The sequence below is a fragment of the Peribacillus sp. NPDC060253 genome (assembly GCF_042727425.1).
In the GTDB taxonomy this organism is placed as follows: domain Bacteria; phylum Bacillota; class Bacilli; order Bacillales; family DSM-1321; genus Peribacillus.
This window is the reverse complement of record NZ_JBHXAS010000009.1, coordinates 1-57671: the sequence shown is the minus strand read 5'-3', so window position 1 is coordinate 57671 and position 57671 is coordinate 1. Positions and strand designations below refer to the sequence as shown.

Annotated in this window: 54 protein-coding genes and 1 other RNA gene (1 of these 55 running past the window's edge); 47 read left to right on the top strand and 8 right to left on the bottom strand. The window is 40.2% G+C overall.

Features of this window, described 5'->3' with window-relative positions; genetic code table 11:
* The 4 genes from ACFWE9_RS04250 to ACFWE9_RS04235 form a co-directional block, all read left to right on the top strand.
* On the top strand, positions 1–517 hold the 3' portion of the coding sequence (locus ACFWE9_RS04250; RefSeq protein WP_230156979.1) for a menaquinol-cytochrome c reductase cytochrome b/c subunit. It extends 251 nt beyond the left edge of the window; 517 of the gene's 768 nt are visible here — the last part of the coding sequence; its start codon lies beyond the left edge, outside the window; its stop codon occupies positions 515–517.
* 185 nt (positions 518–702) lie between these two features.
* Positions 703–1299, top strand: a complete 597-nt coding sequence (gene lhaT / locus ACFWE9_RS04245) for a lipoprotein heptaprenylglyceryl N-acetyltransferase LhaT (protein ID WP_230156980.1) — start codon at positions 703–705, stop codon at positions 1297–1299.
* A gap of 118 nt (positions 1300–1417) precedes the next feature.
* Positions 1418–2203 (top strand): sporulation protein YpjB, encoded by a 786-nt coding sequence (gene ypjB / locus ACFWE9_RS04240; RefSeq protein ID WP_230156981.1) that lies wholly within the window; start codon positions 1418–1420, stop codon positions 2201–2203.
* Between the two features lie 85 nt (positions 2204–2288).
* A complete protein-coding gene (locus tag ACFWE9_RS04235; protein WP_230156982.1) occupies positions 2289–2963 on the top strand; it encodes a zinc metallopeptidase in 675 nt (224 codons plus the stop codon).
* 154 nt (positions 2964–3117) lie between these two features.
* Here the strand turns inward: ACFWE9_RS04235 and ACFWE9_RS04230 are convergent, their stop codons facing one another.
* On the bottom strand, positions 3118–3990 hold the full coding sequence (locus ACFWE9_RS04230; protein WP_377355729.1) for a YitT family protein: 873 nt from the start codon (positions 3988–3990) through the stop codon (positions 3118–3120).
* Positions 3991–4159: 169 nt separating this feature from the next.
* On the opposite strand from ACFWE9_RS04230, the gene ACFWE9_RS04225 reads away from it, so the two are divergent.
* The 21 genes from ACFWE9_RS04225 to ACFWE9_RS04125 all read left to right on the top strand — a co-directional run bounded on the left by ACFWE9_RS04225 (position 4160) and on the right by ACFWE9_RS04125 (position 25475).
* The gene (locus ACFWE9_RS04225; protein WP_230156984.1) at positions 4160–4519 is read left to right on the top strand and encodes a nucleotide pyrophosphohydrolase; all 360 of its coding nucleotides are present in this window, start codon (positions 4160–4162) and stop codon (positions 4517–4519) included.
* Positions 4512–5312 (top strand): 4-hydroxy-tetrahydrodipicolinate reductase, encoded by an 801-nt coding sequence (gene dapB / locus ACFWE9_RS04220; protein WP_230156985.1) that lies wholly within the window; start codon positions 4512–4514, stop codon positions 5310–5312. The genes ACFWE9_RS04225 and dapB overlap by 8 nt, the downstream gene beginning before the upstream one ends.
* Positions 5313–5329: 17 nt before the next feature.
* Positions 5330–5755 (top strand): methylglyoxal synthase, encoded by a 426-nt coding sequence (locus ACFWE9_RS04215; protein ID WP_230156986.1) that lies wholly within the window; start codon positions 5330–5332, stop codon positions 5753–5755.
* On the top strand, positions 5739–6452 hold the full coding sequence (bshB1, locus tag ACFWE9_RS04210) for a bacillithiol biosynthesis deacetylase BshB1 (RefSeq protein ID WP_230156987.1): 714 nt from the start codon (positions 5739–5741) through the stop codon (positions 6450–6452). The genes ACFWE9_RS04215 and bshB1 overlap by 17 nt, the downstream gene beginning before the upstream one ends.
* A gap of 4 nt (positions 6453–6456) precedes the next feature.
* The gene (gene bshA / locus ACFWE9_RS04205; RefSeq protein ID WP_230156988.1) at positions 6457–7596 is read left to right on the top strand and encodes an N-acetyl-alpha-D-glucosaminyl L-malate synthase BshA; all 1140 of its coding nucleotides are present in this window, start codon (positions 6457–6459) and stop codon (positions 7594–7596) included.
* A gap of 13 nt (positions 7597–7609) precedes the next feature.
* Positions 7610–8803 carry a CCA tRNA nucleotidyltransferase gene (locus ACFWE9_RS04200; protein WP_377355726.1) on the top strand — a complete coding sequence of 398 codons (1194 nt, stop codon included), beginning with the start codon at positions 7610–7612 and terminating at the stop codon, positions 8801–8803.
* The gene (locus ACFWE9_RS04195; RefSeq protein ID WP_230156990.1) at positions 8788–9768 is read left to right on the top strand and encodes a biotin--[acetyl-CoA-carboxylase] ligase; all 981 of its coding nucleotides are present in this window, start codon (positions 8788–8790) and stop codon (positions 9766–9768) included. Before ACFWE9_RS04200 ends, ACFWE9_RS04195 begins: the two co-directional genes overlap by 16 nt.
* A 347-nt stretch (positions 9769–10115) precedes the next feature.
* The gene (gene panB / locus ACFWE9_RS04190) at positions 10116–10952 is read left to right on the top strand and encodes a 3-methyl-2-oxobutanoate hydroxymethyltransferase (RefSeq protein WP_230156991.1); all 837 of its coding nucleotides are present in this window, start codon (positions 10116–10118) and stop codon (positions 10950–10952) included.
* Positions 10949–11797: a pantoate--beta-alanine ligase gene (gene panC, locus ACFWE9_RS04185; protein ID WP_230156992.1), complete on the top strand. Its 849-nt coding sequence runs from the start codon at positions 10949–10951 to the stop codon at positions 11795–11797. The genes panB and panC overlap by 4 nt, the downstream gene beginning before the upstream one ends.
* Positions 11798–11824: 27 nt before the next feature.
* Positions 11825–12208: an aspartate 1-decarboxylase gene (gene panD / locus ACFWE9_RS04180; RefSeq protein WP_230156993.1), complete on the top strand. Its 384-nt coding sequence runs from the start codon at positions 11825–11827 to the stop codon at positions 12206–12208.
* 194 nt (positions 12209–12402) lie between these two features.
* Positions 12403–15183, top strand: a complete 2781-nt coding sequence (dinG, locus tag ACFWE9_RS04175; RefSeq protein ID WP_377355723.1) for an ATP-dependent DNA helicase DinG — start codon at positions 12403–12405, stop codon at positions 15181–15183.
* A 155-nt stretch (positions 15184–15338) separates the two neighbouring features.
* Positions 15339–15509 (top strand): YpmA family protein, encoded by a 171-nt coding sequence (locus ACFWE9_RS04170; RefSeq protein WP_377355721.1) that lies wholly within the window; start codon positions 15339–15341, stop codon positions 15507–15509.
* Between the two features lie 18 nt (positions 15510–15527).
* On the top strand, positions 15528–16004 hold the full coding sequence (locus ACFWE9_RS04165; RefSeq protein ID WP_230156995.1) for a cell wall elongation regulator TseB-like domain-containing protein: 477 nt from the start codon (positions 15528–15530) through the stop codon (positions 16002–16004).
* A 19-nt stretch (positions 16005–16023) separates the two neighbouring features.
* Positions 16024–17208: a pyridoxal phosphate-dependent aminotransferase gene (locus ACFWE9_RS04160; RefSeq protein WP_230156996.1), complete on the top strand. Its 1185-nt coding sequence runs from the start codon at positions 16024–16026 to the stop codon at positions 17206–17208.
* Positions 17209–17839: 631 nt separating this feature from the next.
* The gene (locus ACFWE9_RS04155) at positions 17840–18517 is read left to right on the top strand and encodes a GntR family transcriptional regulator (protein WP_230156997.1); all 678 of its coding nucleotides are present in this window, start codon (positions 17840–17842) and stop codon (positions 18515–18517) included.
* A 111-nt stretch (positions 18518–18628) separates the two neighbouring features.
* Complete coding sequence (hpaI, locus tag ACFWE9_RS04150; protein WP_230156998.1) at positions 18629–19546, top strand: 2,4-dihydroxyhept-2-ene-1,7-dioic acid aldolase; 918 nt, start codon at positions 18629–18631, stop codon at positions 19544–19546.
* 78 nt (positions 19547–19624) lie between these two features.
* A complete protein-coding gene (hpaE, locus tag ACFWE9_RS04145) occupies positions 19625–21139 on the top strand; it encodes a 5-carboxymethyl-2-hydroxymuconate semialdehyde dehydrogenase (protein ID WP_230156999.1) in 1515 nt (504 codons plus the stop codon).
* A 31-nt stretch (positions 21140–21170) separates the two neighbouring features.
* Complete coding sequence (gene hpaD / locus ACFWE9_RS04140) at positions 21171–22154, top strand: 3,4-dihydroxyphenylacetate 2,3-dioxygenase (protein WP_230157000.1); 984 nt, start codon at positions 21171–21173, stop codon at positions 22152–22154.
* Between the two features lie 303 nt (positions 22155–22457).
* Positions 22458–23264: a cytidyltransferase gene (locus ACFWE9_RS04135; RefSeq protein ID WP_377355717.1), complete on the top strand. Its 807-nt coding sequence runs from the start codon at positions 22458–22460 to the stop codon at positions 23262–23264.
* A gap of 300 nt (positions 23265–23564) precedes the next feature.
* Entirely contained in the window at positions 23565–23906 is a 342-nt protein-coding gene (locus tag ACFWE9_RS04130) for a DUF485 domain-containing protein (protein ID WP_230157095.1), read from the top strand.
* Between the two features lie 3 nt (positions 23907–23909).
* Entirely contained in the window at positions 23910–25475 is a 1566-nt protein-coding gene (locus ACFWE9_RS04125; protein WP_230157002.1) for a solute symporter family protein, read from the top strand.
* Between the two features lie 153 nt (positions 25476–25628).
* On the opposite strand, the gene ACFWE9_RS04120 is transcribed toward ACFWE9_RS04125, so the two are convergent.
* Positions 25629–26498, bottom strand: a complete 870-nt coding sequence (locus ACFWE9_RS04120; protein WP_230157003.1) for a LysR family transcriptional regulator — start codon at positions 26496–26498, stop codon at positions 25629–25631.
* A 161-nt stretch (positions 26499–26659) separates the two neighbouring features.
* Here ACFWE9_RS04120 and hpaB point away from each other — a divergent pair, with 161 nt between their 5' ends.
* Positions 26660–28144 (top strand): 4-hydroxyphenylacetate 3-monooxygenase, oxygenase component, encoded by a 1485-nt coding sequence (gene hpaB / locus ACFWE9_RS04115; RefSeq protein WP_230157004.1) that lies wholly within the window; start codon positions 26660–26662, stop codon positions 28142–28144.
* 77 nt (positions 28145–28221) lie between these two features.
* Here hpaB and ACFWE9_RS04110 read toward each other — a convergent pair whose 3' ends face one another.
* The 3 genes from ACFWE9_RS04110 to ACFWE9_RS04100 are packed head-to-tail and all read right to left on the bottom strand — an operon-like array spanning position 28222 to position 30194.
* Positions 28222–28605: a 5-carboxymethyl-2-hydroxymuconate Delta-isomerase gene (locus ACFWE9_RS04110; protein WP_230157005.1), complete on the bottom strand. Its 384-nt coding sequence runs from the start codon at positions 28603–28605 to the stop codon at positions 28222–28224.
* Between the two features lie 30 nt (positions 28606–28635).
* Positions 28636–29409 (bottom strand): fumarylacetoacetate hydrolase family protein, encoded by a 774-nt coding sequence (locus ACFWE9_RS04105; RefSeq protein ID WP_377355714.1) that lies wholly within the window; start codon positions 29407–29409, stop codon positions 28636–28638.
* On the bottom strand, positions 29406–30194 hold the full coding sequence (locus ACFWE9_RS04100; protein WP_230157007.1) for a fumarylacetoacetate hydrolase family protein: 789 nt from the start codon (positions 30192–30194) through the stop codon (positions 29406–29408). Before ACFWE9_RS04100 ends, ACFWE9_RS04105 begins: the two co-directional genes overlap by 4 nt.
* 202 nt (positions 30195–30396) lie before the next feature.
* Here ACFWE9_RS04100 and ACFWE9_RS04095 point away from each other — a divergent pair, with 202 nt between their 5' ends.
* The 6 genes from ACFWE9_RS04095 (at position 30397) to ACFWE9_RS04070 (ending at position 37559) form a co-directional block, all read left to right on the top strand.
* Positions 30397–31914, top strand: a complete 1518-nt coding sequence (locus ACFWE9_RS04095) for a 4-hydroxyphenylacetate 3-hydroxylase family protein (protein WP_230157008.1) — start codon at positions 30397–30399, stop codon at positions 31912–31914.
* A gap of 174 nt (positions 31915–32088) precedes the next feature.
* On the top strand, positions 32089–33957 hold the full coding sequence (locus ACFWE9_RS04090) for a XylR N-terminal domain-containing protein (protein ID WP_377355711.1): 1869 nt from the start codon (positions 32089–32091) through the stop codon (positions 33955–33957).
* A gap of 282 nt (positions 33958–34239) precedes the next feature.
* A complete protein-coding gene (asnS, locus tag ACFWE9_RS04085; RefSeq protein ID WP_377355710.1) occupies positions 34240–35532 on the top strand; it encodes an asparagine--tRNA ligase in 1293 nt (430 codons plus the stop codon).
* Between the two features lie 116 nt (positions 35533–35648).
* Positions 35649–36344: a DnaD domain-containing protein gene (locus ACFWE9_RS04080; protein ID WP_230157011.1), complete on the top strand. Its 696-nt coding sequence runs from the start codon at positions 35649–35651 to the stop codon at positions 36342–36344.
* Positions 36345–36366: 22 nt separating this feature from the next.
* Positions 36367–37023, top strand: a complete 657-nt coding sequence (gene nth, locus ACFWE9_RS04075) for an endonuclease III (RefSeq protein WP_230157012.1) — start codon at positions 36367–36369, stop codon at positions 37021–37023.
* Positions 37020–37559 (top strand): YpoC family protein, encoded by a 540-nt coding sequence (locus ACFWE9_RS04070; RefSeq protein WP_377355707.1) that lies wholly within the window; start codon positions 37020–37022, stop codon positions 37557–37559. The genes nth and ACFWE9_RS04070 overlap by 4 nt, the downstream gene beginning before the upstream one ends.
* Before the next feature lie 25 nt (positions 37560–37584).
* Here the strand turns inward: ACFWE9_RS04070 and ACFWE9_RS04065 are convergent, their stop codons facing one another.
* Positions 37585–40293 carry a penicillin-binding protein 1A gene (locus ACFWE9_RS04065; RefSeq protein ID WP_230157014.1) on the bottom strand — a complete coding sequence of 903 codons (2709 nt, stop codon included), beginning with the start codon at positions 40291–40293 and terminating at the stop codon, positions 37585–37587.
* Between the two features lie 27 nt (positions 40294–40320).
* A complete protein-coding gene (gene recU / locus ACFWE9_RS04060; protein WP_230157015.1) occupies positions 40321–40932 on the bottom strand; it encodes a Holliday junction resolvase RecU in 612 nt (203 codons plus the stop codon).
* Positions 40933–41077: 145 nt separating this feature from the next.
* Between recU and ACFWE9_RS04055 the strand changes: the two genes are divergently transcribed.
* The 4 genes from ACFWE9_RS04055 to ACFWE9_RS04040 all read left to right on the top strand — a co-directional run bounded on the left by ACFWE9_RS04055 (position 41078) and on the right by ACFWE9_RS04040 (position 43771).
* Positions 41078–42025, top strand: a complete 948-nt coding sequence (locus ACFWE9_RS04055) for a DUF2515 family protein (protein ID WP_377355705.1) — start codon at positions 41078–41080, stop codon at positions 42023–42025.
* A gap of 359 nt (positions 42026–42384) precedes the next feature.
* Positions 42385–42657, top strand: a complete 273-nt coding sequence (locus ACFWE9_RS04050) for a hypothetical protein (protein ID WP_230157017.1) — start codon at positions 42385–42387, stop codon at positions 42655–42657.
* Between the two features lie 69 nt (positions 42658–42726).
* Entirely contained in the window at positions 42727–43095 is a 369-nt protein-coding gene (locus ACFWE9_RS04045) for a YppE family protein (protein ID WP_230157018.1), read from the top strand.
* A gap of 79 nt (positions 43096–43174) precedes the next feature.
* Positions 43175–43771 (top strand): YppG family protein, encoded by a 597-nt coding sequence (locus ACFWE9_RS04040; protein WP_230157096.1) that lies wholly within the window; start codon positions 43175–43177, stop codon positions 43769–43771.
* Positions 43772–43840: 69 nt separating this feature from the next.
* On the opposite strand, the gene ACFWE9_RS04035 is transcribed toward ACFWE9_RS04040, so the two are convergent.
* Positions 43841–44299, bottom strand: a complete 459-nt coding sequence (locus ACFWE9_RS04035; protein WP_230157019.1) for an Hsp20/alpha crystallin family protein — start codon at positions 44297–44299, stop codon at positions 43841–43843.
* A gap of 139 nt (positions 44300–44438) precedes the next feature.
* On the opposite strand from ACFWE9_RS04035, the gene ACFWE9_RS04030 reads away from it, so the two are divergent.
* From ACFWE9_RS04030 to ACFWE9_RS03980, 11 genes are all read left to right on the top strand, one after another.
* Complete coding sequence (locus tag ACFWE9_RS04030; protein WP_230157020.1) at positions 44439–45197, top strand: alpha/beta fold hydrolase; 759 nt, start codon at positions 44439–44441, stop codon at positions 45195–45197.
* A 126-nt stretch (positions 45198–45323) separates the two neighbouring features.
* On the top strand, positions 45324–47603 hold the full coding sequence (locus tag ACFWE9_RS04025; protein ID WP_230157021.1) for a DEAD/DEAH box helicase: 2280 nt from the start codon (positions 45324–45326) through the stop codon (positions 47601–47603).
* Positions 47604–47635: 32 nt separating this feature from the next.
* A complete protein-coding gene (locus ACFWE9_RS04020; RefSeq protein WP_230157022.1) occupies positions 47636–48904 on the top strand; it encodes a ribonuclease H-like domain-containing protein in 1269 nt (422 codons plus the stop codon).
* A gap of 453 nt (positions 48905–49357) precedes the next feature.
* Entirely contained in the window at positions 49358–49867 is a 510-nt protein-coding gene (locus ACFWE9_RS04015; protein ID WP_230157023.1) for a CotD family spore coat protein, read from the top strand.
* 66 nt (positions 49868–49933) lie between these two features.
* A complete protein-coding gene (locus ACFWE9_RS04010) occupies positions 49934–50482 on the top strand; it encodes an SLOG family protein (protein WP_230157024.1) in 549 nt (182 codons plus the stop codon).
* Positions 50483–50682: 200 nt separating this feature from the next.
* On the top strand, positions 50683–50994 hold the full coding sequence (gene gpsB / locus ACFWE9_RS04005; RefSeq protein WP_230157025.1) for a cell division regulator GpsB: 312 nt from the start codon (positions 50683–50685) through the stop codon (positions 50992–50994).
* Positions 50995–51074: 80 nt separating this feature from the next.
* Positions 51075–51464: RNase P RNA component class B (gene rnpB, locus ACFWE9_RS04000), an RNA gene on the top strand.
* Between the two features lie 650 nt (positions 51465–52114).
* Positions 52115–53263, top strand: a complete 1149-nt coding sequence (locus ACFWE9_RS03995; RefSeq protein ID WP_230157026.1) for a THUMP domain-containing class I SAM-dependent RNA methyltransferase — start codon at positions 52115–52117, stop codon at positions 53261–53263.
* A gap of 193 nt (positions 53264–53456) precedes the next feature.
* Positions 53457–53657: a cold-shock protein gene (locus tag ACFWE9_RS03990; protein ID WP_034307871.1), complete on the top strand. Its 201-nt coding sequence runs from the start codon at positions 53457–53459 to the stop codon at positions 53655–53657.
* Positions 53658–53858: 201 nt separating this feature from the next.
* Positions 53859–55775, top strand: a complete 1917-nt coding sequence (locus ACFWE9_RS03985; protein WP_377355700.1) for an ATP-dependent DNA helicase — start codon at positions 53859–53861, stop codon at positions 55773–55775.
* A 126-nt stretch (positions 55776–55901) separates the two neighbouring features.
* Positions 55902–57419, top strand: coding sequence for a carboxypeptidase M32 (locus ACFWE9_RS03980; protein WP_377355698.1), 1518 nt, complete (start codon positions 55902–55904; stop codon positions 57417–57419).
* The last annotated feature ends 252 nt before the right edge of the window (positions 57420–57671 follow it).

Here is a 57671-nt window from a genome sequence, read left to right as displayed (position 1 = left end):
GTATTTCCTATTCCTTTACCAATTACTTAAGTATACTTATGCATCAGGCCCTTATAATGCAATCGGGGCAATGGTAATACCTGGTTTGGCTTTCGGAGCATTGCTCTTGGCACCTTTTTTAGATCGTGGTCCAGAGCGGAGCCCGGCAAAACGCCCTTTTGCTGTAGGCTTCATGCTATTGGCAATGGCGGGTGTTTTCTACTTAACTTGGGAGTCAGCAGCCCATCACGATTGGGAAGCTTCTAAGAAACAAGGAGCAATCGTAGAAGGTGCAGACATTGATAAAGAGAGCGATGGGTATAAATTGATGGATTCTAATGGCTGTATTAGTTGTCACGGAGCAGAATTAACTGGTGGAGCAGGAGCGCCAAGCTTAATTGACACTGGTTTAAGTCCAGAAGAAATTTCTAAAATCGCTCGCAAAGGCCAAGGTGCCATGCCAGCTGGCATGTTTAAGGGGTCAGATGAAGAATTGGCAACACTAGCTGAATTTGTTTCGGGATTATCCGCAAAATAATGTAACCATCCATCAACAGCATTTTTCTTTCATATGCTGCAAATGAAGAGCTGACGACTACGGTTGTCGGCTTTTTTATTGGTAAATTGAAGCTTAATTGAAAAGAAATAGAAATATAATACTTGGTTTTGATGGTGATGACCTGTAAAATGAGTATACTTGAGTATGTAAGAGAGGTTAAAAGAATGAATATCATCTACAGTTGGCTTGCAAATCGGCAAATGCTCATTTTGTTATTAATAGTAAATATATTCGGAACTGCTTTTGGATATTATTGGTACGGAAGCCAATTGGAAATTACACCGGCCATATTTTTGGCATTTGTACCAGACAGTCCGACGGCTAGCCTGTTTTTTGTATTTGTATTATTGGGGTTCCTTTTAAAAAGAAATTTTGGATTGATGGAAGCCTTGGCGATCATAACACTTTTCAAATATGGCATTTGGGCAGTCGTAATGAATCTATTGACGTTAGTGACAACGGGTACATTGCCTTGGGAAGGTTATATGTTAATGGCTTCTCATTTGGGTATGGCGATTCAAGGGATATTATATGCACCATTTTACCGAATAAAACCTTGGCATTTGATTGTCGCAGGGATTTGGACCATACATAATGACATAATCGATTATGTTTTTGAAATGATGCCTATATATAGTGATTTGTTGGATTATATGAAATCGATCGGCTATTTTACCTTTTGGCTTAGTATCTTGTCCATCTTCGTCGGCTGGTACTTTGGATATAGAAAAAAACGAATCACTCTATCCTTCATCCATTAAAAAGTTAACCCCGCATACAGCTTTGTAAAAGCGGGGTTAACTTTTTTATGTTGACAAGGTCTACTCATGTTTTTTCTTTCATATCGTTTTAGTAGAGATATGAGGAGGGACGAGTAGCATGTTGAAAAAAATCATATTAACCATTGCTGTTTTATTTGTCGTCTTACATTTCCCTGTCTATGCAGAATCCTCTTCAAGTTTGGAGCAATTAGATAACATTTCCGATAGAGCCTTGGAAATGACCAAGTTGAAGCGATATGGCGATTCAGAAAAGATGCTGACGTTTTTTTCTGACCGGTTTTTAAAAGAGACAGCGAAAGAGCAGATTCTTGACATGGACGAACTTCGAATTATCACTGTAGCTCATAATGAGGCGTTGATGACAATAAAGGATATGAATAAGGGAGATTCGGAAAAGGTTAATTCTGTCACAAAGTTTAGGCTTGTCGTTGACGCGGTCAAGTCCACCCATCAGCCCCTGTGGACAGAGATGGAGGATCAAATGATGAATTCTTTTCAGCAGACAAAGAATGCCGCAATCAATCAAGACACAATTACATTCAATAGCCAATTGAACTTATTCCTTTCACAATATGAAATGATATATCCGAGCTTGAAAGTAGACCTGTCTAAAGAAACGATGCAGCAACTGGACACCAGGATTCAATACATTAACCAATACCGCCCGGAAGTAATCAGTGATGGGAAGAATCAAAAGGAAATGGATGCGTTACAAAATGAACTAACCTCCATTTTTGATGACATGGGAGAGGATGATGCAGACCCTTCCCTATGGTGGGTCATCATATCTACAGGCAGTATAATTATCATGACTCTTTCATATGTAGGTTGGAGAAAATATAAAGGTGACCAGGGAAGACCGAGAAAAGAACATAATGATTAAAAAGGCATGGGAAGAGAACACTATATTTGACAGGGGTGCCCTCAAATCATAGAATTAAAAGTAATAATAGTTATAGGAGGATACCATGTATTTCATTTATTTGGCGATTATCATTTTAATCCCGATTTATGCACAAATGAAAGTGAAAAGTACGTATAAAAAATATTCAAAAGTACCGGCTTCTTCTGGTATGAATGGTGCTGAGACGGCGCGGGCCATTTTGGATCAAAATGGACTGTTCAATGTCAGGGTAGAAGAGACACCTGGCATGCTATCCGATCATTATGATCCAAGAGATAAAACGGTGCGTTTGTCAACAAATAACTATCACGGCCATTCAGTTGCTGGTGTTGCGGTTGCGGCCCATGAAGTTGGACATGCGATCCAAGATAAAGAAGCTTATGCATTCTTACGTTTCCGCCATGCGTTAGTACCGGTAGCTAACTTTGGGTCTAACATATCCTGGATTTTGATTTTAGTCGGGATGTTAGCTTCAATCCCTGGCTTGCTATTGGCGGGTATCGTATTTATGTCAGCCGCAGTTTTATTCCAAGTGATTACACTCCCGGTCGAATTCAATGCTTCTTCTCGGGCGATGGATCAGCTCGTTTCCGTTGGGGTCATCCGAAATGATGAAGAACGGGAAACGAAAAAGGTTTTAAGTGCAGCTGCGATGACGTACGTTGCTGCCGCTCTTGTAGCCGTGCTTGAATTAGTCCGTCTTCTGCTTATGTATACAGGAATGAGAGAAGAAGATTAATTGAAAAAGGACGCCATTATATGATGGCGTCCTTTTTCATGTACCGTTTTTAAAAGAATCAAAAATAATTGGAGAACACAGCTCATAACATTCATACATTCGGGGAAACATTCAAAATGATTACATGCCATTCGATATGCCTCAAGCAAATGGATTATCTTTCAATGGGATTCTTGTTCTCATCGAGGGTAAAGCCCTCACCTAATACATCATGCACTTCACTTACAGAGACGAATGCATGAGGGTCCACTGAAGTTATGCAATTTTTTAACCGGACAAGCTCATTTTTCCCGACAACACAATAGAGAACTTCCCGATCATTGCGTGTAAATGATCCATATCCCCTTAATACAGTTACGCCCCGCTCCATTTCATTCATGATTTTTTCTGCAATTTCTTTGTTTTTCTCACTGATGATCATTGCACCTCTTGCTGCATATGCTCCTTCCTGCATAAAGTCAATGACTCTAGCACCGATAAATACGGCAACAAGGGTGTACATCGCTTCCCGGTAATCCAGGTAGGTGAGGATGGAAAGACCAATAACAAAGGCATCAAAGATGAACATAGTCCGTCCCATGGCCATTCCTAAATACCGATGGGCAAAACGGGCAATGATATCAACTCCGCCTGTTGTCCCTCCGTAACGAAAGATGATGCCTAGCCCGACACCAACAAAGACCCCGGCAAACAAAGCCACCAGCATCAAATCGTTTCCGAGGTTGATTTCGATTTGATATCTTTCGAATACCCATAGCCAAACGGATAGGCCTACTGTTCCAATGATCGTATAAAAGAAAGATGTCCGCCCTAAATATTTCCACCCAATAAAAAATAATGGAATATTCAAAACCAAATTAGAATAAGAAGGATTTATTCCAATAAGTTGATATATAATCAAGGTGAGACCGGTGAACCCGCCTTCGGCTAAATTGTTCTGCATGTTAAAATGTACAAGGCCAAAGGCAAAGATTCCTGCACCAAATAGGATGAATAATGTATTTTTCAATTTTAAGCCGAAAAGCATGTCCCATACCTCCAAAAGGTTTATATATCATTAATTTACTTATTATAACTAATTAGCCAACTATGGGCAATTTTGATTCACGAACGTATCTGTTGTCATCTGTTTCACTTTTAGCTAACATGGAGAAGGTATAATGTAAGGTAAACGAAAATCAAGAATGGGTGACAATATGGAAAAGCACAAGACGATCCAACAAATGCAAGCAGAAGTCGACCAATACATAGGGCAATTCAAAGAAGGATATTTCAGCCCTCTGGCCATGCTTGCACGCATGTCAGAAGAGCTTGGGGAATTGGCTAGGGAAGTCAATCATTATCATGGTGAAAAACCTAAGAAAACAACTGAAGAAGTGAATACGGTTGAAGAGGAATTGGGGGACATGCTTTTTGTTTTAATATGCTTTGCCAATTCTTTAGGGTTAGATCTTCAAAGCTCACATGATAAAGTCATGCATAAGTTTGCAACCCGTGATAAAGATAGATGGACGAAAAAAGAAGAAAAAATGGAGGAGGAAGGTAAAAATGAGTAATGTAAAAGTGATTGTAGCTGGACCTCGTGGCAGAATGGGAAATGAAGCGGTGAAGCTGGTACATAGGACAGAAGGGTTTGAATTGGCAGCTGTCATCGATCGTAAGCATAACGGGGAAAGCCTCTCCGCAATAGAAGGATTTCAAGGCATTGAAGCACCTGTTTTTTCAGATATAAATGAATGTTTTTCTTCGGTGAATGCAGACGTATTGATCGATTTAACTACACCTGAAGTGGGGATGTACCATACCGAAACGGCACTTAACCACGGAATTCGTCCTGTAGTGGGAACGACAGGTTTTACAAAGGAAGATTTAGCAAAACTTGATTCGTTAACCAAGGAAAAAGGCATCGGTTGCATCATCGCCCCAAACTTTGCAATTGGAGCCATTTTGATGATGAAGTTTTCACAAATGGCCGCCAAGTATTTCCCGGATGTGGAAATCATAGAAATGCATCATGATCAAAAACTGGATGCACCTTCGGGCACAGCTTCCAAAACGGCAGATATGATTGCTGCCGTACGTGAAACAAAACAACAGGGGCACCCTAATGAGAAAGAAACCATTCAGGGAGCTAGAGGAGCGAATGTGGATGGCATGCATATCCATAGTGTACGGCTTCCGGGACTTGTTGCTCACCAACAGGTGCTTTTCGGAAGTGATGGAGAGCTATTGACGATCCGTCATGATTCCTTTAATCGGGCATCCTTCATGTCAGGAGTTAAACTTGCTGTCGAAACCGTCATGAAATTGGATGTACTCGTATATGGTCTAGAAAACATTATCGAATAGTGATTAGGAGGAAGACGATGAGAATTGCCTTAATTGCCCATGATAAGAAAAAAGAAGATATCATTCAATTTGTAACTGCCTATAAAACTGTATTTCAGCAACATGATTTATATGCTACAGGTACGACCGGGAAACGAATTATGGAAGAAGTATCACTTCCTGTCCACCGCTTTCATTCGGGACCACTTGGCGGAGATCAGGAAATAGGTGCCATGATCGCACGTGGAGAAATGGATATGGTCTTATTTTTCCGCGATCCATTGACATCACAACCCCATGAACCGGATGTATCAGCACTTATACGTCTCTCTGATGTCTATGAAATTCCATTAGCGACAAATATGGGTACGGCAGAAGTACTAATACAAGGTCTGAAAAATGGGTATATGGATTGGCTTAAACTACGAAAAAAACAAGGTGAGATTAATGATAAACAAAAGTAATATAGATATACTGGCTTTCGGTGCACACGCAGATGATGTGGAAATCGGTATGGGTGGCACGATTGCTAAATATGTACAACAAGGCATGGAAATTGTCATTTGTGATTTGACAAAAGCTGAAATGTCATCGAATGGAACTGTGCCTTTACGACAAGAGGAAGCGCAAAAGGCTGCAGAAATCCTTGGGGTGAAGAGAATATCCCTTGATTTACCCGACCGGGGTTTATATATGAAAGCGGAATACATAGATCAAATCATAACGGTCATACGTCAATATAAACCTTCCCTTGTATTTGCACCTTTTTTGGCAGATCGCCATCCCGATCATGGAAACTGTGCGAAATTAGTGGAAGAAGCAGTTTTTTCGGCGGGAGTCAGAAAGTACATGGAAGAAGATGGAATTGAATCGCATCGTGTCAAAAATATGTACTATTATATGATCAATGGTTTTCACAAGCCGGACTTCGTCGTGGACATCACATCTACCATATCGAAAAAACTGGATAGCCTTAGAGCATATGGGAGCCAATTCGAGAAAAGTGATATAACAGTTGAAACCCCGCTAGTGAATGGCTATATCGAGACTGTTGAGGCACGTGAGAGAATGTTCGGCAAAGAAGTGGGTGTCGCATATGCGGAAGGATTCATGACAAAAAAACCGTTACTGATTGATACCGATTTGTTAGGAGAAAAATAATCTTATGAAATTAAAAATTGGAATTACCTGTTACCCTACAGTTGGGGGTTCTGGTGTCGTAGCAACAGAATTAGGCAAGATGCTTGCGGAAAAAGGACATGAAATACATTTTATTTCCTCAAGCCTCCCTTTTCGCTTGAATAAAATGTACCATAATATTTATTATCACCAAGTTGAAGTGAACTCGTACTCTGTATTTCAATATCCACCGTATGATTTGGCGCTTGCGAGCAAGATAGCGGAAGTCGTGAAACGGGAGAAATTGGATATCCTTCACGTTCATTATGCGATCCCACATGCTGTTTGTGCGATCCTGGCAAAGCAGATGTCAGGTAATGAAGTAAAGATCGTGACCACACTGCATGGTACGGACATAACCGTGTTGGGTCAAGATCCTTCATTGACCAATTTAATAAAATTTGGGATAGAACAATCCGATGTCGTAACAGCGGTATCCAATTCACTTGTGCAACAAACACATGATTTAATCTCTCCGGATAAGGATATCAAAACCATTTATAATTTTATTGATGAAAGAGATTACCATAAAACCAATTCCGGATACCTAAGGGAAAAATACGGAATCAGGGATGATGAAAAAGTGATCATACATGTTTCGAATTTCCGTTCGGTCAAGCGTGTAAAAGACGTCATTCAGGCGTTTTATTTAACTCAACAGAAAATGCCTGCGAAACTTCTGCTCGTCGGAGACGGACCGGAAGTGACTACCGTATTGAAATTGGCTAAAGATCTTGGAATTGATGAATCGGTCTTGTTTCTTTGCAAGCAAGATAATCTTGCCGAATTATATTCAATCAGTGATTTGATACTCCTCTTATCCGAAAAAGAGAGTTTTGGCCTTGTCTTGCTGGAAGCGATGGCATGTGGGGTTCCTTGTATCGGAACAAATATCGGGGGGATACCTGAGGTCATCGTTGATGGGGAGACTGGATATATTTGTGAACTAGGAGATGTTGAAACGGTTGCTGAAAAAGCAATTGGCCTTTTAAGCGACCCGATTTTACATAAACGTTTTTCAGAGGCTGCACTGGAAAGGGCTAATTCTGATTTTCACTCCGATACGATCATGGCAGAATATGAAGCCATTTACATGGAAGCTCTTGAAGGTAAATCTATGAAATAAGGAGGGGATGCTGATGAATCAATTATTCTTAAAATCGGTGCCCATTCTTGAATTGATTGAAAAAGCAGGATTCGAGGCCTATTTCGTTGGTGGTTCTGTCAGGGATTATATCCTAGGCAGTTCCATAAACGATGTGGACATCGCCACTTCCGCTACACCCGAGGAAATTAAACGGATTTTTCCTAAAACCGCCGATATCGGGATTGATCATGGAACGGTTATTATAATTACGGAGACGGGTACATACGAAGTAACGACGTTCAGAACGGAAAGCAGTTATTCAGACTTCCGCAGACCTGATTCAGTGCAATTTGTCCGTTCTTTGACGGAAGATTTACAAAGAAGAGATTTCACGATGAATGCAATAGCCATGGATAAGTCGGGGAACATCATTGATCCATTTAATGGGAAGCGTGACTTGGCAGAAAAAAGGATAATCACGGTTGGCAATCCACATGAAAGGTTTCATGAGGACGCTTTAAGAATGATGCGTGCATTAAGGTTCGTCAGTCAACTTGGTTTTGAACTGGATCAAGAAACGTTTGTTTCCCTAAAAGAGAATGCTCAAATCATCAATGAAATCGCTGTCGAAAGAATCCTTGTTGAATTTGAGAAGCTAATGGCTGGCTCGAATAACAAAAGGGCTATTTCTCTCTTGCTTGAAAGCGGATTGTATCAATACCTGCCACACTTCTCCAAAGAGAAGGATCATTTAGGGAATTTACTAAAACTGCCGCTTAATCAGCTAAAAGCAGCAGAAATATGGTCTGTAATCATGGTTCATACGAGCGATCAGGAAATTGAAGCGGCATTAAGAGCATGGAAGCTGCCATTGAAAACAATTAGAAATGTCCAACGTATCATACAGCTTGTGAAGAAAGACCCATCATTTGATAATTCAGCTTTCGATGTTTTCCAGGCAGGTCAAATCCTAGCCGTACAGGCAGCTAAAGTCAGGGCTGCCCTGACTGGAGGAGACGTGATGGATGCAGAGGAGAACGCGCATCAACATTACAATAAACTCATTATTAAACAGATGTCCGATCTTGCCGTGACGGGGACGGATTTATTGAATTGGAATCAAGAAAAACCTGGTCCTTGGGTGAAGGAATCCTTGGAAATGATATTGAAAGCAGTTTTGGACGATGTATTAATAAATGATAAAGAAGAAATAAAGAGGTGGCTGGAAAAATGCAATCTGAGTTAAGAACAAAGCTGATGGAAGCCCTCTCAAAAGCGGATGGTGCATTTATATCTGGTCAGGAAATTGCTGAATATATTGGCTGTTCGCGTACAGCAGTCTGGAAGCATATAGAAGACCTGCGCAGTGAAGGTTATAATGTGGAAGCCGTTAGAAAAAAAGGCTATCGGATCATTTCAGCACCGGAAAAAGTGTCCGAAAGCGAAATACAACTTGGCTTGGAAACAAAAACGATCGGCAAGATGATCCACTATCAGGAAACTGTGGAATCGACTCAAAAAATTGCCCATCAATTAGCAAATGAAGGCGTTCAGGAGGGGACCCTGGTCGTTGCCGAGGAGCAAATCTCTGGAAAAGGAAGACTGATGAGATCTTGGCATTCCCCAAAATACAGCGGTATTTGGATGAGCCTCATCTTAAGACCGAATATCCCGATTCATGAGGCTCCCCAACTGACATTATTGGCAGCTGTGGCAGTGGCTCAAGCAATCGAGGATACAACTGATGTAAAACCTCAAATTAAATGGCCGAATGATATTTTGGTGAATCGCAAGAAAGTGGTAGGTATCCTGACTGAGATGCAGGCTGAATCGGATAGGATCCATTCTGTCATTATTGGGATTGGCATGAATATCAATCAGAAATTGGAGGATTTTCCCGAAGACTTGCAGGAAAAGGCGTCTTCGCTTTTCATAGAAAGTGGAGAAATGGTTTCAAGGTCCAAGGTTATTCAACGTGCATTGTTTCGCCTGGAAAAATTGTATGATCTCTATTTAATTGAAGGCTTCCTGCCAATAAAGGTGTTGTGGGAGAGTTATGCCATCAGCCTTGGACAAGTCATCAAGGCCAGTACCGTCAATGATACGATTGTCGGAAAAGCATTAGGCATAACGGATGCCGGTGTTTTACTCCTTGAAGATGGAAAAGGAACTGTACATTCAATCTATTCTGCAGACATTGAAATTCAGTAGATTTTTGTCAAATCAAAGAAAAATAAATAGAATTTTTGAATTTGACTTGATATAATGCAAGTGGGCAGTATCTCATATGAACTGCACCCCCATAACTACCAAATTATTTGAAAATCTGCCTTGATCCAGAGTACTGGACTGGGACGGAGGGATGAAACTTCTGATGGAACAAAGGGATTGGCTAAAAAGTAAAGTGATGTTTAGTGAACGATATGTGGCTTTTAAAGCCATTTTCGTAACGAAACAGATACTTCTTTAGTCAGTCTTTTTTTTGCGTATGAATGTATAGACACCAGTTTTTACAACGCTGATGTTTTCATCTCCTCCATCAAAAAGGAGGAAACGTAATGAAATTGTCCGGAGATTTTTTGAAAATGAAACAAAATCAAGAGAAAATTGTCATGCTTACGGCTTATGATTATCCGTCAGCAAAGTTAGCCGAACAATCAGGTGTAGACATGATTTTAGTGGGCGATTCTTTAGGAATGGTCGTATTGGGCTATGACTCAACCATTCCTGTAACGGTGAATGACATGATTCATCATACAAAGGCAGTAAAACGCGGGGCACCAAATACATTTGTCGTGACTGATATGCCCTTTATGAGCTATCACCTTTCAATGGATGAAACCCTCAAGAATGCAGCCCGTATCATGCAAGAAGGTCATGCGGATGCTGTGAAGCTTGAGGGAGCGGATGATGTTGTTGAAAAAATATCAGCATTAACGAAGGCAGGCATCCCGGTTGTAGCTCATCTTGGCCTGACTCCGCAATCCGTTGGCGTTCTTGGCGGATATAAAGTACAAGGAAAAGACGCAGAAGCTGCAGCACAGCTCGTGGAAGATGCGAAAAAGTGTGAAGCGGCGGGGGCGATGGCAATAGTATTTGAGTGTGTACCATATCAAGTGGGGGAACTCGTCACACGGAATCTCGGAATTCCAACCATAGGAATTGGCGCAGGTGCAGACACGGATGGTCAAGTTCTCGTTTTTCATGATGTCATCAGATATGGGGTTGATCGTGTAGCAAAATTCGTAAAAGTTTATGGAGATGCGAACGAACTGATCGGTCAATCGATAACGAAGTATGTGGGTGAAGTGAAAACTAAAGATTTTCCATCGAAGGAACATTCATTTACGATGAAGGAAGAGCAGCTTACCGAACTTTACGGAGGGACAAGATGAAAACCTTTACTTCAGCAGATGACTTGCAACAGGTGCTCCGAGAAGAAAAAAGCAATCAAAAAAGTATTGGCTATGTAGCGACAATGGGCTTTTTACATGAGGGGCATGCCACCCTTTTGGAAAAGGCACGGAAAGAAAATGATATTGTGGCATTGAGCATTTTTGTCAATCCGTTGCAATTCGGACCAAATGAGGACTTTGAAACATATCCACGTGATATGGAACGTGATGAAAATATTGCTTCCTATGCCGGAGTGGATTATCTCTTCTATCCAACAGTCCAAGAAATGTACGGTGAAGAACCATCGGTCAAAGTGGTTGTCCAAAGCAGGACGGATTGTTTATGTGGTAGACAAAGGCCAGGACACTTTGATGGTGTAGCGACAGTCTTAACGAAGTTCTTCAATATCATCCTTCCTGATCGCGCTTACTTCGGTAAGAAGGATGCCCAACAGGTCGCCGTGATAGATGGTTTGATCCAAGATTTTAATTTCCCGATTCAGCTTGTTGCTGTAGATACCGTACGCGAAGAAGATGGGTTAGCTAAAAGCTCGCGAAATGTTTACCTATCAGATCAAGAACGCAAGGAAGCTAAAGAGTTGTACCAAAGTTTATTAAAGGCGAAAGAAGCCGTTGAATCTGGTGAAAGGAATCCTACAACCGTTACGGCAATGGTAAGGGAACATATTGGGGCCCATACAAATGGGGTGATCGATTATATTGAAGTCTATCAATACCCGGAACTTAAACCACTTGAAACGCTATTTGGAAACATTATCATCGCAATGGCGGTTAAATTCAAACATGCAAGGCTAATTGATAATATTACTTTAAACATCGAATAAATCAGAAGGATCAGGGGGGGAATAAAGATGTTTCGAACGATGATGAATGGTAAAATTCACCGTGCACGGGTAACTGAAGCTAATTTGAACTATGTTGGCAGCATAACAATTGATGAAGACATAATTGATGCGGTAGGTATTCTGCCAAATGAAAAAGTCGCCATCGTGAATAATAATAATGGTGCACGGCTAGAAACATATGTGATTGCCGGTGAACGCGGCAGTGGTGTTGTTTGTTTGAACGGAGCAGCTGCAAGACTGGTTCAACCGGATGATATCGTGATCATCATTTCTTATGTGATGGTCGCCGAAGATAAACTGGGAGATCACATGCCAAAAGTTGCAATTATGGATGAAAATAACAAAATCATTGAATTGATTTCAAACGAACCTGCAGCTACAATCATGTAAGCGGAAGGCCGGCTCATGTGCATGAACCATGCATACATGAGCCGGCCCTTTTTGTCTGTGGATGAAAGGGGAGAAATTGATTATAAAAAGGTCTGGTGAACGGCGTGTTTCCTTTATTACGATTATTATGGTATAAAAAAGATAAGAGAATTCCATCAGGAAGTGGAGAAAGAGAAGTTTGAGGTGTACAATTCATGACGCAACGATATGTAGTGGTCGATTTGGAAACAACAGGGAATTCTCCGAAAAAAGGGGATAGGATTATTCAATTTGCTGGCGTGGTCATCGAAAATGACCAAATTGTTGATGAGTACTCGACATTCATCCACCCTGGACAGGAAATTTCCTTGTTTATAGAAGAATTGACCGGAATAAGCAACGAGACGGTAAAAAATGCACCTGACTTTGAGGATGTGGCAGAAAATATTGCCCGGCTGATCGAAGGGGCATGTTTTGTTGCCCATAATGTTTTATTTGACTTATCTTTTTTACAGGAAGAATTAGTACGCTGCGGGTTTGAGCCATTTTATGGTTCCACCCTTGATACAGTAGAGTTAGCAAAAATTTTAAAACCAACATCCGATGGATATAAGCTGCACCAGCTTGCAAAAGAAGAGAACCTGGATCATTCCAGGCCCCATCAAGCGGATAGTGATGCATATGCGACGGCTTTATTATTGCTGGAATTGAAAAAAAAGCTGATGAATCTTCCGGTGATGACGCTTAAACAGTTATATCGATTATCTTATTCCTTACAAAGTGAAATTTCCGAATTGATAGATGCTTGCATTGCAAGCAAACTTGCAAAGGCAGAAGTTCATTCACCCGAACTTATAACTTATAGGGGCCTTGCGTTTAAAAAGGCCGGCGAGGAAAGTGATCATAAAGGCACGGAGTCGGAATTTCCGCTCGATGATGATGAAAAAATGGCCTTGCTTCAAAGTGCGTTCCCTGCTTTTGAAGCAAGACAGGGACAGCTTGATATGATGAATATGATTCACCATTCCTTTGAAACCAGCCAAGATGCAATCATTGAGGCAGGGACTGGTATTGGGAAATCCATAGGCTATTTGCTTCCAGCCGTTTATTTTGCTAGAAAACATCAAAAACCGGTCGTCGTTTCGACGTATACGCTCCAGTTGCAGGATCAACTTCTCCAAAACGAGGTACCTAAGCTGAAGACAATTCTTCCCTTTACTTTTCAAGCTGTTTTATTAAAGGGGAGAAGTAATTATTTGAGCTTGGCAAAGTTCGAAAGGGCATTACGTGAAAAGGAAGATAATTATGAAACGGCATTAACGAAAATGCAGATATTGGTTTGGCTTACCGAAACCGAAACTGGCGATAAAGACGAATTGAATCTTACAAGCGGAGGTCAGCTGTTTTGGAATCGGCTGCAAAGTGATGGCCTTACATACGCAGGTTTAAAACAGCCCTGGCAAAAATTGGACTTTTTTGAAAGGGCAAAAAGAACGGCGGGCAAGGCGGATGTCATTATCACTAACCATTCTTTTTTAATGACGGATCTTCTTGCCGAAGACGCTTTAATTCCCAAGAAAGGGTATCTGATACTCGATGAAGCGCACCATTTGGAGCAGGCTGCCTCTAAACAGCTTGGACGAAGGCTGAATTATATTTCAGTGAAAACGATGTTGAACAGACTAGGCACATCAGATCAAAAGCAATTATTATATAAATTGGACAGATTACTCTTAAATAATGGGCTGACGGAAGGGAAGTCTCGGCATGAATTGGATCAAAAACTGAATGATTTTTCCTATGAATTCGAACAGCTTTTTTATTACCTCTCCAATCAGGCTGAAAAACTTTCACGTTCCATAAGTCCGAAACGGATCTCATTCAAGATAGATGATGGTAGATGGGGTAAAGCCATCCTGGTTGCTGAGCGATTGGTTGACTTATTGGGGTATATCATCACGGAGCTTTCGCAAAGATTGGCCCTTTTATTGAATCACGAGTCCCCTTTAGGTAAAAATTCATTATTTTACTTAAATGATATTGAAGTGCTTCTTGGACATTTGCAGGATACAAGGGATTCGTTACATGAGTTTTTCATTAAACCGCATGAAGAAAATATTTATTGGCTTGACTATACGAATGCAGCACCACAGCATGGGGTGACTCTGACAGTTCAGCCGATTGCAGGAAGTAAATGGTTGTGGGATTCCTATTTCGGGCGTCAGAAAAGTGTCGTCATGACATCAGCAACCCTTGTTGTGAAGGATTCCTTTCAGTATTTTAAAGAACAACTTGGATTAGAGAATGAACCGGTGCAGACAGCAAGTTTTCCTTCGCCATTTCCCTATAAGGAACTTGTAAAGGTACTTGTGCCCAATGATATTCAAGATATCAATTGCTTATCGGTGGAGGAGTTTTCCGAAACGGCAGCAAACCATATTATTGCCGCGGCACAGGCAGCTAAAGGCAGGATGATGGTATTATTCACCTCACATGAGATGCTTCGGGCTACTTATTATGCCATCAAGGACACAGGGGTTCTGGATGAGTTCACCTTGTTTGCTCAAGGAATTTCTGGTGGAAGCCGAATGAGGTTGCTAAGGAACTTCCAAAACTTCGAGAAAGCAGTCCTTTTTGGAACAACCAGCCTTTGGGAGGGCGTCGATATTCCTGGTGAGGATTTATCTTGTTTAGTGATTGTCAGGCTGCCTTTTTCACCTCCGGATGAACCAGTGACAGCTGCTAAATGCCAACTTCTCGAGAAGCAAGGGCGTAATCCTTTCTCTGCGTATTCTTTACCTGAAGCTTTGTTAAGATTTCGCCAAGGATTCGGCCGGTTAATACGTACTCCAGAAGATAAAGGGATCTTGGTTATTCTTGATCGCCGCGTCGTCACTGCCAAATATGGCTCGGAATTTCAAAAGGCCATTCCAGCAGTCAAATGGCACCAAACGTCAATAATGGAAATGGCCGATATGATAGAAGAGTGGATTTAAAGAATCTTGAGATAATTCATAAATCCTATTGAATTTTTATGAAAATTTTAAAGAAAAATGATCTTTGAACTGGTATAATGTGAAAGGTGGTAAAGCCTTCTAATCCTATTCATACCAGTGGTTGTTGACAAATTTTAAATCGGAGGGGCGTTTTCATGGAAAGTAAAATTGAAGTAATCTCGACAGTCAGGCTGCAATATTCTCCTGATCTGTATAAAATCGTGGATTCTTTGAACCGAACATTGAAAAAAGATGACTTAATGTTTGGTTTGGCATTGGATTCCGAAGATCAAGAAAAAGCGATATTTACAATTTATCGTACATAGAAAGAGGGAAAAACAGCTTTGAAAAAATGGTTGATTATTGCTTCTATCCTAATCCTTTGTTTTATCGGATTTGTCAGCGGGGCATATATTAAAGCGTTACAGCCTAAAAAAGAAGCTGGTAATGAGGCTTTTGAAAAGGCGAAGGAAGAGGGCGGCCTTGTATCCATGGACGAATACTATCTCTATAATGGGCAGGATTCATATTCCGTCATCATTGGTAAGGGAGAAAAAGGGACTAAAAAAATAGTCTGGCTTCCCAAGGATGAGAAAAAAGAGATAGTAGTCGAAAACTATAAAGATGGTAAATCAAAAAAAGAGATCTTAAGCATTGTCAAAGAAAAGCTAAACCCACAAAAAATCATTTCAGTCAAGCTTGGCATGGAAAAGAACGTTCCACTTTGGGAAGTAACGTATCTTGATGAATCAGAGCGTTTTAACTATGATTATTATGATTTTAAAACTGGGGAATGGCTTAAGTATTATCGAAGCATATAGAATGGAGGATTAATTTAAAATGAAATTAGCGAATCGGGTTCAATCATTAACGCCATCTACAACTTTGGCCATCACGGCAAAAGCAAAGGAGCTTAAAGCTCAAGGTCTTGATATTATAGGTTTAGGGGCCGGAGAACCCGACTATAATACGCCTAAACATATAATAGAAGCAGCTGTTCAATCCATGAATGAAGGTCAAACTAAATACACGCCATCTGCTGGTCTTCCGAAGCTCAAAGAAGCAATTGCCGCCAAATTAAAGCGTGATCAAGGTTTGGAATACAAGCCTTCTGAAATTTTAGTCGGCTCAGGTGCTAAGCACGCTCTTTACACATTATTTCAAGCGATTCTGGATGAAGAAGATGAAGTCATTGTACCAATCCCGTATTGGGTAAGTTATCCAGAGCAAATCAAGCTTGCTGACGGAAAGCCAGTTTATGTGGTCGGTACAGAAGAAAATCAATATAAAATAACAAAAGAACAATTAGAACAAGCCATTACTGAGAAAACGAAAGCGGTTATCATCAACTCGCCAAGCAATCCAACAGGTATGCTTTATACCAGGGAAGAACTGGCGGCTATCGGGGAAGTTTGCCTGGCACATGATATCTTGATCGTATCCGATGAAATTTACGAAAAATTGGTTTATGGAAATGCAACACATACATCCATTGCAGAGATTTCACCTGAATTGAAAAAGCAAACGATCATCATCAATGGTGTTTCTAAATCGCATTCAATGACAGGCTGGAGAATTGGTTATGCAGTAGGCGATGAGTCCATCATTAAAGCAATGACGAACCTTGCTAGTCATAGCACATCGAACCCAACCACAACTGCACAATATGGAGCGATTGCCGCCTATGAAGGTTCGCAGGAGCCCGTAGAAGAAATGCGTCAAGCCTTTGAAAGCCGTTTGAATAAAATATATGATAAATTAGTTGAAATTCCAGGGATAAGCTGCATTAAACCACAAGGTGCATTTTACTTGTTCCCGAATGTTACACGCGCAGTTGAATTAACAGGTTACAGCAATGTCGAAGATTTTACGACTGCATTGCTGGAAGAAGCAAAAGTGGCAGTTATTCCAGGTTCAGGTTTTGGTTCACCTGATAACATCAGGCTATCTTATGCGACTTCATTGGAACTTCTTGAAGAAGCTGTTGAAAGAATCCATTCATTCGTTAAATCAAAAATGGCATAATTTTTATAAAAACCTGCAGACTTCTTGGCAACATGAGGATCTGCAGGTTTTTTTTGTTGGAAAATATTGAAGCAGTCCATGTTTAGAAGAGGTCATGAAATTTCAAAAGGTACAGGAAACTCATCAAGGAAGTTTGTTTGCTTTTAAAATTTGACCGTTGCCTCCAGGCACTCGCTTTCCGCGGGCTGTCCGCCCTCGGCGCCTTTGCGCCTGCGGGGTCTCCCTTGGGCGCATATTCCCGCAGGAGTTTCGAATACCTGTTCTGGTCAACTTTGTTTTAACAGGTAGATAGAACTCCTTTTGCCTACAGTCTTTTTTTAGTATTAAAACTTGAGGGATAAGGATGCTATCTTTCCAGACATGCGAAAACCAGAAGCTGTTGCCGCAGATACAGCTTACTAAACACCAACCGTTATTCTCTATAACGGGTTCAAATCCAATAAAAACAAAAAGGTTTCGCAATGAGACCATTCCGAAACCTTTTTGTTTACAAACTGAAGCTCCCTTCATCAAGGGAGTTTTTTTGCCTCCTTCATTAAGAAATCTAGCTAGATATGATAAAACAAAAATCATATATGATTTTTAATAAAAATGGATTGCAATCATATATGATTTCATATATGATAAAAATATGGAAGATAAAAACAAAAACCCCAGCAAAAAGCAAATAGCTTATGAGCACCTTCGTACATTAATATTGGATGGAACATACGGTTCTGGACAGCGGATCATTATCGATCAAATCGCGAAAGAACTGAGTTTAAGCCCGATTCCAGTCAGGGAGGCGATCAGACAACTGGAATCTGACGGTCTTATTCAATATAAGCCGTATAGTGGCGCAGTGGTTACAAGCATAAATGAGAGCGAATACATAGAAACGCTTTCCGTTTTATCTTTGCTTGAAGGCTATGCAGCTGCCCTCAGTTCTTTAACGATGAATGATCATGATTTTGAAAATCTAATTAATTTAAACAAAGAAATGGAAAAAGCTCTCCATAACTTTGAATTAGAGCTGTTTGGTAAGTTAAACGAATGTTTTCATGCAAAAATTTATGAAAAGTGTGGAAATTCCTTTTTAATTGAGGAAATTAAACAATCGCAACAAAGAATGAATAGAGTCAGAAAGTCCATGTTCACCATGGTGCCGCAGCGTGCAGTCCAATCCATCCGTGAACATGAAAGCATCATACGGCTTCTAAAGGAAAAAGCTTCTTTCGAAGAAATTGAATCATTGGTAAGAAAGCATAAGCTGAATGCCATTAGTACATTCAAGCAGAGGGCTGAAACTAATCACGATCAGGCACTTTAATGACCTAGGCTTTGTTTTATAATAGTCGATTTGATTATCTATAAAAGCAAAGCCGATTTTTTCACTTCTATTATTCCGAATATTCAAAATAATGAAAAGGTGGTAGATGAAATGTACGAGGAAATCAAAAGTCGTTTAAGAGGTTCCATCGCTCCAGTGATCACTCCGTTTGATGACAAGATGGAAGTGGATGTAAAAGCAATTGAAAGTTTAGTAAACTGGCATATTGAAAGCGGTTCCCATGGAATATCGGTATGCGGGACTACCGGGGAACCCAGTTCATTAACGATTGAAGAGCGGGAATTAGTGATGGAAACAGCTATTAAAACAGCAAATGCCCGTGTTCCGGTTGCACCAGGTACTGGATCTGCCAATCAGAAAGAAACATTGCATTTGACAAAAAGAGCACAGGAAATGGGTGCGGATGCCGCTTTAGTCATCGTTCCTTACTACAATAAACCGAATCAACAGGCACTTTACAATCATTTTAAGACAGTAGCTGATTCTGTTGACATTCCGCTGATCGTATACAACATACCTGGAAGAACGGCAACGAATTTAGAAGTGAAGACATTGGCCCGTCTTGCTGAAGATTGTAAAAACATCGTTGGTGTAAAGGAATCCAATAAGGACTTCGAACATGTGAACCGTGTCTTACTGAATTGTGGAAGAGATTTTCTCTTATATTCGGGCATCGAATTATTATGTTACCCAATGCTGACAATTGGAGGAGCAGGGCATATTAGTGCTACAGCCAATATCACACCTAAAGAGGTAGCGGAAATTTACAACCTTTGGGTGGAAGGTGATGTTGATAAGGCACTTGATCTCCATTATAAATTAATGCCTTTGAATGATGTTTTGTTTAAAGAAACCAATCCTGGACCATTAAAAGCGGCAATGGGGATGATGGGAAAAATCAATCCTGCATTAAGACCGCCGATGGGCCCGCCTTCGGAACCTTTGGAAAGAGAACTGCGTGAAACCCTTCAATCATACGGATTGATTGGCCAAGGCATCCAGTCATAATTTTTATAGAGTGGGAAGATTACAGAATCCTAATAATTCTTGTTATCTTCCCAAATTAAGATTTAAGGAGGATTTATCATGCAAACTTTTCCCGTGAAAGATGTCCAGCATTATATCAATGGTCAATTTGTTGAGGGTACCTCAGGAAAAACATTTATAAATCTAAGCCCTTTTAATAATCAAGCAATCAATCATGTGGCTGAAGGGTTTAAGGAAGATATTGATAAAGCGGTAGCTGCTGCACGAGAAGCATTCGATAACGGTCCATGGAGAAAGATGAAAGTGGAAGAAAGATTGAAATATATTAATAGGATTGCCGATTTAATTGAAGAAAATGCCGAAGAAATTTCCTTTTTGGAATCACTTGATACAGGTTTGCCTATTAGCCAGACAAAAAAACAGGCAGCACGGGGAGCGGAAAATTTCCGGTTTTATTCTGAAATGGTGAAAAGCAGGCTTATCGGAGAATCGTATCAAGTGGATGACACTTTCATTAATTATACGATTCATAAACCAATAGGTGTGGCGGGATTAATTACTCCTTGGAATGCGCCTTTCATGTTAGAAACTTGGAAGATCGCCCCGGCTTTGGCTACTGGTAATACTTGTGTCCTTAAACCTGCTGAATGGTCTCCCTTGACAGCCAATAAATTGGCTCAGATCATTGATCAATCCGGTTTGCCAAAAGGCGTATTCAATATCGTTCACGGTTTTGGTGAGACGGCGGGGGCATCCATGGTTGCCCATCCTGATGTCCAGTTGATTTCCTTTACCGGAGAGACGACGACTGGTGCTGAAATCATAAAAAATGGTGCCGATACGATGAAACGTTTTTCCATGGAACTCGGAGGTAAATCACCAGCGATCATTTTTGAAGATGCTGATCTAGAAAAGGCACTGGATTCAGTGATTTGGGGAATCTATTCATTCAATGGGGAGCGGTGTACGGCTAATTCCAGGTTATTTGTCCATGAATCGATAATGGACCAGTTCGTTGTAGAATTGAAGGAGCGTGTTCATACTATCAAAATTGGAAATCCGATGGACCCAGGAACGGAGATCGGGCCGCTTATCCATCGAAACCATTTTGATAATGTCTCCCGTTATCTGAAAATAGCAAAGGATGAAGGAGCAGAAATTGTAAGCGGTATTATACCGAGTGAATTCAAGGAAGGGAATTATATTGCCCCGACGCTGCTCTTGAACTGCACAAACGATATGACTGTAGCACAGGAAGAGATTTTTGGACCAGTCATGGCAGTCATTCCTTTCAAGACGGAAGAGGAAGTACTGAGAATGGCTAACGATGTAAAGTATGGGCTTGCTGCTTATGTATGGACCAATGATATGAAACGTGGACATAGATTTGCTCAAGCCGTCGATAGTGGGATGGTCTGGGTGAATTCCCAAAATGTAAGGGATCTGAGGATACCATTTGGAGGTTCGAAATATAGTGGGGTAGGACGTGAAGGAGGCCATTATAGCTTTGAGTTCTATACAGAAACCCAAGTTATTCATGTGGCAATTGGAGAACATCACATTCCAAAGTTTGGATCCATAAATCAAAATGCCGTTTCTTCTGCTGAAAAATAATCCGGATTTCATTAAAGAAGGGGAGAACACTATGAATTTTTCCATTATTCGTGTTGCGAGAACGATACTTAATGTAACAGATTTAGACAAATCAAGAGCCTTTTATGTGGATGCTCTAGGGTTTATTGAAACGGAAAGAACAAATGGACACATTTATTTACGAGGTTTAGAGGAAGCGCATCATCACTCGCTAATCTTGCAAAAGGCAGAAAAGCCAAGCGTGGAAGCGATAGGATACAAGGTTGAAAAAGAGGAAGACCTAATAGAACTGGAATCATTTTTCAAATCCAAGGGAATGAAAATGAAGTGGATGGAAGCAGGAACACAGCATGCTATAGGAAAATCGCTCCGTGTTCAGGATATTTCGGGCTTGCCGGTGGAATTTTTCAGCAAAATGGATAAAGCCGAGAGATTGCTGCAACGATTTGATTTGTATAGGGGTTCGAGGGTCCAAAGGATCGATCATGTGAATTGCAGTGTTCCAAATGTACAAAAAGCTTATGATTTTTATGTGAAAGAATTAGGTTTTGTCTGCTCGGAAGATACAGTGGATGAGTCGGGTAACTTATGGGCAACGTGGCTGCATAGAAAACAAACGGTCCATGATCAGGCATTCATGAACGGTGTTGGTCCAAGACTTCATCATGTAGGCTTCTGGCTGCCAGATCCGCTTGCACTTATCCATGCCTGTGATGTGCTGGCCTCTCTCGGTTATGCACAGTCCATCGAACGGGGACCCGGAAGGCATGGTCTATCCAATGCATTCTTCCTGTATTTAAGAGATCCGGATGGACACAGAATCGAACTTTACAATGGAGACTACTTAACGTCTGACCCAGATAACGAACCGATTCATTGGGATCTGGATGATCCAAGGCGTCAGACATTCTGGGGGGCAAAAGCCCCGGATTCATGGTTTGATGAGGCGTCTACTGTCCTTGATATAATAACAGGCGAAGAAGTTCTTCTTGAAGAACCGATCCTGGCAAAAAGTAAACCTGAATTCATCATTTGAAGACCGGATGCAGGGGTGGATCATCGAGCGTCCCTTAAAAATGAACATGGGCACTCAGTGGGAATTGGAAGAGAGAGTGCTCATGGTATGTGTGTTTCCATAACTCCTGTATGGGTAGTTTTATATCTTTTGATTACCAGTTGCGAAAAAGAACCGCTGGAAGTATAGAAGGTCTGTTTGATGAAGTTATTAATAGAACCTTTCAAGAAGCAGATGAAAGGAAGATGGAATTGGAGATCATTCATGTTTTGCACCCACTTTCCAGTTTATGTACGGCTAAAGCAGAACCGTGTGTGATGGTTGATGGTGCTTGGATTTTTCGACGGCGTTCATCTAGGACATCAAGAATTGATTAATCGAGCCAAAAAGATTGCTTTGCAACAAGATTTAAAATTGGCAGTCATGACATTTTTTCCGCATCCAAAGCAAATCATAGGGAGTGATCAAACACCGAAAAAATATATTACTCCTTTAGTGCAAAAAGCAAAAATCATGCAGGAATTAGGGGTGGAAACCTTGATAGTCGTGAACTTCGATTCCGCATTTGCTAATCTTTCCCCTTTTGGATTTATCCAGGAATATCTTTGTGGGTTTAAATGCAAACATGCCGTCGCTGGTTTTGATTTTCGTTATGGGTATAAAGGGGAAGGAAATATGGAAAAGCTGAAAATCGAAGGAAAGAGATTTTTTGAAGTGACGGAAGTCGAGAAATTTGAAATTGCACACGAAAAAGTGAGTTCGACGATGCTTAGGAACTTGATTGAGAATGGAAGGTTTGCTGATATCCCGGCATATCTTGGCACATATTTTCAAAGTCACGGGACAATCAATTCCTCCTATTTCCGTTCCAAAAACCATCAACACTTCCTAGTTACATTATCAGAAGCATTTCTGACACCTCCACCAGGGGTTTATTTAATCGAGATGCAAAACGACGGAAATGTTTACGAGGGGATTGCCTATCAAACAATGGAGGAATCCAATCAAGAGAGTTGGCATTTACAGTTCAATGATTATCTTCCCTTAGAAGATATGAAGATTCATATCAAGTGGAAATGTGAAAGCACAAAGAAGTTGAATCAGATGACAGATATGCGGGCCGTCTATTAAGAGAGAGCAGGCCATCAAAAGATATGGTCTGGGGCAGGGCAGCAGTGAGAATAAACTGCTGCCCTATCTGTAAGCATAAGCGCCAATATGAAGAAGCGAAGAAATCAGGAGCGTGGGTTTAGAACCTCTTCTAGCAGATATTTTAAACACGAAGCCATCAATTTGAATTTTCTATACTAAGGCTTGCTTTGGGTATGGTCCATTGAAAGAGGGAGTACTGTACTGTTTTCAATTGTGATAATCAAGACTGTTGCTCGGTTACAGCCCTTGGGAAATAAATGTAAAAAGAGGTGTGAAGTGATGGTGCAGATGGAAAAACAAAACCATGAAGAATCCGAACAAACCAATCTATTAGATTATGAAAAGATTGTTGCTTCCAAGGAGTTTCAGCAGATGCTTTCCGGTAAAAAGAAGTTTGTCATCTCTTTTACGATTTTTTTTATGGGATATTCCCTGCTTTTGCCCTTCTTAGTTTTTTATACAGATATCCTGGATCACACTTTCATTGGAGACATAACATGGGCGTGGGTGTACGGTGTATCGATTACCGTTATGTCTGTATGGGTTTGCAGCATGTATGTAAGGAAATCGGAGAAAATTGATAAGCAAATACAAGAAATCATCGAGAAAGAAGGGCTTTGATTTATGAATTGGACAGTGGTAATTCTATTTGCGCTTATGTCGATAGGCACCCTTTTTATAACGTATTACGCTTCCAAAAAAACGAAAACGGCAGGCTCATTTTATACGGCCGGGGGCGGGTTGACGGCCAGGCAAAATGGACTTGCGTTGGCAGGGGATTTTATGTCGGCTTCCACGTTTTTAGGGTTGATTGGAGCATTTTCCTTAACGGGGTATGATGGCTTTTTCCTGATGTATGGGGCACTTGTTTCATTCCTGGTCGTATTATTCCTGGTGGCTGAACCATTAAGGAACTTAGGGAAATATACACTGGCTGACATGGTGACCACGAGGTTCAAATATAAACAGGTCAGGGGAGTGACCGCTTTTAATACGCTGGTGATATCAGTCATGTACATGCTGGGGCAACTAGTTGCAGCAGGTGCTTTATTCAAATTACTCTTAGACATCCCGTATAATACATCTGTAATCATCGTAGGGATTGCCATGTTGGTTTTTGTTCTATTTGGAGGAATGACGGCGACGAGTTGGGTGCAGATCATTAAAGCCATCCTGTTAATCGGCGGGGTATTCATATTATTCATGATTGTCATGTGGAAAATGAATTTCAATTTCATCGGGATTTTCACGGATATGAAAACAGCGACACCTATGGGTGCAGATTACCTGAAGGCAGGTATTAAATATGCCAGTGGGTGGGATGCAGCATCCTTGTCACTAGGCCTTATTCTAGGGACAGCAGGTCTGCCTCACATATTAATTCGTTTTTTGACCGTCCCCAATGCTCAAGTGGCAAGAAAATCGGTTGTGTGGGTGATGTGGATCATGGGGGCTTTTCACATCATGGTCATTTTTCTTGGATTCGGTGCAGCGAAGTTGGTTGGAACATCAAATATTATGGCCGCTAACCCAGCGGGAAACATGGCTGCTCCCCTATTGGCCAAACTTGTGGGCGGCGACATCTTATTCGCCTTTATTGCAGCCGTGTCCTTTGCCACGATACTCGCAGTAGTGGCGGGAATCGTTTTAACAGGTGCTACGGCATTTTCACATGATTTTTATAACGAAATATTAAAAGATGGAAAAGCGACGGAAAGACAGCAAATGACCATGGCAAGATGGGCATCCGTTGGTGTGACCGCACTTTCAATCGTTTTATCATTAGGTCTGCAGGAATTCAATGTAGCATTTTTAGCGTCGATTGCCTTTACATTGGCCGCCAGTTCAAATTTGCCAGTCATCCTTCTTACGATCTATTGGAAAAACTTCAATAAAACAGGTGCCATAGTCGGAATGATGACTGGTCTTTTTGGTACACTTATACTCGTAGCATTAAGTCCGAATGTCTGGAACCCGGTCCCGGGAGCAACCATCATTACAGGCGACCCCATTTTCCCGTTGAATTCACCAGGAATCGTGTCCATTCCACTTGGCTTTTTGGCATGCTACTTAGGTGCCTTGTTCGGTAACCGTCAAACTAATGTGAAAGCGATTACAAATGATAATTTTAATGAAATCCTCGTAAAGTCCAATACGGGCCATGACGTTAAAGGTGTCGTGCGACATTGAATGATGATCGATTTTGTTAACGTCCATGTGAATCCATGGGAGAAAAAGCAGCCCTTCTGAATAGAGGCTGCTTTTTTTCTTTTTATCCGAGAATCCATCCAGTTTAATAGGGGATTGATAAATCAAAAAGAAGATTCGGGGAAACTGGGTAACTCATTCAGAAAAGGTTTCTAAAAATTTGACGGCACCTTTGGAAAGATAACGTTCTTCGAGCCAGATAAGTGCGGCTTCCGATTGTACTTCACAATCTATGAATTCGACTATTTTTATACCTTGGGTTGAAAACGATTTGGATGTGGTACGTGGCATGATGGTAGCACCTATTCCTTCTTTCACTAATGATAGAATCATCGCTGCATCAGGACATTCACAAACAATGGTGGGTTCAAATCCATGTCTGAAGCATTCATCCACTATCAGTTCATAGGTACCTTGACCACTTACCCTATGCAGCAATAATAGGGGGAATTCCTTAATATGTTTAAATTCAATGGTGTCTGGAATATCCCATTCTTTTGGGATGACAAGTACAAAGTCTTCCGGTGGAAGGTGAATCGATGAGAACTGCTTACCGTTAATTGGAAGTCGTACGATAGCTAACTCGATTTCCCGGTTTAGTAAACCTTCCGTCATACGAAATGTATCCCCTTCCATTAACTTGAAACTTATTTCAGGGTATTTTTCTCTAAACGTTCTCATCCTTTGCGGAATGTAAGAAAAGCAAGTTTTTACTGACCCGATGGATAGAGTGCCCTTTAGCCCTTTACTGACTTCCTTCACTTCCAATAGTGTTTCTTCAAACTGGTTTAATAGAGCTTCAGCTTTTTTATAAAGGACCTTGCCAGTTTCAGTGAGTTCAAGTTTCTTTCCGTTCCGATCGAAAAGTTTTTCACCGATTTCCATTTCCATTAATTTTAGTTGCTGGCTAAGAGGTGGTTGAGCCATATGTAATTTTTTTGCAGCTTTAGTTACTTGCTCTTCCTGAACAATCGTCACAAAATACTTTAGTTGCCGGATGTCCATTTTATACACCTCATACATATGATTTTCATATACATATTCAATTTTTTAAGTATTTTATATATATCTTAACACATGGTATATTTTGTTAAAGTAATTAATTGAATTTTTTGAATTTATTTGTAAGCGCTTCATTCATATGGAAACTAAAGGAGGATACAATCATGCCGGTAAAAACAGGTGAAGAATATATTAATAGGGTAGACAAAGCAAAGGCGAATGTATGGATCAATGGAGAGCAAGTACAAGATAAGATCAGTGAACATCCAGCTTTTAAAGGAGTCATGAAAACTCAGGCTGAATTATATGACCTTCAGCATGATTCCACGAAAGAAGACATCATGACTTATACCTCACCTACTTCCAAAGAAAGAGTAGGAACCTCATTCATGCAGCCTCGGACAAAGGAAGACCTCGCAAAAAGAAGAAAAATGATTCAAGAATGGGCAAGACATAATAATGGAATGATGGGAAGGTCCCCTGATTATATCAACAGTGGGATGATGGCGTACGGTTCAGCTGCGGATATGTTCGGAACCCAGGATTCGGCATTTGCAAAAAATATGAAAGATTATTATGAGCTCTGCCGGGAAAAGGATTTGTCATTGACACATACCCTGATTCAACCGCAGGTTAATAGGGGAGTTAGTGCAGCAGAGCTTCCGGACCCTTACATCGCAGCACGGATAGCAGGCAAGAATTCAGAAGGGCTTATTATAAAGGGAGCCAGATTATTGGCTACACAAGGCGGGATTACGGACGAAATCATGGTTTTTCCTTCCACACTGCTTAAGCAATCCGAAGAAGAAAACCCTTATGCATTCGCCTTCTCCATACCTAATAATACCCCTGGATTAAAATTCATCTGTCGTGAATCATTCGACTATGGTAAATCACATTTTGATCACCCACTCGGTTCACGATTTGAGGAAATGGATACAATTATCGTTTTTGATGATGTAGTCGTTCCTTGGAATCGCGTGTTTGCATACGGGGATGTCGGCATTTGTAACCAAGCGTATAATGAGAGCAATGCGGTTGTTCATATGACCCATCAGGTGGTATCGAAGAATATCGTCAAAACTGAGTTCATTCTGGGGATTCTGCAACTAATGGTAGAAACAATCAATATTGGGCAATACCAGCATGTTCAGGAGAAAATTTCGGAAGTCATTATAGCGCTTGAAACGGTAAAAGCTTTCATTACAGCTTCGGAGGCAAATGCAAAAGTGGATAAATGGGGCATAATGACACCTGATTTCACACCGTTAAACATTGCCCGTAATTATTATCCGAAGATTTACCCTAGGTTCAGTGAAATCATGCAGCTACTTGGAGCCAGTGGATTAATGGCGATACCAAATGAAGCGGATTTCAATTCAGAGCTTCGACCGGATTTAGATAAATATCTTCAAGCAGCCAATGGAGGAGCGTATGAAAGGGTTGAATTGTATCGTCTTGCATGGGATGTATGCATGAGTTCATTTGGAACAAGGCAAACGTTGTATGAACGGTTCTTTTTTGGGGATCCGATACGTATGGCAAGCGCTTTATATAACGGCTATGATAAACAGGAATATGTGGATCGTGTCAAGGAGTTCTTAAACCGTTCAGAACATCTTGCTGAAATCGACCGAGCACGGCTGTAGTTTCATATCATTTCATATTTAAAGGCCTTCCTGTTGATCGGGAAGGCCCTTAAATATGAAACCGGAAGTTCAGGTGTTCATTTATATCTGTTATGGATATTGTTCTTTTTATATGTGCCAAAATCACTGAATTCGGAAAGCTCCATGGAAAGGGCTAGATATCTCTTAGAAAAGAGGGCTGCCAAATGGGATTCCATCGTTTCGAAAAGTTTATCACATACTTTGGTTTTATCACTTTCATGGCGTCCAGCGCCAATTTTAAGTATGGCATGAACAAACGCATCATCCTCAGAACCATCGGCGACCCGATAATGCTTCAATTCTATGGCCCGGGAGCGAATGCCGCCAATTGGAAAGATGGAAGGATAGGAGATCAGGACATCATTCATCTTCTTTAACAACTCGTCAATCTGGATTTCATCTTTAATATTGTCCGTATATTCTATAATAATATGAGGCATGTGATTAATTCCTTCCATTGAGATGGATTTTTAGGTGCGACGATTCCTGGCCTGAGGTAAAAGATCATCACCGACAATTGTGCTAATGAGTTTTCCGATCCCTTCAATTTCAGTGGTGATTTCATCGCCTACAGCGGTATCCGCCAATCCTTCAGGTGTGCCGGTCAATATGATATCTCCAGGACTCAATGTCATGAAGCTGCTGAAATATTCTATTAAATCAGCAATGCTGAAAATCATGTCTTTCGTGTTGCCTTCCTGAGTCAATTTTCCGTTGACGTAAGTCCTGATGGCAAGATTCGAAGGATTTGGAATATCTTCAGCGTCCACTAGCCATGGGCCAATGGGGGTGCATGTATCGCGATTTTTGACCTTTAAGTTCGGTCTGTAGTAATTCTCGAGATAATCCCTAATTGCAAAATCATTTGCAATTGTATAGCCACTTACATACTTAAGTGCTTCTTCTTTTTTTATGTTTTTCGCCCTTTTACCGATGACGACAGCCAATTCACATTCATAATGCATATAAGCTGCATCAGCAGGCCGTCTTGTCTGTCCCCGGTGGCCGATAAAGGTATTGGGACCTTTTAAGAACGCGAGGGGTTCTTCCGGCGCTTTAAAAGCAAGCTCCTTTGCATGATCTGCATAATTCAAGCCGAGCGCGAACACAGTACGGGGCTCCACTGGGGGAAGCCAAACAACATCTTGCTCGTCGACAATCCGGCCATCCGTTAATCGGAGCTGTCCATTATATTCACTTGCAAGATGTATGGCACCCGCATAGGCTACTCGAGCTCTCTTCATAAAATCCCCTCCAATGATAGTTTTTCTTCGGGTATTATTGAATTTTCCAAATAACCGATTTCGTCTATTTCAATTCTAATTTGATCATTGGCTTTTGCGAGGGGGGCATTCTCTGGAACACCAACTAAAAGAACGTCACCTGAATTCAATGTCATGAAGTCTGTTACATCCTCAATAAGGCGGGAAATGGAACGAATTAGATTTGAAGTTGAATTTTCTTGCTTTAGCTCTCCATTTATATATACCCGGATTCCTAAAGAATCGGGATTGGATATCGATTCTTTGGATACGACCCAGGGCCCGACCGGGCAAAATCCATCACGGGCTTTATGTCGAATGGCAGGTCGGTAAACGCTTTTATGCGGGATGCTGATATCATTGGCGATCGTAAAGCCTTCTATATAATCCAATGCATGTTCTTTCTTGACCCTTGTCGCTGTTTTACTGATTACAATACCAAGTGCCGCCCCGATTTCCAATTCAAGTATGCCTTTTGGAAGGGGAACCGGATTTAAAAAAGAAGAAAATGTGTTTCTAGGTTTAATATAAAGAATCGGCCCTTTAGGAGGCTCATTATAAGGAGGGTGGTGAAATTCATCCTTCAAGGCCTCCAATGTTCCTTTATAGTTTAATAATGTTCCATATACGGTTCCTGAAATAGGGATATCCAACTTTATTTGTGAAACCTCATATTTTTTTCCATTCATTAAAATATAGCGGTTTGATAATATTTCTATCTCTTCAGAATAATCTGATTTTTGTAGCTTCACTCTTGCTTTTGTCATGGACACTCACCCCTTGAATTTTATTAATCATATATGATATCGTATATGATTTTTTGTATAAGTTCAACATTTTTAGATTATTCAGTATAATTAGACAAAAATTGTTAGAAAAAAGATTGGATTCAACAGAAATATGCTTTGAACATTTAGTTAGTATGGAACTAGCAATTCAATTGAAAAATTGTGAATGGGGGATGTTCCGATGATGAATGGAAAAGAGTATTTAGAAAGTTTACGAGATGGAAGAACAGTATTCTTAAACGGTGATAAGGTCGATGATGTGACAACACACCCAGCATATCGCAATTCTGCCAGGTCAATTGCCCAACTATACGATGCTCTCCATGATCCAGTCACTGCACCGATTTTAACGGCAAAGACAGAAGAAGGCCATAGAACCCATAAGTTCTTCATGGCCTCAAAAAATGCAGAAGAACTTCTTGAAGCTAGAGATGCCATAGCACAATGGTCAAAACTAAGTTATGGATTCATGGGTCGTACCCCCGATTATAAAGCTGCTTTCACAGGGTCACTGGGACCATTTGCCGACTTTTATAAAGGATTTGAAGAAAATGCGAAAAGATGGTATGAAAAATCCACAAGGGATGTGCCATTCTGTAACCATACAATTATAAATCCGGCAATGGACAGGAATAAACCACTCCATGAAAACAAAGAAATTTTTGTACGTACAGTGGAAGAACGGGATGATGGAATAATCGTAAGCGGCGCCAAAATGGTTGGGACTTCTGCCGCGCTTACGAATTATAATTTCGTCGCTAATTATTCTCCTGTTGATCTTGGGGAAGGAGATAGAAGCCATGCATTGATTTTCTTTGTACCGATGAATGCGCCTGGATTGAAAATGATCAGCAGGCAGTCGTTTGAAGAAACCGCTGCAAAGACAGGCACTCCTTTTGATTACCCGCTTTCAAGTCGATTCGACGAAAATGATGCGGTCATCGTGCTTGATCATGTATTCATCCCATGGGAAGATGTATTTGCTTATAATAATGTGGACATTGCCAATGGATTTAGGGCCAAGACTGGATGGATGAACAGATATACTTTTCATGGGTGCACTCGGTATGCGGTTAAATTGGATTTTATGGCTGGACTTCTGATGAAGGCAACGGAAATGGCAGGAACGAATCAATTTAGGGGAGTTCAAGCCAATATTGGGGAAGTGCTCGCGTACAGGAATATGTTTTGGGCAATATCGACTGCGATGGCTACAGATCCGATGGAGGGGCCTAATGGCACTGTTCTGCCCAACAGCACATACGCTACTGCTTATAGGGTGTTCGCACCAATGGTCTGGCCAAAAGTGAAACAAATATTTGAACAGGTGGTAGCAGGCAATCTCATTCAACTCCCATCAAGCTCCAAGGACTTTCTAAACCCTGAGGTGCGACCGTATCTCGATAAATATTATAAGGGTTCAGGTGGGGTTTCAGCAGTAGAAAGGGTTAAACTGATGAAACTGATATGGGATTCCATCGGAACGGAATTTGGCGGCAGGAATGAGTTATATGAAATCAATTATGCGGGAAACCATGAAAATATCAGGCTTGAAACGATGAAAATGGCAGATTTAAATGGTCAATCGGATACATTCAAATCTTTTGTAGATCTGGCAATGAGCGATTATGACCTTCATGGCTGGACAAATGATAAGTGGATTAATGCCGAAACTGGTTTAAGTGCTAATTTGAACTAAATCGATAAAAAATTTCATACGAATGAATGCAGCCCATGATAACGGGAAATGTGGTTCGTAGTAGCATCCCTCCGGTTTTTCCATGACGAAAAAATGAATGCGTTTACATTTCTCTTGATAGCTAAGGTATGGAAAAAGTATAATATTATGTAAAAGGAAAGCCGGAGGGGTATCATGACGAATCTTTTGAATCTCAAGAATGATGAAGGTGAAATTCATTTAAATGATGAAAGGATGATCCTAACTTCCTCTTCGATTTTCGGCACCCTAAGAAAGGATTTGATCGAGACTATTGGATTTGAAAGAATGAAATTTTTTTTAATCCGTTATGGCTGGAATATCGGGGTCAAAGATGCAAAAAAGGCACTTAAAGGGGATTTGTCAAGTGTTAAGGAAATATTGAAACAAGGCCCCATTTTACATATGTTACAGGGCTATACAAAAGTTAAGACTACGAAATTGGAATTATCGATGGTGAATCAAGTGGATGTAGACTCCGTGAAGGTTGAAGGGGTGTGGGTGAACTCCTATGAGGCCGAGGAACACATTACCCAGACTGGCATCGCAAAAAGGCCAGTCTGTTATACATTGACGGGATATGCAAGTGGATTTTATTCTACGGTCTGCGGTCATGAAGTGATTTTTAAAGAAAGTGCCTGCAAGGGAGCAGGGCAAGCAGAGTGTAGATACGAAGGTAAATCCATACATTTATGGGGCAGGGAAATACAAGATGAGGTTAACTATTATAAAACGAAACCGATTGTTCAGGAACTAGCCTTAACGTATGAAATGCTGCTGGAAGAACGTAATAGCTTGTCTAAGGTGATGGATATTCATAATCTGTTGACAGAAGAGCTAATTAGCGGAAGAAACCTTCAATCTATAATGAGGATGGTTTATCAAAAAACTAAAATGCCTTTATTGATGGAGAATTTCCATAGCAATCAGGTTTATCATGCTGGATTTGACAACGGTAAGGCAACGGAGGTTAGAAATCAGCTAAAACTCAAATGGGAAAATGGTCCAGACACATTGGAGACCGGGAGTATCGTAACAGATGGCATTAAACTGCTTTATGCTCCCATTACGTTACAAAATCAAATTTACGGCTATTGTGCTTTTGCACTATCGAATCGTATTGAAGGTAAAACGAACCTGGAAATCAATCAAATGATTCTTGAAAGGGTGTCCATGGCCTGTTCCTTATTCCTCTTAAATGAAAAAAACAGTTTTGAAGCTCTTGAAAGGGTAAAGGGCCTATTTCTGGAACAAATATTAAATGGTGAATTTGCTTCTAGAGAAGAAATAATCAATAAAAGCATGTATCTAGACACTTCATTGGATCACCCTTTTACCATTGTTTTGTTAAGCTATCAAAATCCCTCCACTCAAAAGGTCGAGAATGATTATTTCATTCAGCAGAAAATCATCGAGGAGATTTATAGTTTTTTTAAAAAGCGGAATCAAGTCGTCTTAACGGCCTTAAGGGATGGCAATATCGTATTGCTTATACCTCTGCGGCCTGAAAATGAATCACAATCTTTAACTTACCTCAACCAGGAATGCATAAATCATTTATATGCCGTTTTTGGCGGATATCACTTTAAAATGGGAATCAGCACGATAAGTAATGAGTTGGAACGGGCTGATGAGGTTCTCCAAGAAGCTTTAACCGCTCTTAGAATGAACGAAGGGCATCGGAATATAATCAAATTTGAAGAGGTCGATCTACTTTCCATTTTAATGCATACTGGAAGTACTCCAGCCGTCCTTCAAAAAGCGGAGAAAATGATGGGTCCATTATTGTTGAAAGAAGATCCAAAAATGAATGAGCTATTGAAAACTCTCTATGTATTTCTGCAATGCGGCGGTAATCTCGAAAGTAGTATGAAAGCATTGAACATTTCAATGAGTGGTTTACGCTATCGGATCAAAAGACTCGAAGAACTTCTTGCCTGCCAGATAAGAAATCCTAAAAGTGCTTTTCAATTATATGCATCATTAGAAACCCTGTTAAATGCGAAAATGATAACCATTAGTTGATAGTGGGGCAATCAACTGTTTTAAAGCTACAATGTCAAATTTATATACATATAACGTTATGCATCTTACAACATGGGCGGTCCCATATAAGCAAATTCGTTAGTAAATATGTAATCTATCATGCAATGCGGCGAATAAGCTTATTTAAATCAAAAAAAAGAGAAAGATAAAAGGCATGCAGACTTCCACTTCAAGTGATTTATTTGCTTGTAGGGAGGGCTATGGGTATAATAAGTAGAGTAAATTCGATAGTAAGTTAAGCTATTTTTGGAGGGAAATTCCGTGAAAATTACAATAAAAGATGCTAGCAAATTCGTCGATCAAGAAGTTACCATTGGAGGCTGGCTTGCAAGCAAACGTTCCAGTGGGAAAATTGCTTTCCTTCAAATCCGTGATGGCTCTGGTTTCATTCAAGGAGTGGTCGTGAAAGCCGAGGTTGGTGAAGAAATTTTCGCTCGTGCGAAATCGGTTTCGCAAGAGACGTCCTTGTATATTACAGGTGTCATACAAAAGGATGAACGCTCTCCGTTCGGTTTTGAATTACAAGTGAAAGATATTGAAATCATTCATGAATCATCGGATTATCCCATTACACCTAAAGCACATGGTCCTGAATTCTTAATGGATAACCGTCACCTGTGGCTGCGTTCAAAACGTCAGCATGCTGTCATGAAAATCCGGAATGAAATCATCCGTGCTACATATGAATTCTTTAATGAAGAAGGGTTCGTTAAAGTCGATCCGCCAATTTTAACTGGAAGCGCTCCAGAGGGAACAAGTGAATTGTTCGCGACTAAATACTTTGATGAGGATGCATACCTATCACAAAGTGGTCAGCTCTATATGGAAGCGGCAGCCATGGCACTAGGGAAGGTATTTTCTTTTGGTCCTACTTTCCGGGCAGAAAAATCCAAAACAAGACGACATTTAATCGAGTTCTGGATGATTGAACCAGAAATGGCCTTCATCGAATTTAAAGAGAATCTCGAGGTTCAGGAACAATTCGTTACCTCCATAATTCAATCTGTATTGAAAAACTGTCAGCTTGAGTTGAATACACTAGGCCGTGACACAACAAAGCTTGAACAAATTAAAGCTCCTTTCCCACGGATTACATATGATGAAGCCATAAAGTTCCTTCATGAACAGGGTTTTGAAGATATCCAATGGGGTGATGATTTTGGAGCGCCGCACGAAACTGCAATAGCTGAAAGTTTTGATAAACCAGTTTTCATCACTCATTATCCAACCAATATCAAACCTTTCTATATGCAGCCAGACCCTGAGAGGGGAGAAGTCGTTCTTTGTGCCGATTTGATCGCTCCAGAAGGGTATGGGGAAATAATTGGCGGTTCAGAGCGGATTCATGATCAGGAATTGCTTGAACAAAGAATCAATGAGCATGGCTTGAGCGAAGAAGCTTACAAATGGTATATGGAATTAAGAAAATACGGTTCTGTACCGCATTCAGGCTTCGGTTTGGGGTTGGAACGTACGGTGGCTTGGATCAGCGGAGTTGAACATGTACGTGAAACCATTCCATTCCCACGTCTATTAAATCGATTATATCCTTGATCTCGTAATGAAACGGTTATCTTGTCATATTTGGCAGATAACCGTTTTTTGTTAAAATTATAAGCTTATTCGGAGAGCCATATTCATGTTATACTTAATTAGAGGTGTCCAAAAACATGAATAAAGAACATTTATATGCGTGGTTTAAGGAAGGAACGATAACGATTCCATCCTTTTTGTTGACTAACTATAAGACAATGGGACTAAACGAACAAGAAATGGTCCTATTATTACAATTGCAAAGCTTTATCGATAAAGGCAATCATTTTCCTGCACCATCCCAACTTTCTGACCGAATGACATTACAGGAAACGGAATGTCTATTCTTAATCCAGCGTTTGATTCAAAGGGGATTTGTGGAAATGGTGGTTGAAGGGAACCAAGAAATCGGTCAGGAAAAATATTCCCTTGATCCCCTATATGAAAAAATGATGGACTGTTTCTTGAAAACGTTGAAACAGGCAGAATCAGCTGAGGTGCAAAAAGCTGGGGAGAGCCTTTATACGATTTTTGAGAAGGAGTTCGGCCGCCCCTTATCTCCATTTGAATGTGAGACATTGGCAATGTGGATGGAGGATGATCACCAACCTGAAATCATTAAGTCAGCTCTTAGGGAGTCAGTCATTTCCGGAAAATTGAACTTCCGTTACATTGATCGTATTTTATTCGAGTGGAAAAAGAATGGAATAAAAACCTTGGAACAGGCAAGGGCGCAAGGACAAAAATTTAGAGTCCATCAAAAAAGGGACAGAAAGACAGAAACTGCACAACCATTGAAAGATGTGCCCTTTTATAATTGGCTTGAGCAGTAATGTAAATTGAAGGAGAACAAATATGTTGAATAAAGCTCAAATTCGATATTGTCTGGATACAATAGGTGAAATGTATCCGGATGCCCATTGTGAGCTGAATCACTCCAATCCATTTGAATTGGTGATTGCTGTTGCACTGTCAGCTCAATGTACGGATGTACTAGTCAATAAAGTCACTAAGGATTTGTTTCAAAAATATAAAACGCCTGAGGATTACATAAGCGTACCGATAGAAGAGTTGGAAAATGACATTCGCTCAATCGGTTTGTTTCGTAATAAGGCCAAAAATATTCAAAAGTTGTCACGAATGCTGATCGAAGAATACGGTAAGGTGGTTCCCAGGGATCGTGATGAGCTCGTTAATTTGCCTGGTGTTGGCAGAAAGACGGCGAATGTAGTCGTATCCGTTGCGTATGGTGTGCCTGCTATAGCTGTTGATACTCACGTAGAGCGTGTTTCCAAGCGTCTGGGTATATGCCGTTGGAAGGATAGTGTCCTAGAAGTTGAGAAAACGTTAATGACTAAAATCCCAAAGGATGAATGGTCAGTTTCGCATCACCGTCTCATATTCTTTGGACGCTATCATTGCAAGGCCCAGTCACCGAAATGTGAAACCTGCCCGCTTCTCGAATTATGCCGTGAGGGGCAAAAAAGAATGAAAAGGAAAGAGGCAAAGTGACGCAGTTCATATCCTTGAAAGTGCCTGCAGAATTAGAGCATCTTTTGTTTTTCCCTGAAAAGGAAACCATCTTGGAGAATGAGCACTATAAAAGATGGAGTGGATCAATCCCATTCGAGTCATTTCCATATGAGTTACTTTATTATAATAATGTAGAGTCGTATGCCCCTTGGACAAAGGGAGCGGAACATGTAAAGGAACTACTGGACAAGTGGAAGGAAATTGATTCTGAATGCAGCTCGTTATTTTCTGAACGAAAAGTGAATCAGACTTCGGGACTTATGAAACAGGGCATCAGTTTATTTTTAACTGCAGTCTTCTGGATGCATGGAAGGCCAGTGATATTGAGCTCTTTGCAGCGACAAATTGAATCCTTGAAAGATAATCCGGTAAACCTGGCTGAAAGGCTTTCTTTCATAATTGCAAGACCTGCTTTTTTCCATTCCTATAGACAGCTTAGTGAGTTGTTCCAGGAGTTTGAAAAACAATATGCGAAGTACTTGATCAAAAATAAGAACAGCAAAAAAAACGTCTAAGCTAAAAGCTTAGACGTTTTTTTAGTCAATCTTTGTTTTCTTTATCCTTGTCTTTATCTTTTTCTGGATCAGGGGCAGGGTTAGGGTCAGGGTCAGGAGTTTCACCTGGTTTTTCTTCCTCTACCGTTCCAGGGTCAGTGACGGCACCCCCGTCTTCAGCATTCTCATCGCCCTTATTGCCTTTTCCATCGTCAGGGTTGTTTCCATTTCCATTGTTATCAGTGTTTCCATTCCCATTGTTGCCATTGTTATTTTTGTCTTCATCTTTATTGCCTTTTTCGCCTTCAGCAGGAGTCTCTTCGGCCGGATCATCGCCTTCTGCCGGATCTTCAATATTGTCGTCTGTAGCCTCAGGGTCTTCCACTTGAGCAGGGATTTCCACAGATGTACTAGCCGGATCACTTTGTTGGCCATCCACTAAGGCAACCACAGAGAAGGTATATTTACTTCCAGGGTTTGGATTTGGGATCGTTAAACTAGTATCCTTCGATTTTTTTAACACACTCTGACCGCCGCCATCAACGGACATCAGAACTTCGAATTTTGTATCTCCATCACCTTTAGGATATGACCATGATAGATTGATTTCATTACTTTCTTGATTGTAAGAAGCGTTAATGCTAGGTTTGTCGATTTTCTCATATTCTGTAGTCACTTGTGTTGGCTCGTGACCCTTTACATAATATTCATAAGTGATTTTACTGCTTGGTGTGTATTCATTGGCTTTAACAGCCGGATTCGAACCTTTTATGACTCCAACCTTTACAACACTGTCCGGTTGATCAAAGTCTTTCGTTGCTTTTGACTGAGCCATATGTTCCATCAAACTCTTAAAGATCGATTTAGGAATCCGTTGAGATGAATCGCCAAGATACTCCATCTTTTTACCTGCTGCATTATCATAACCAGCCCATATCGCGACTGTATAATTGGTTGTATAACCTGCCATCCAGCTATCTTTTACACCGGAAGATGGGATGTTGTTTGCTGCACGCTGTTCTGGCGTGAAATTGGTTGAACCAGTTTTACCGGCTATAGGCAGACTAGGTATGTTCGCTAATCTTCCTGTTCCATAACTTTCATTCAAGACGCTTTTCAACATGTCGGTCACGATGAAAGCTGTGGAATCTTTCATGACTGGTTTCGATTCCGTCTTGTTTTTGATGGTTGTTTTGTCACGTAAAACAATCTTTTTAACACTATGCGGTTCATTATAGATACCATTGTTTCCGAATGCACTGTAAGCACCGGCAAGTTCTAGTGTAGAAACATCCTTACCGCCGCCCAATGCAGCTGATTCGGTGATTTCCTTTTCAAAAGGAATGCCAAGGTCAACGGCAAAATCACGCGCCCTGTCCAGACCTACCTCTTGAAGCGTTTTTAAAGCTGGAATATTCAATGACCGTGCTAGTGCTTCACGAATGGTAACTGTGCCATAATGGCGCCCTGAAGCATTTTTAAGCGGTGTTCCATTACTATACCTATATTCCTCGTCTTTAATCTGTTGGTAAGTGGACCAATTTAAATATTCTACAGCAGGACCATAATCCAAAATTGGCTTAATGGTCGAACCAGGTGAACGCTTGGCATCCGTGGCATAATTCCAGCCGCGTTTAACCGTAGTGTTCCTGCCGCCGCCGACAGCTTTAATTTCACCAGATTGCGTGTCAAGTAAGGTGACTCCAGCTTGAAGATCTTCACTTGGGTAATTGATGATTTCATCACTGTTCAACATTTTATAGACATATTCTTGGGCATCCTTATCAATAGTCGTTTGGATTTCCAAACCATCGGTAAAGACGTTATAGTCCCCCATATCTCCGACTTCTTCAATTACCAAATCGATGAATGCATCATAAGCAGTCGTATCGATTTGGCTCTTATCGATTTCTTGAAGTCCTTCTGTTATATCGATGCTTTGTGCATCTTTCATTTCCTTTTCGGTGATATATCCATGTTTATTCATTAAATGTAGGACAATGTCACGGCGTTCTTTTGCACGTTCAGGATATTTATAAGGGTCATAACGGCTTGGGCTTTGCGGTAATCCTACAAGCATGGCCGCTTCGTTTAATTTCAATTCGTTTAGATCTTTTCCATAATATGTCCGGGAAGCAGTTAAGACCCCGTTAGCACGGTTTGCGAAGAAAATCTTATTCACATACATTTCGAAAATTTCTTCTTTTGTATATTTTCTTTCTAGCTGTATGGAAAGCCACATTTCCTGCACTTTCCTTTTAATGGTCTTATCAGGTGTTAGATAAGAACGTTTGATAACCTGCTGGGTCAATGTACTTGCACCCTCTGAGCCGAATCCGTTTTTGACGTTGGCTATGACGGCACTGCCCAGACGTAATAAGTCCACCCCGTGATGTTCATAAAAACGGGAATCTTCCGTTGCCAGGAATGCCTCTTCGACAAGATCAGGTATGTCTTCATAATTCACATAATCCCGGTTTTCTGTGCCGACTTCAGCTAGCAATTTACCATTTTCATCGAGTATTTTGGATGTGACGGGATCTTTCAAAAGCTTTTCATCAAGTTTTGGAGCGTCGCTTATAAAGTAAGCCATTGCAGCTCCTCCGGCAACCAAGCCAATTATTCCGATTGTTACGAGTATAAGGAAAATGCGCTTAAGCATATTGGCCGGCTTCTTAGGACCTTTCTTCGGTCCTTTATTTTGTGTCTGCCCCTGCTTTCGGCGCTCTTCTCTAGTATTATATTTTTCAGCCATTACAGCTAACCTGCCTTTCTAAAAAAACTAAAAATTTTCTGAGATGAGCGAATCTACTACTTTAATATAGTCAATTCTCGGTTGAAAGCCAAGAGTAATCTTTCGTGAACTGCTTTCAACCTCTTGAAGAGTTATAGATTTGCGCCCGCCGTCTTTCATTCTCTTCCAATAATAATTCAGTTGTTCAGAACTCATCAAATATATATCATCCATGACGGAAAAGCGGATGATGACAAATGCAAGTCCGTCATGCTGAACGATCTGTTTCATATGTTCAATTTGATGGTCATGAAAATTCTTCAGAGGGAAGGAACTGCTGTTTTTCGTTTCCTTTGCCTCAAAATCAATGTACTTTCCTTTATAAACACCGTTGTAATCAGTGGTCGATGCTTGTTTGAAGTAGGCTTCTTTAATGACTGCGGCACTTCTCTTCGGGTAGTGGACATCGACAATTTGAATAGGTGTCGGTTTTTTATGAATGACGGCAATGCCGTGTGCTAAATAATATTGATTGGTTTCGTTCAAATCGTCTTCCAATGTTTTTCCCCGATTGCTATAACTGACTTTTTTTAGTGGGCCTTCCTTTTCTTCCATAGCCTGCGGTACAAATCTTCGCCCGTTGGGATAATGAAATGCCACTTTTACCCCTCCTTTTTTTCACTTATCTATATTAGCAAAAAAAGAATCCCATATGTGAATAAAAAGAATTGTTTCTTAGAACGATAGGATTTATGTACAACTATATGTCACAATTCATCGCTAAAGAAAGGCGGATGACCCATATATGCGAATGTTCCAAACAGAAAAGCAATTGCTTCTTTCGATAAAAGCCCAAACGGCGAAAGGGAATAGGGATAATATATCAAGAACTAAGGCATATGAACAATTTTTCAAGACGCATCCTGAAATACAATGGTCTTTTTTGGCAGGAATGGTTTCAAGGAATGCAGGTTGGAATATGTGTGACCTTGAAGGTATTTGGTTCTCCCAGTTGCTTAGCCTTAAATACAGGCATCACTTATTCCTAACATATGAAGAAGCCAATTGGAGAATATTCCAAGATGCTTATCCGCAATTACTTCTCTATCATTATTCGACGAAGTATAGACGTCCTTTGTTTCACTTAGGTCATTATTTTTTTATTACTAAATTCATGATGGAGGAATGGAATTCTTTTTGGAAACACGGAAATCGCGAAAAACTAGTCACTGCGCTTATAATAAATGAACAAAATATCATTGAAAAACCGGTCATTAAAAAGCAATCTTTCGTTTTCCATTCTTTATTATTTTTCCTGCAGGACTGGATGCACTTTAGCACTGTATTTTTTCCTACCTGCAATGGAAGACTGTATGGTTCGTCCGTTTCTCATTTTAGAAACATCGATGAAAGGATTAAATTGGGGAAAAGATTGGCTGGTCTTTTATTTTCTAAAGAGTTGTTTCCGCTCTTTTATGAATTTTCCTGCCGGACTGAGCCAACTGGAGCCAGATATGATTATGAACAATATCGAAAAAAGCCTAGGTACCATGAAACCCCTATGCTCCGGAGAGTTTATCCATTGATTCATCATCAAGCAGGAGATACGGTACAATGGGATGAGAATAAAAGGATAAAAAAGGATTGGTTTATTGAACCCCGATGGGAAGAAGACCCGCAAATGACTGATTGGTTTGACCATAAACAAAAACAATTGCACAAAGTCGTACTGATCAAAAATTTACTTTTTTGAAAAGAAAAACAAGGAAGGCCTCGTTTAAGCCTTCCCTGTTAATGATGCACGTATTTAAGTTTTACGTTGAGGGGCGGTTTTCTCCATCAAGTTTTGGGTTCCCCGTTCCTGCCTTCTTAGTGGGCGGCTTTTGTCGTTTTTCGTATCCTTGCTCTTTGCTTTCATTCGACTGCATAAAATCACCTCCTGTCTGTATTTTTGTTTAAAACTCCATTCTTCATTCTGCCATTGTTGTCGAAGGGCATAATAAATTAAGTGAATTGCACTTTCTTTGCCGATTCCCTTCTAGTTTTGTCAGCCTTGAAGGGCTTTCCGATAAAAAAAAGAATAGTACAGGTAAAGAATGGGGAGGGATCAGCATGGTCAATAAAAGTGTCGCAACAGAGGAAATATTGAGGATGATAGCTGAGATCAGTACCAGCCTGGATCGTTTGGAAATTTCATATGGTGAAACTGTTAATACAGTTCGGTGCAAGCTATGGGCAGAGCAATATACATTAGTGAATGATGCCCAGGAAGCCATTGAGAAAGCCGAGGAATATTGGGTGAATACTGAAGGTGAAAACCATTCCTTCTCATTCGTTCCGGAGAAATCAATTAGAACGCACAATGTTTTGACTGCTCAGGTATAAGCCGACTGGATATCCTTTTATAAAAAACTGGATTATAATAAGGGAAACAAATGTACGGAGGAATATATTTTGCAAAAAGAAAAACTACAGCTATTAACGGAACAATTAATACAATATACATCCCAAGCGGATGAAATCTATGAAGGTGTACGCGAGGAAGGAAAAGAAAAGGATTTCTTCTCAGAAGTTAAGCCGTTTGCAGATAAGGTCAGGTCCGTATGCATCGAATGGGAAATTGGAATGAAGGAGTGGATGAAAGTAACGGAGTTTAAGCATCTTTTCCCCGAGCAAATCGAACAAACCGCTCATAACCTTTCTGATGTAGCCGTTCAGGCATTTTTTCCAAAAACCAGTTACAAGCGATTTAAAAGTCATGTCCAATCGGTTGAATATATCCTTAATAATGTAAAAGCGGAAATCGATCGGATTTTATCATAAAAAACACCTACACTTTATTTCCTCTTTTTTCATATATTATCAGAACCATGTAATGAAAAAAGAGGAGGGCTCATTGAATATGATGAGATCCGGTTTTAACCAAGTCTCCCCAAATCAAGGACAGTATCCTCAATCAATGCCGGAATATTGGGGAGGGCACCAGCAGCCAATGCCTCAACAGAATAATCAACTTTATGAACCATTTATGTATCCATATCATCCCCAGAATACAGGGGGCTATATGACGCCATATCATGATCCTTATCAGCAGGCGGCCTATCACCCCTTCCAACCAGTTCCGCAGCAGGCGATGCCTGTGGGAACTTTTCCGGGCAACAGTGTAATGCAGCCAATGCCTCAATATCCGCAAATGCAGCCAATGCAGTCCAATCAGCAACCGCAGCCTCAGCCGCAAGCTTTCAGCCCGTTTGATAACCCGTTACAGCCTGCTAAACGACCACCGCAAAGTCAACAGCAGGCATATAATCCTTATCCAAAGCAACAGTTCATGCAAAAACCGCAGCCATCAGGGATCAAATCGGTCATGAATCAATTCAAAACACAGGATGGATCAATGGATATAACGAAGATGATGAATACAGCTGGACAAATGATGAATACAGTTTCTCAAGTGTCTTCGATGGTCAAAGGAGTAGGGGGCTTCTTCAAAGTATAGATGGTGAATAAAGTAAAAGCAGACTTACAAGTGACCCAGCCACTTTATTAAGTCTGCTTTTAAAATTGCTCAATTGATCTCAATTCGATTTCCTTTAATTTTTGGTAGGTGAAGCGTAAGGATGCCATCGCGATGCCGTGCGGTTACTTTTGCTTCATCAATCGGTTTTGGAAAGGAAATGGTTCGTGTTATGTTACCTACAGAAACTTCCTTTTGAAACATTCCTTGAGTCTTAAGTTGTTTGTGTCGCCTATCACGCTTTGCCGTTATCGTTACAGCTTGAGTCAGCACATCAATTGATATTTGGCTGCGTGCAATTCCGGGCAAGGTAGCTTTAAGGATATATTCTGAATTCGTTTCATGAATATCAACCGGAAAGCTACGTTCTTTAGTCGAACTGAAGAAATCGTCTAGAGATTGCAGCATGCCTTTTGGAGGCCTTTCGGAAAACAGTCGATCCATTTTATTAATAAAATGGGTAAAGGGTTCTATTCGGTCCTGATTATTATTTTTTTCAGAAGAGGTCATCTCGGTGCTCCTTCCTAAAAATTCCTTTGCCTATAGGCTATGTGGGGACTGAAGATTTGTGAATGCACGGATGGGTTTTAGATATGGACATATAGGGAATAACGTTATGGAAAGAATAGTATAGGAAATGAGGGATATTATGACTGAAAATAGCAAGCTTTCCTACATAGATAACGGGAAAGGAACTAAAACGTTGTTGTTTATCCATGGATTTTGCGGAAGTCATGAATATTGGAGTGACATCATCGCTAAAGTTAAAGATGAATATCGTGTCGTTGCCGTTGATTTGCGAGGCCATGGTGCAAGTGAGGCAATAGGGGCATCTTTTTCGATTGAAGATATGGCTGCGGATATCGCATCATTCTTGGAAGATAGGGAAATCGATCAGGTTTATATGTTTGGCCATTCGCTCGGAGGGTACATCACCTTGGCGTTCGCAGAAAGGTTTCCTGGGAAATTGTCTGGTTTTTCACTCGTTCATTCAACTGCTTTGCCGGACGATGAAGCAGGTAAGGAAGGTCGATTAAAATCCGTCGAGAAAATTAAAAATGATGGAATTCCTGCTTTCATTGACGGACTTGTACCAAAGCTTTTTGCTAATTCAGATGATCCCCACATTGAACATACAAAGGAAATCGGTTATAAAACAAGTGAAAGTGGTGCAATCGGATCTTTGAATGCCATGAGGAACAGGACTGATAGAAATCATGTACTCAGAGATACGAAGCTTCCGGTTTTATTGGTTGCAGGTGAACAAGATAAGGTAATACCAGCTGAAAAAACCTTTTCTGTTAAAGGAAGTCATATTAAAGAAGTAATCCTTGAAGGAAGCGGCCATATGGGAATGCTGGAAGCTCCAAGCAGACTAGCCGAAGAAATCATTCGCTTTGTCAAATGAATGAACTAAAAAAGACTGAGCAGGAAACGATGTGTCGCCGTTTCCTGCTTTTTTTTTGGGAAAGGAAATAGTTTCCCTTTTGCATAGAACGTTCATTCGGTAGAATAGGAAGTATGAGGTGGTTATATGAAACTGCGAAAAAATTTACAAGAGGTCATCAATGATTTAAAAACCAATGAGGATTTTAATGATAATATCGTACATTGGCAGGTAATTGAAGCAAAAGAGGCAAAACACGTTCCATTTCCCGATCGAATGAATGATAAGATCAAGCAGGCCCTCGAAAAACGAGGGATAACTGGGTTGTATACCCATCAGGCAACTGCATTTGATGCAGCTGTGAGTGGCAATAGCCTTGTAGCAGTCACTCCAACGGCCTCTGGTAAAACATTATGCTATAATTTGCCGGTCCTTCAAAAAATACTTGAAGATGAAAAAACAAGAGCGCTATATATTTTTCCGACAAAAGCGCTGAGTTATGATCAAAAAAGCGAATTGAACGAAATGATTCATGAAATGGATGCAGCGATAAATAGTTATACATATGATGGGGACACACCTTCCAACATCCGGCAAAAAATTCGCCAAGCTGGGCATATCGTGATCACCAATCCAGATATGCTTCATTCCGGAATCTTGCCGCATCACACAAAATGGGTCTCTTTATTTGAAAACTTGAAGTATGTGATCATCGATGAACTCCATATTTACCGCGGTGTTTTCGGAAGTCATACGGCAAACGTCATAAGAAGGTTAAAGAGGATCTGCAAGTTTTATGGAAGCGACCCTGTGTTCGTCTGTACTTCTGCTACGATCAATAACCCAAAAGAGCTGGCTATGGAGCTAACGGAAAAAGAAATGGTCCTTGTCGATAATAACGGGGCACCGAGTGGAAAAAAACATTTTGTGTTTTACAATCCGCCAATTGTCAACAAACCGTTAAACATTCGAAGGAGTGCCGTTTTGGAGGTCAGGAAGCTTGCAAATCAATTTTTGAAAAATAAAATTCAAACGATCGTTTTTGCTCGAAGCAGGGTTCGTGTAGAAATTCTATTGACCTATTTACAGGAACTTGTGTCAAAGCAATTGGGGCCGAAATCGATCAGAGGTTATCGTGGAGGCTATTTGCCAACACAGCGTAGAGAAATTGAGCAGGGCCTAAGGGATGGCTCCATTTATGGTGTTATATCTACGAATGCGCTTGAGTTAGGGGTCGATATTGGCCAGCTCCAGGTTTGCATCATGACAGGTTATCCTGGATCGATATCGAGTGCCTGGCAACAGGCCGGCCGCGCAGGTAGAAGGCATGGAGAAGCCCTTATCATCATGGTCGGCAGTTCTAGTGCCCTTGATCAGTATATCGTACAGCACCCTGATTATTTCTTTACCAGGAATCCAGAAACGGCAAGAATCAATCCTGATAATCTTTTGATCATGGTTGATCATGTAAAATGTGCCGCATATGAGCTGCCGTTTAAAAAAGGCGATACCTTCGGAAAAACAGAGATTATGGACGTTCTGGAATTTCTTACGGAAGAAAGGGTTTTGCACCAAAATGGGGACAAATGGCATTGGATGAACGATGCATTTCCCGCAAGCAATATCAGTCTTCGTTCTGCGGCACAGGAAAATGTCGTGATCATTGACCAAACCAATGCCCCGAATAATCGGGTAATTGGAGAGATGGATACGTTCAGTGCAATGACCCTTCTACACGATGAAGCCATTTATTTGCATCAGGGAATACAATTTCAAGTGGAAGAACTGGATTGGGAAGAAAAGAAAGCATTCGTACGTGAGGTCAATGTGGACTATTATACGGATGCAAACCTAGCTGTTCAGTTGTCTGTATTGGAAGTGGATAAACAGCGCACTTTCGCTTCCACAACAGCTGCTTTTGGCGATGTCGCCATCCGGGCGATGCCTACGATATTCAAAAAAATCAAATTTGAAACGCATGAAAATATTGGATCAGGGCCAATCAGTCTGCCAGAAGTGGAACTACATACGAGTTCGGCCATGCTTTCCATGGAGCCTGATATATTTGAATGGGACGAAAATCGGATCGAGCAAGGAATGATTGGTGCTTCCCATGCGCTTAATTACATGATTCCGCTATATGTCATGTGCGATCCACATGATATCCATGTTTATCCTCAGGTTAAGGCCGCGCATAATGAAAAACCAACCATTTTTATCTATGATAGTTATCCAGGAGGCATTGGGTTAAGTGATAAAGTATATGAAAACTCTGAGATCATTCTACTTGAAACCATATCAATGATCGAAAATTGTTCTTGTGATAACGGCTGTCCTTCCTGTATAGGAACGGAATCCGCTACGAAAACGGCCAAGAGTGACGCAAAACAGTTATTGGGTCAATTTTGTCAGGAAAAACGATCATAGGGAGCGGGAATTAGGGAAGAGAGGTGTAGTTTATGTCATTAAAAAATAAATTGAACCGTATGAAAACGCATATGAACCTAGAGAAAGTGGATCATCCTTCTCCGGTGGAGGAAAATATCGGGATTGTGAATGAAGATATTCCTTTTCTTGAAAAATGGCTGGAGAACGATACCGTACCCTATCATTTCGATGATGACTATTGTTTCATTAGGGAGGTCCGCTATCCTTTAAATCATAAACATGGATTATATGCCTTTTCTGAATTGAAAAAAATCGTAAACGAATGGAATCAAACTTCATTGGAGCATCCCCTTTCCGCTAGAGGTGTGAATAGTGAGGACCTTTTTTTCTTCGATACGGAAACAACAGGGCTTGGCGGTGGTGCAGGTAATACCATTTTTTTACTTGGTTATGCCTATTTAGAAGGCGAAGAAGTGGTCGTGAAACAACATATCCTGCCCCAGCCCGGCAGTGAAATACCGCTTTACCAAAGCTTTCTGGAAAAAATTAATTACGAAACGCTTGTCACATATAATGGTAAGTCTTTTGATTGGCCTCAGCTAAAAACAAGACATACCTTGATAAAAGAACATGTTCCAAAACTCCCGGAATTCGGACATTTCGATTTGTATCATGCTTCAAGAAGGCTTTGGAGAAACAAATTGGAACGTGTGAAATTATCTGTAGTCGAAACAGACATTCTCGAAGTACATAGAGAGGATGATATTCCTGGATATTTGGCACCGATGATTTATTTTGATTTTGTTGAGAGAAAGAACCCGGAAATTTTGTTTGGAATCATGAAACATAATGAATTGGATATTTTATCACTGATCTCTTTGTATATTCATTTGTCCCGGAAAATTCTCCAAATCGATGGTTATACGGAAGATTCCATGGAAATTGCACGGTGGCTTGCATATCTAGGGAAAAAAGAGGAATCGGTTGAGACATATGAAAAAATATTGACAGCAGGAAATGAGGAAGATCGAATCATTGCTGGCCATGCTTTAGCCTTTCAGAAAAAGAAGGAAAAACAATTCAATGAAGCGCTGGAAATTTGGAAGGAAGTTGCCGTAAAAGGGAATGTACAATTACGGATACAGGCACAGATTGAATGTGCAAAATTATATGAACATCAATTTAAGGACGTCGCCTTTGCTCTAAAATGTTCTTTAATCGCGCATCAAGAGATGATAAGGGAAGAAAGTGGCCTGATTCCGGGGAAAAAACAATTGGAATTGGAAAAGAGGATCCGACGGCTTGAAAAGAAAGAGTTATCTAAGGATATTTTTGTATAAGATAAGGGATTTCGAATGGTCTTTTAGTGCGAAAGGCAAAAAAAAAAAATGTAGATACAAATATTGTAGCCTTCAACTATTATGTGTAAAATGGAAAGAGTTGAGGGTGAAATTTTCAAGCATTCATTTCATTCCTTTCCAGTATAAATTTAAGGTGAAAGCGGAGCGGAGAAATGTATAAAACGACTTTATTTCTATTTTTTGTAGTACTTTGTTTAACGATTGTTTTATTTACATCATTAAAAGACAGTTTATATTCCTTTTTATAGAAAATTACCCTCAGTGCATTTGAAGGGTTTACCAAATATAATTTAGTGTACTTATTGACTGACATAAATGGTTTTATACTTATTCTGTATAAATAGGTCATTTCATCAGTACACGTCTCCCGTTTTTTTCATAGTCTGTAATTGTAAGACTAAACTTATCATGATGAAAGGGGACGTATTATATATGTATTTTCGTAATTGTGGAGGAAATAACCCCAATGTAATGGGAGCATCCAACAATGTAATGGGAGCATACGGTAATGCACCAGGAGTAATGGGAGCATCAACCGGTAAACACCACAATAATGTAATGGGAGCGTCAACCGGTAAACACCACAATAATGTAATGGGAGCGTATACTGGTCAAATGCCAACGGCTGTGTCTCCAGCGCAATATGGTCAAATGCCAACGGCTGTGTCTCCAGCGCAATATGGTCCAACACAAACATCTCCATCTCAAGTTGCCCCAGCGCAAGTTTCTCCAACACAGCAATTTGTCAATACGAATGTATCGAACACAGTGATTCCTGTCGTTCATCCATCACATACTACAAATGTGAATAAACAAGTGAACACATTTAAGCATTTCTTCCCGCATACTCAATCCGTGGTGAATGAGTGCTATAATCAACACTTGATTTGTGGAAGGCCGCCGCAAAACCCATGCTGTCCGCCTAGACATTTCGGATATTAAAAAATAAGGGCTTATCAAGCCCTTATTTTCTTACATAATTATGTTAAAAGGGAGATTGGCCAAGTAATGAAGGTTTTGTATATGACGGGCTACAAGGCTTTTGAATTCGGGATATTCAAAAATGACCATGAAGCTGTAAAATATATTAAGAAAGCGATGAAGCAACGTCTTTTACCATTGGTGGAAGATGAACTGGAATGGGTGATTATATCAGGCCAATTGGGTACGGAATTATGGGGTGCCGAAGTGGTGTTTGAATTGAAGGAAGAATATAATCAGCTTAAATTAGGGGTGCTTACTCCATTTCTGAATCAGGAAGAGTCATGGAACGAGACGAACCAAGATTATTACCGGTCCATATTGGCTCGTGCCGATTTTGTAGAGTCCATTTTCAATAAGCCATACGAAGGGCCACAACAACTAAAAACCAAAAATAAATATATGGTCCATAAAAGTGATGCCATGCTCATCATTTTTGAAGCCGAAAAAGAAGGATCAGCCAAATATCCATATTACGAAGCGATGAAAAAAGCGGAAACACAACCATATCCCATCTTTCAGATTAACTTTGATGACCTGCAAATGGCTGCTGAAGAAAGCAGCTGGTCCGAATGACAGATAGAAAATAATTATCGATTAAAAGTTGTTTCCAAAGCATATTCATATTATGATGAAATTTAGATAGAGATTCATGGGAGTACATAGCGGCACTGAAACAATAAGCATAAAAAAAGTGTTTCGTTGACAAACCCAAGTAGATTTGAAAAAATAATAAAAAGTCGATTGTATTGGCGAAAGTATTGAGGTGAAGTCTTATGCTATCCGATAAGATAAAATTAACGGCTAAAGATATTCTTGAAAAAGATTTTAAAACAGCCATGCGAGGTTATAAACCAGAAGATGTGGATCAATTCCTGGATCTTATCATGAAAGATTATGAAGTGTTTCATCAGGAGATTGAAGATCTTAAACAAGAAAATCTTAAATTGAAAAAACAGGCCGAAGAGAGTACAAAGCGTCCAAGTCAACCTGCTCCCGGTGCCACTCCGGGAACCACTAACTTTGACATCCTTAAACGATTATCCAACTTGGAGAAGCACGTTTTTGGAAACAAGCTGTTTGACTAAGGTGTTGCTTTTAAAAAGGGAAAATGATTTTGGTATTGTGTTTTCATGAAGAATGAAGTATAATTAATAATGTTATGTTAACGTTTGGGTAATTGCTGCTGCATTTTTTGCAGTAGAGGAAAGTCCATGCTCGCACGGACTGAGATGTCCGTAGTGTTCGTGCCTGGCGAAAAAATAAGCTTGGGCAGCAGTCTTTGATTGCTGACGGCTGGGAAAATGCCTAAGTCCTTTTGGATATGGCATGAATACCTATAAAAGTGCCACAGTGACGTAGCCTTTACAGAAATGTAAGGGGTGGAACGAGGTAAACCCCACGAGCGAGAAACCCAAATTAATGGTAGGGGCGCTTTCTTCCTTGGAAATGAACGAGGAGAAGGACAGAAGCTATGCTTCTGTAGATAGATGATTACCACCGAAGTACGAGACGCGAGTCGCTTGCAGTACTGAGGAACAAAACATGGCTTACAAAACGTTATCATATTCTACCAAAAGCACAACTCTCCTTTTAAAAGGAGAGTTTTTGTTTGTGAAAAAATGAAAAAAGTGGGGCATTCCAAATCAATTATCGTTTTCTAAAACCCTGCTGTGTTACACTAAGGACTTGATGAGATTTAAATCCCATTCGGATGATTTCTAATTCAAAGTGTAAGGGCAGAATTTTCATGTCAACCATTACAATTTAAAAAAAACGTGAGAATGTTAAGCAATTCCTTCATTCTGGGTATCCTATAAATGTTGGAGGGATTGAAGGTTTGGATATGAAAGCATGACCTCAAATGTTACAGTTAATGAATGGGAAGCGTGTTTTAAAGGTATACATAATGAGCTGTGAATAATTGTTTTGGATATTTCATTCCTAAACCTTCGCAGCGTTTGGATACATAGAAAAATGAGTAAAGTTTATTTAGACTGTTGGATGACCCGGTTTTAAAAAAATGCTATCATTACAGGCCTAAGACATTTAGACAGGAATCAATGAAGAATTCTAAGCAAAAGTAAATGGAAGGTAGACTTTTTAAAAGAAGGGGTTTACTTGTCAAAAATCGATACCTATTTCTAAGATGTGTGAATTAGAGAAGGTGCAATTGATTTGGATTAATGGGAAGAAGGTGCAAGACTAATGAAACAATTCGATATTATCGCAACATCCGCAATGGGATTGGAATCGATCGTTGCGAAGGAAGTTAGGGATCTTGGTTACGATTGTGAAGTTGAAAATGGTAAAATCATGTATAAAGGGGACCAATCTGCCATTGCTCGCTCTAATTTATGGCTGCGGAGTGCAGATAGGGTGAAAATTAAAGTAGGTGAATTTAAAGCATATTCTTTTGATGAGCTGTTTGAAAAGACTAAGGCCTTAAATTGGGAAGATTACTTATCGGCTGATGTCGAGTTCCCTGTAAGTGGTAAGTCGGTTAAGTCACAGCTTTACAGTGTCCCTGACTGTCAGGCTATCGTGAAAAAGGCAATTGTTGATAGATTGAAAAGCAAATATAAACAAGTATCTTGGTTTGCTGAGACGGGTCCGTTGTTTAAAATTGAAGTATCCATCTTAAAAGATGTAGTGACACTTACGATGGACACTTCAGGTGCAGGTTTACATAAACGAGGATATCGTACAGGGCAGGGAGAAGCGCCACTAAAAGAGACATTGGCGGCGGCTTTGATTATGCTGACCAATTGGAAACCTGATAAACCTTTCATAGATCCATTTTGTGGGTCTGGAACGATCCCTATCGAAGCTGCCTTAATCGGGCAGAACATTGCACCTGGCTTTAACAGGGAATTTGTTTCCGAAACGTGGTCATGGATGGACAGTAAGGTTTGGGATGAAGCGAGGATTGAAGCTGAAGATTTAGCTGATTATGATCAGTATTTGGACATAACCGGTTGTGACATTGACCATCGAATGGTTGATATATCCAAAGCAAATGGTATTGAAGCAGGTCTCGGTGATCTGATTGAATTCAAACAAATGCAGGTGAGGGATATCTCGACTAGGAAAGAATATGGCGTCATTGTCGGCAATCCGCCTTATGGAGAACGTCTTGGGGAGCAAAAAGCGGTAGAACAGATGTATAGAGAAATGGGCCAAGCCTTTAAGAAGCTTGATACTTGGTCTGTATACATGATTACCTCCAACCCTGACTTTGAACAGCATTACGGTAAGCCCGCAACGAAAAAAAGGAAGCTGTTCAATGGTTTCATCCGTGCTGACCTTTATCAGTATTGGGGAAAAAGGCCGCCGAGACAGCCCAGAGGTGAATGAGTAGGTAGAATATAACGGAAAATTATGAATAGTCAGGACATTTTATTCATAATAGGTTCCAGTCTTGCTTATCATTTCCTTTTCTGTTATTCTAATAATGAATTATTTTTGTTCAGATTTAAGGAATACCTTAATATTCAATGAGCAAGGATAGTAATATAATGTGTGGCGAACACACTAGGAGGCAACAAAAATGGAACAAGGTAAAGTAAAATGGTTTAACGCAGAAAAAGGTTTTGGATTCATCGAACGTGAAGGCGGAGATGACGTATTCGTACATTTCTCAGCAATCCAAGGCGAAGGTTTCAAAACACTTGAAGAAGGCCAAGATGTTACATTTGATGTAGAACAAGGTCAACGTGGACCACAAGCATCAAACGTAAACAAAGCTTAATTCAACCCTATATTATTTACAGACAGGCTCTCTTGTGGAGCCTGTCTTTTATTTTACGGATTTGAACAAGCAACATACATAGAATATCTGGTAGAATGGAAAATACCTTGACTATTAAAGTGAAATAAAGGATAATATACTTTTGCCTAGATATATTTTGATACGGATTCGATATACTGATGATAGATAAAAGGGGAGACCATGATGCTTAAAACACTGCCTTTTTCGGTAACAAAGGAAGATTCTTTTTATGATAAGCTTTCAGAATGGATCGGAGATGTCTTTTACGATATTCTTCCCGAAAAAGGATTTGAACTGCGTGACGAACAAATCTTTATGGCTTTTCAGTTAGAAAAAGCCTTTAAAGAAAAGAATGTAAGCTTTGCTGAAGCTGGTGTAGGGACCGGTAAGACGTTGGTTTATTTACTATATGCGATTTGTTATGCGAGATATACGAATAAACCGGCCATTATTTCGTGTGCAGATGAAACGCTGATTGAACAGCTTGTAAAAGAAGAAGGCGACATTCAAAAAATTAAGAATGCATTAGGTATTGAAGTGGATGTTCGTCTTGCCAAATATCACGATCAATATGTATGTCTTAAGAAGCTGGAACACGCAGTGAATCATGAAGATTCTGAGGGAATAGATCAGCTCTATGATGAACTTCCGAAGTTCGTTCATGATAATTCATCGATGAATGCCTATACTGCATATGGTGACCGTAAACAGTATCCATATTTGAATGATGAAGACTGGTCTAAAGTGGGCTGGGATCAGCTTCAAAACTGCTTTACTTGTGATAAACGACATCGTTGTGGACAAACCCTATCACGGGACCACTATCGGAAATCAAGCGATTTGATCATTTGTTCACATGACTTCTTCATGGAGCATATATGGACTAAAGAAAAACGTAAGCGTGAAGGGCAATTACCGTTATTGCCTGAACATAGCTGCGTTGTCTTTGATGAAGGTCATCTATTGGAATTTGCTGCTCAAAAAGCGTTAACCTATAAAGTGGGTGAACAAACTCTTGCTTCTGTTTTAGAGTTGCTTACAGCCAATCAGGTTCGTGAAGAAACGTTATATATCATTGAAGACCTAATTGATATTAATGAAGAGTTTTTTGATTTATTGGACGAAAAAGCCATACATGTCAGCGGATCTAATCGCTATGAAATCCCGATGTCCAAACAAATAACAAGCTTTGCACAAAAGCTTCATAAAAAGGTTGAAGAGTTAGAGGAGAACCTTGTTTTCGAAGCGGAAATGTACACGATCAATGACTACGATTTAAAGGTGACGGAAGAATATTTAGAACAGCTCGGGTACTCTCTTTCACTATTTGTGAAGGATGAACAGGCCGTTTCCTGGTTTGAAGAAAATGAAATGACCAAAACATTGGTCATTATGCCAAGGCTTGTACAAGACATTTTGTCTGAACAGGTATTCTCTAAAAAAATCCCTTACATTTTTTCATCGGCAACATTATCGGATAATAAATCTTTCCAGTACATTGCGGATAGCTTAGGGATAGAAAAGTATGACAGCTTCTCTGTTGAATCACCATTTGACTATGATGAAGTCATGAAAATGAACATGCCGGTCTTTGAAAATGGAGACCAATTGGCAAAACTTCAATATACAATGAAGACAATTGAGGAAAATGAAGGTCGAACGCTTGTGTTATTCCAATCAAAAGAGGAATTGCATTGGTTCAAAGAAAACTGCCCAATATCATCCTATCCCTTTTATTTTGAAGGAGAAGCGGAAATCAGCGAGCTTGTTAAGAAGTTTCAAGAAGATGAGCAATCTGTACTTTTCTCCTATCATTTATGGGAAGGGCTTGATGTCCCAGGACCTTCATTACAAAATGTAGTGATACACTCCCTTCCATTCCCACCACGTGATCCGGTGTTCGAGGCGAAACGTAACTCGGTTACCAATGCATTTGAAGAAGTGGATCTTCCATACATGCTCCTTCGTTTGCGTCAGGGAATAGGGCGTTTGATAAGAACAAGCAATGATTCGGGAACCGTACAGATTTTGATAGAAAAGGATCTTTCGGAACAGGTCAAAGAGAAGATTGTTACCATTCTCCCTGTAACGCTTTAATACATTTAATTTGTGAGCCAAGGGAAATCTTCCCTTGGCTCTTATTTAATTTATTATATGGGGTAGTTCTGAAGTGAAAGATTTTTGTATAATATGGTAAAGTGAAGTTTGGAAGGAGCAGTGAATATGAATAAAAAGGGTACAGATTTGATAGAAAAAGAATTTAAAGAATATGTCAAGAAAATCTCTGCTTATAATGAAGCTCTCGCTTTAATTTTTTGGGATTTGCGTACAGGTTCACCGAAAAAGGGCGTTGAACAACGTTCAGAAGTAATCGGGGTGCTTTCCTCTGAAGTATTTAATATGATCACAAGTAAGGAAATGGAATCTTTCATTACAGAACTTACAATGAAGGAAGCTTCTCTTAGTGAAACGACGAATATGATGGTTCAAGAGTGTAAAAAAGAATTCGAAAGGAATAAGAAAATCCCTGCTGACGAATTTAAAGAATTCGTCATTTTACAATCCCGCTCTGAAAGTGCATGGGAAGAGGCAAGGGAAAAAGCGGATTTTTCATTATTTCAACCGTATCTAGAGCAGGTTGTTGCTTATACCCGTAAGTTCGTAGAGTATTGGGGGTACGAAGGTCAGAAATATAATACCCTTCTAGATATGTATGAACCAGGCATGACGGTAGAGATACTCGATAAGGTATTCAGTGAACTGAGGGCGAGTATAGTTCCTCTGGTAAAACAAATTGCTAATAGCGAACACAAACCTGAAACAGCGTTCCTTTATAATAAATTCCCAAAAGAAAAACAACATCAACTCAATCTTGAGGTTTTAAATCAACTAGGATACGATTTCAAGGCTGGCAGGCTGGATGAAACAGTTCACCCATTTGCAACTGGAATAAATAGGGGCGATGTCCGTGTCACGACCCGTTATGATGAAAATGATTTTAGAGGGGCAATCTTTGGTACGATTCATGAATGCGGACATGCCATTTATGAGCAGAATATCGCTGAGGAATTAACCGGAACACTAATAGATGATGGGACATCGATGGGAATCCATGAATCACAATCATTGTTTTTTGAAAATTTCATCGGTCGGAACTATAGCTTCTGGAAAAATAAATTCAACCTTTTAAAAGAATATGCTCCCGAACAATTCAATGATGTGACTTTGGATGAGTTTTACCGGGGCATTAACGAATCAAAACCATCGTTCATCCGTATAGAAGCAGATGAACTTACTTATCCTTTACATATTATGATTCGGTATGAACTGGAAAAGGCCCTCTTTAATGGAGAACTTGAAGTGAAGGATTTACCGGAAGTCTGGAATGCAAAATATAAGGAGTATTTGGGGATAGTACCAGAAAATGACGCTTTGGGTGTATTACAAGATGTACACTGGGCAGATGGCAGCTTTGGTTATTTCCCTTCTTACGCATTGGGATATATGTATGCAGCCCAAATCAAGCAGTCGATGCTTAAAGATTTGCCTGATTTTGATGGACTGCTGGAATCCGGTGATATTGCTCCAATCAGGAAATGGCTAAATGAAAAGATCCATAAATACGGAAAAACAAAAAAGCCTTTAGAGATTTTGAAAGAAACAACAGGGGAAGGCTTGAATGTTCAATACTTAATCGCATATCTTGAAAATAAATATAAGGAAGTTTATAAAATCAAATAAATCAAAGAAGGAAGCCTCGGCAAAATTGTCGGGGCTCCTTCTGCTTTAGAAAGCTAAACATTTTTTGTCCTTTAGGATCCTAAGAGCATAGTTTTTCATCATTGTTTTTTCGACTCTCTTTAGATAATTCTCCTACTAGTGATAGTGAAATTCGTTTCTTTAAACTGGTGAAATATCTCAATTTCCGATTGGTAAATTTCATAATTTTCAAAAAAAACGAATGATTATTTCGTTTTCAAAGTGAAAGTTCGG

Coding starts and splice junctions, on each gene's coding strand:
- lhaT (WP_230156980.1), top strand. CDS start 703: ATGAATATCATCTACAGTTGGCTTGCAAATCGGCAAATGCTCATTTTG.
- ypjB (WP_230156981.1), top strand. CDS start 1,418: ATGTTGAAAAAAATCATATTAACCATTGCTGTTTTATTTGTCGTCTTA.
- ACFWE9_RS04235 (WP_230156982.1), top strand. CDS start 2,289: ATGTATTTCATTTATTTGGCGATTATCATTTTAATCCCGATTTATGCA.
- ACFWE9_RS04230 (WP_377355729.1), bottom strand. CDS start 3,990: ATGCTTTTCGGCTTAAAATTGAAAAATACATTATTCATCCTATTTGGT.
- ACFWE9_RS04225 (WP_230156984.1), top strand. CDS start 4,160: ATGGAAAAGCACAAGACGATCCAACAAATGCAAGCAGAAGTCGACCAA.
- dapB (WP_230156985.1), top strand. CDS start 4,512: ATGAGTAATGTAAAAGTGATTGTAGCTGGACCTCGTGGCAGAATGGGA.
- ACFWE9_RS04215 (WP_230156986.1), top strand. CDS start 5,330: ATGAGAATTGCCTTAATTGCCCATGATAAGAAAAAAGAAGATATCATT.
- bshB1 (WP_230156987.1), top strand. CDS start 5,739: ATGATAAACAAAAGTAATATAGATATACTGGCTTTCGGTGCACACGCA.
- bshA (WP_230156988.1), top strand. CDS start 6,457: ATGAAATTAAAAATTGGAATTACCTGTTACCCTACAGTTGGGGGTTCT.
- ACFWE9_RS04200 (WP_377355726.1), top strand. CDS start 7,610: ATGAATCAATTATTCTTAAAATCGGTGCCCATTCTTGAATTGATTGAA.
- ACFWE9_RS04195 (WP_230156990.1), top strand. CDS start 8,788: ATGCAATCTGAGTTAAGAACAAAGCTGATGGAAGCCCTCTCAAAAGCG.
- panB (WP_230156991.1), top strand. CDS start 10,116: ATGAAATTGTCCGGAGATTTTTTGAAAATGAAACAAAATCAAGAGAAA.
- panC (WP_230156992.1), top strand. CDS start 10,949: ATGAAAACCTTTACTTCAGCAGATGACTTGCAACAGGTGCTCCGAGAA.
- panD (WP_230156993.1), top strand. CDS start 11,825: ATGTTTCGAACGATGATGAATGGTAAAATTCACCGTGCACGGGTAACT.
- dinG (WP_377355723.1), top strand. CDS start 12,403: ATGACGCAACGATATGTAGTGGTCGATTTGGAAACAACAGGGAATTCT.
- ACFWE9_RS04170 (WP_377355721.1), top strand. CDS start 15,339: ATGGAAAGTAAAATTGAAGTAATCTCGACAGTCAGGCTGCAATATTCT.
- ACFWE9_RS04160 (WP_230156996.1), top strand. CDS start 16,024: ATGAAATTAGCGAATCGGGTTCAATCATTAACGCCATCTACAACTTTG.
- ACFWE9_RS04155 (WP_230156997.1), top strand. CDS start 17,840: ATGGAAGATAAAAACAAAAACCCCAGCAAAAAGCAAATAGCTTATGAG.
- hpaI (WP_230156998.1), top strand. CDS start 18,629: ATGTACGAGGAAATCAAAAGTCGTTTAAGAGGTTCCATCGCTCCAGTG.
- hpaE (WP_230156999.1), top strand. CDS start 19,625: ATGCAAACTTTTCCCGTGAAAGATGTCCAGCATTATATCAATGGTCAA.
- hpaD (WP_230157000.1), top strand. CDS start 21,171: ATGAATTTTTCCATTATTCGTGTTGCGAGAACGATACTTAATGTAACA.
- ACFWE9_RS04135 (WP_377355717.1), top strand. CDS start 22,458: ATGGTGCTTGGATTTTTCGACGGCGTTCATCTAGGACATCAAGAATTG.
- ACFWE9_RS04130 (WP_230157095.1), top strand. CDS start 23,565: ATGGTGCAGATGGAAAAACAAAACCATGAAGAATCCGAACAAACCAAT.
- ACFWE9_RS04125 (WP_230157002.1), top strand. CDS start 23,910: ATGAATTGGACAGTGGTAATTCTATTTGCGCTTATGTCGATAGGCACC.
- ACFWE9_RS04120 (WP_230157003.1), bottom strand. CDS start 26,498: ATGGACATCCGGCAACTAAAGTATTTTGTGACGATTGTTCAGGAAGAG.
- hpaB (WP_230157004.1), top strand. CDS start 26,660: ATGCCGGTAAAAACAGGTGAAGAATATATTAATAGGGTAGACAAAGCA.
- ACFWE9_RS04110 (WP_230157005.1), bottom strand. CDS start 28,605: ATGCCTCATATTATTATAGAATATACGGACAATATTAAAGATGAAATC.
- ACFWE9_RS04105 (WP_377355714.1), bottom strand. CDS start 29,409: ATGAAGAGAGCTCGAGTAGCCTATGCGGGTGCCATACATCTTGCAAGT.
- ACFWE9_RS04100 (WP_230157007.1), bottom strand. CDS start 30,194: ATGACAAAAGCAAGAGTGAAGCTACAAAAATCAGATTATTCTGAAGAG.
- ACFWE9_RS04095 (WP_230157008.1), top strand. CDS start 30,397: ATGATGAATGGAAAAGAGTATTTAGAAAGTTTACGAGATGGAAGAACA.
- ACFWE9_RS04090 (WP_377355711.1), top strand. CDS start 32,089: ATGACGAATCTTTTGAATCTCAAGAATGATGAAGGTGAAATTCATTTA.
- ACFWE9_RS04080 (WP_230157011.1), top strand. CDS start 35,649: ATGAATAAAGAACATTTATATGCGTGGTTTAAGGAAGGAACGATAACG.
- nth (WP_230157012.1), top strand. CDS start 36,367: ATGTTGAATAAAGCTCAAATTCGATATTGTCTGGATACAATAGGTGAA.
- ACFWE9_RS04065 (WP_230157014.1), bottom strand. CDS start 40,293: ATGGCTGAAAAATATAATACTAGAGAAGAGCGCCGAAAGCAGGGGCAG.
- ACFWE9_RS04055 (WP_377355705.1), top strand. CDS start 41,078: ATGCGAATGTTCCAAACAGAAAAGCAATTGCTTCTTTCGATAAAAGCC.
- ACFWE9_RS04050 (WP_230157017.1), top strand. CDS start 42,385: ATGGTCAATAAAAGTGTCGCAACAGAGGAAATATTGAGGATGATAGCT.
- ACFWE9_RS04040 (WP_230157096.1), top strand. CDS start 43,175: ATGATGAGATCCGGTTTTAACCAAGTCTCCCCAAATCAAGGACAGTAT.
- ACFWE9_RS04035 (WP_230157019.1), bottom strand. CDS start 44,299: ATGACCTCTTCTGAAAAAAATAATAATCAGGACCGAATAGAACCCTTT.
- ACFWE9_RS04030 (WP_230157020.1), top strand. CDS start 44,439: ATGACTGAAAATAGCAAGCTTTCCTACATAGATAACGGGAAAGGAACT.
- ACFWE9_RS04025 (WP_230157021.1), top strand. CDS start 45,324: ATGAAACTGCGAAAAAATTTACAAGAGGTCATCAATGATTTAAAAACC.
- ACFWE9_RS04020 (WP_230157022.1), top strand. CDS start 47,636: ATGTCATTAAAAAATAAATTGAACCGTATGAAAACGCATATGAACCTA.
- ACFWE9_RS04015 (WP_230157023.1), top strand. CDS start 49,358: ATGTATTTTCGTAATTGTGGAGGAAATAACCCCAATGTAATGGGAGCA.
- ACFWE9_RS04010 (WP_230157024.1), top strand. CDS start 49,934: ATGAAGGTTTTGTATATGACGGGCTACAAGGCTTTTGAATTCGGGATA.
- gpsB (WP_230157025.1), top strand. CDS start 50,683: ATGCTATCCGATAAGATAAAATTAACGGCTAAAGATATTCTTGAAAAA.
- ACFWE9_RS03995 (WP_230157026.1), top strand. CDS start 52,115: ATGAAACAATTCGATATTATCGCAACATCCGCAATGGGATTGGAATCG.
- ACFWE9_RS03990 (WP_034307871.1), top strand. CDS start 53,457: ATGGAACAAGGTAAAGTAAAATGGTTTAACGCAGAAAAAGGTTTTGGA.
- ACFWE9_RS03985 (WP_377355700.1), top strand. CDS start 53,859: ATGATGCTTAAAACACTGCCTTTTTCGGTAACAAAGGAAGATTCTTTT.
- ACFWE9_RS03980 (WP_377355698.1), top strand. CDS start 55,902: ATGAATAAAAAGGGTACAGATTTGATAGAAAAAGAATTTAAAGAATAT.